We start from the raw sequence: 44,930 nt of genomic DNA on the forward strand, positions 1-44,930 counted from the left end.
TTGAATAAGTAAATCATTATTATTCAATATCATAAAGAACTTATCTCTCCCTATTTTTGCTACCTGATGTATCTTATCTGATAACATATAATAAAGCTTCTTTCCTCCTATCTTGGGCAGTTCTCGACGTATTTCCTGTACCATCTCAATAATTATACTCTCACTGAGTGCTACCTCCTTAAACGATTTAACTGCTTTATAATGAGCTTGTCTACTAATACCAAAACACTTGCAAAGAGCGCTTATCTTTTCTGTTTTGGAAAGTACTTCAATAACTCTTGTTCTAACTTTTTTTTTATTTCATCGCCCATTCCTGTTTCCTGACCAAGAATTTGAAAATAAGTCTTATAAACTTTATTCTCTAAAGTCGTTTCAGCAAAAGCCTCTTTAAGGGCTTTTAACTCCTTTTTAAGAGCTTGAAGCTCCCCGATTTCATCAATTGTTTCCACGCGTACTATTTTATTTAATAAGTGATTTTTACCATACTTTTTAAGCCATTTTTGAATCGTTGTACTTCCTCCAATGCCGTACTTGCGTCGGCAGTTTTCAATACTCAATCCGTTTCTCTCAATCTCTTCTACGATACTCAACTTAAAGCAATCACTGTACCGAACTGTTTCTTTCCTCCCTATTGTCATATCTTTTTATGGTTTTTAGTGTAAACCTATTTCAGGATATGACAAATACAACAGTGCTAAAAATGTTAAAATCGGGGTTTCGAGGCGAAAGAAAAAGGAAGAGGTGATAGGCCTCAGGCCTTAGGCACTAGGGGATAACCTCTCCCTTTACACATACTCCGCTCTCGCGGACTTCCGTTCAAAGGGGAATGTGGTGAGTCATTTATTCGGTAAGCCCCCGAACCCCCGAAGGGGGACAAGCTGTAAAAGGAGACAAACCTCCCCTTTTACACATACTCCGCTTTTGCGGTGCACATACCCAGCTGTCGCTGGCTATCTTCAAAGGGGGAATGTGGCGACGGGAAAGGGGTGGGGTCGTAGCACGATGGGTGATTGAAAGTAGTACGACAGGTGATTGAAAGTAGTGTTTTATTACATCGAATAGAGGTTAAATAAGGATAGAGAATTTCTTTTTAAAAGAGACACAAACGACGACTATTTAGTTATAAATATAACAAGAGAGGCTTTATTATCATCATTTTACTTTGTTTTGGCATAGTTTTGGTGAATAGGTGGATATGGCGTATTGGTACATTTAGAAATCTTTTGTACTTTTGCACCCCAAAAAAGTATTATTTTAAATAGAACATTATTATGAAAAGAATCATAGCCATTGCCTTATTAGCTACTACTGTCGCTTCTGGGCAGAGTCACAAAAAGAATGGTTGGGAGCGTGCTCAGCTGAAAGGAAAAGTAAAAACGGTTGTGCAATCGGGTATCCAAGTTGGTGAAAACGGAGAGGAAATACCGATGAACTCTGAACTTTTTTCGCAGTTTGACAAAAAGGGGACTGTTGTAAAAATGCAATCGAAGCAAAATGGAATGACGATTAAATTCGTGGATGTGTATGACAAAAACGGGAATATGTTAGAGTCGGCTTCGAGAGATGATTCGAACACGTTGCTTTCTAAGAACGTGTATGAGTATGACGAAAGAGGGAATCTTACCAAGCACGATGTAGAGACGCCCGATGGGAATATTTTTATGAGCCGAATAAATGTTTATAACGAACAGAATCAGCTTGTAGAACGCACGGATTGTATAGCAGGAATGTGCCAAGATAAAACTACTTATAAGTATACTCCTGAGGGGAAATTATCGGAAGAGTCTAAATTCACAAAGGACGAGCTTACCAGCAAAACGGTATATACTTACGATGCGAAAGGGAATGTGGTAGAAAAGCAAGTATTTGACAAAGATAACGCTTTGAAACAGAGAGTTGTTTCAGCTTTTGACAAAAATGACAATGAGGTGGAGGTTAAATACTTTGACAAAGATGGTAACGTTACTAAAACAGAGACTTACGAGTTTGTGTATGACAAGAAGAACAACTGGACAAGGAAAACAATGTCGGTTAACGGTCAGCGTGTAACGATTTTCACACAGAAGTTGAAATATTTTTAGGAATAAGAAGTTTTTTTAATAACATAAGGGTTGGCTTACGAAGGTGAGTCAACCCTTATGTGTTAAGAAGGGGAGATTTTTATATAATTCAAAATATTTTTGTATCTTTGCACTGTGGGAGGCAGTGTTTAATGGCTATATAACCGTGGCGCGGTAGGCATTAAGAACTACGCGGGTAGTTGTAGTGCGACGGGCTATTAGGGCTTTGACAAAAGTCGTGGCAAAGCAACACTAACTATTAAGGATTAAAAACTAAGAATTAAGTATTATGGCAAGAGAAATAAAACCAACACCTGTATTAGAAGGGCAAGATGTAATAGAGTTCTACAAAAAATTAGCAGGTTTTAGACGAAGCTTAGCTGAAAAAGGAATTACACGTGAGAGCGTTCGCAAGAATGCTATGCTATTGAAGTCAATTTTTAAAGACGATAGAGATAATGCAAACAGATGATTTTGTACAACTTTTAAAAGGCTTATCTTTTTTTCGACTTAAAGAAGGACATACAATAAAGCCTTTTGATTGTGGAGACGACGATTTGAATGAGTTTCTTTTTGAGGAAGCAGTTCCTTACCGAAAACAATTACTTGCCACCACTTTTGTTATTGAAAATGATGAGCGTACTTTAGGTTATTACAGTCTATTGAATGATAGTCTATTACTCAAAGAAGAGATGTTCTCATCAAAAAGTCAGTATAACAAATTTCGCAGAGAGTTATTACCCTATCCTAAACGGCATTTAAACAACGTTCCTTCTCTAAAAATAGGGAGATTGGCTATCGATAAAACTTTTAAAGGTAAGGGGTTAGGAAGAATTATTATTGATACTATTATCAATCACTGTGTAGATTTGAATGAAGATGAGGCTTGTCGTCTTATTACAGTTGATGCATATGCACAAGCAGTAAGTTTCTATCAAAAGATAGGGTTTGAATTTCTAACGAAATTAGATGAAGGAGAAGAAACAAGATTAATGTTTCTTGATTTGATAAGTTTTTTGTAACGAACAATTAATAATATTCGACATATGAAAAAAATACAAATGGTTGACCTACAAGGTCAGTACGAAAGAATTAAAAACGACGTACAAGCCTCTTTTGAGGAAGTACTCAGCACTACCGCCTTTATTAATGGACCTCAGGTACAAGCCTTTCAAAAGGAATTGGAAAAATATATGGGGGTAAAACACGTAATCCCTTGCGCCAACGGTACCGATGCCCTCCAAATAGCAATGATGGGTCTCGGACTCAAAGAAGGCGATGAAGTTATCACTGCCGATTTTACTTTCGCAGCAACCGTAGAAGTGATTGCCTTGCTGAAACTCACCCCCGTACTCGTAGATGTATATGATGATACTTTCAACATCAATATCGAGGCTATTGAAAAAGCTATTACTCCTCGCACGAAAGCGATTGTACCCGTGCATTTGTTCGGTCAGCCAGCCAATATGGAAGCTATTATGGCTTTGGCTAAAAAACACAACCTTTTCGTGATTGAAGACAACGCGCAAGCCATTGGTGCTGATTATACTTTTGCCGATGGTCACAAACAAAAAGTAGGCACTATCGGTCACGTGGGGGCTACTTCTTTCTTCCCTTCTAAGAACCTCGGTTGCTACGGCGACGGAGGGGCTATCTTCACTAACGACGACGACCTCGCTTACACTCTTCGCGGTATCGTAAATCACGGTATGTATGTGCGTTATCACCACGATGTAGTAGGCGTAAACTCACGCCTCGACTCTCTACAAGCGGCTGTGTTGCGCGCCAAACTCCCTAACCTGAACAATTATAACGCCCGCCGCCGTGAAGCAGCTCGCAAATATACCGAAGCACTGAAAGGCAATCCTCATATCATTACCCCTGTAATCGCCAAAGGTAACGACCACGTGTTCCACCAATATACTCTCCGCATCACTAATGGCAAACGCGATGAACTCGCTAAGGTTTTTGGTGAAAACGGAGTGCCTTTTGGTATTTACTACCCTATACCATTACACGCCCAAAAAGCCTATACCCGCAGCTCTTATAACGAAGCTGATTTTGGCGTTACCAATAAATTAGTACAAGAAGTCATCTCTCTGCCTATGCACACCGAGCTTGACGACGAGCAAATAGCGTTTATCACAGAATTGATAAAGAAAACAGTGTAATTGTAGGTCGTGGTACGACGGGCAGTTACCTATAATCTTATGACAAAGACGGTATTGCAAATAGCTATTGATGAGGAAGACTTACCTATTTTCAACTCTCTATTTGAAAAGTTTGAGGTAGAGAGTTCTGTTATAGAAGAAAAGACTAAACCTCTTTTTACGATTGCTGTAGAAGATATACAATCTGTTGCTTTAGAGCGATTAGGCAGAACACTCAGCGATGATGAATTACTCACAGCTAAAAGGGGTTAGAATGGGGATTGCTTACAGATATTGATGCTGTTTATAGTGCTATTTTTGATGAAGTGATAGAAAATAAATAAGTTTTGCAAAGTCTAAGAACATTTTTATGGAAGCAAAATTGAATCAACTCAATGATAAACAATTAGAAGCTGTAGTAAGTGAAAGTAAACGCTTATTAGTACTCGCTGGAGCTGGCTCTGGAAAAACCAAAACTCTTTTAGAAAAATTATCCTATCTAATGAATATTAAAAGAGTAAAACCTGCTAACATCTTAGTGATTACTTTTACCAAAAATGCTACTAATGAAATGATTGACAGACTCATTTTTTCAAGTGAAGAAGGAGGCTTGTATCAATCTTTTATGAATAATACTAAGATTAGTGATGCCGAAAAAAATACCTATCGAGATAATTTTGTGAAAGCAAATAAAAGACTGTCCAACCTTTCTATAAGCACTTTTCACAGTTTCTGTTATAAGGTACTTCGCAAATATGGTGTAAGTGAGTTCGATAACCAATTTAAAGTTTTAAACGATAGTAAAAAAAGTAAAAGTGAAGATGATTTTGTTTATGAAAATACTCCTGAAACCGACTTTGAAATCGCAAGCAAAATTCTCAAAGAAAATTCTAACAATAGAGAATACTTATTAGACTTAAAACGCTATATCCTTGATTATTTTGTAGATAACGGCTATTTTCATTCCCATAAAAAAGAAGAGGGGTTTCACGAAGAACAAAAGTATTATACTTCACTCAACGGAACAAAAGTGCGGTCTAAATCTGAACGTTATATAGCCGATTGGCTCTATAGACACAATATAGATTTTGCATACGAACCGTATCTCAACTGTAAAGATTTCTATTTTCACCCTGATTTCTATATCCCGCAAGCCGATATTTACTTAGAGCACATCAGCAATATGAGTGCTGCTGTTAAAGAAAAAGATGAACAGTACAAAAAGGCTAACAAAACTCTTTTTAAAACATACGAAGAGGTTGAAGCTAAAGATACTACACTATTCAATTCGGCTTTAGATAAGATTGTTAAAAATAGATTACCTGCCAATTATCACAGTGATGTCGCTTTGAGTTTTGAAGAGGAATTCAATGCTTATCACAAAGAATTAAACGATTTTATCACTCAGTCCTTACGGGTAATTAAGATGATTAAAGCTGAAAATCTATCACCCGAAGAAGTGTTAGTTAAAGCTCTCACCGACCCACATCAGCGTATCAGAGATTTTTATAATTTGGTGATTCCGCTAATGGAAAAATATCAGGCTTATTGTGTGAACAAATCATACCTCGATTTTGAAGATATGATTATTAAAACCATTGATTTGTTCAACCACCGACCCGAAATAGCTGAACAACATCAACAGATGTATAAATATATTTTGGTAGATGAATTTCAAGATGTAAACAACCTACAAGTAGAATTACTGAAAAAACTCTTAACTACCGATAATCAACTTTTTTGCGTAGGTGATGATTGGCAAAGTATCTATGCGTTCAGAGGGTCTAATGTAGATTATATCATCAACTTTGAAAAGTATTTCCCTAATGCCGAAGTAATTAAACTCAATCAGAATTACAGAAGCACTGAACATATTGTTGGAGCCAGCAATGAAGTGATAAAACACAATAAATTCAAAGTAGAAAAAGAGATTTTTGCAAATAAAAAATCGGAAACAAAAGTAAATATTTTTGCAGGTAGCAATGAAGATGAAAATATTGATTTTGTAGTGAGTGAAGTTAAAAAGCTTCTCAATAAGGGTTACAGAAAGGAAGATATACTATTTCTATATAGGCGTAGCAAAATGTTTAGCAATTACTTGAGCCGATTTAAAACCCAACGCGTTTTTGTACAGGCTAAAACGATGCACTCAGCAAAAGGATTAGAAGCCAAAGCTGTTTTTATCATAGGGCTCACTCAGGGTAAAGGAGGATTCCCTGATATTTGGTTAGAGGACAGAATTTTCCAAGTTGTAAAACCCACTCAACACGATTTGCTAATGGAAGAAGAAAGACGTCTTTTCTATGTAGCTATTACAAGAGCTAAAGACCAACTATACCTAATAACCGAAAAGAATAACGAATCGATGTTTTTAGAAGAAATTCCTGATAACTTTGTTGTGAAAACTATAATTTAATAAACTGAATAACTAATAACTAAAACAAAAATAATGAGTCAAAAAATTCCTTGGCAAGAACGCCCTGCGGGTTGTACCGATGTAATGTGGCGTTATTCTGAAAACCCTATTATCGGTAGGTATGATATCCCTACTTCTAACAGTATTTTTAACTCGGCTGTTGTGCCTTTTGGCGACGGCTATGCAGGGGTTTTCCGCTGCGACAACAAAGCAGTACAAATGAACATTTTTGCTGGTTTCAGTAAAGATGCTATTCATTGGGAAATCAACCACGAACCTATCGTGATGAAAGGTGGTAATACTGATTTCTTACACTCTGAGTATAAGTACGACCCTCGCGTAACTTTTATCGAAGACCGCTATTGGGTAACTTGGTGTAATGGCTATTGTGGCCCTACTATCGGGATTGCCTATACTTTTGATTTCAAAGAGTTTTTCCAATGCGAGAATGCCTTTTTGCCTTTCAACCGCAACGGAGTGCTCTTCCCTGAGAAAATCAACGGTAAATATGCAATGCTTAGTCGCCCAAGTGATAACGGACATACACCTTTCGGTGATATTTTCATCAGCTATAGCCCCGATATGAAATACTGGGGTGAACACCGCTGCGTGATGAAAGTAACACCTTTTATAGATAGTGCTTGGCAATGTACCAAAATAGGGGCAGGAGCTGTGCCTATCAAAACCAAAGATGGATGGCTATTGTTCTATCACGGGGTGATCAACACTTGCAATGGTTTCCGCTACTCTATGGGGGCTGCACTATTAGACCTCAACAATCCAAGCAAGGTAATCGCTCGTACACAGCCTTACCTCTTGGCGCCTGCAACTCTCTACGAAACTACCGGCGATGTGCCTAATGTGGTATTCCCTTGTGCTGCCTTGCATTCTATCGAAGAAGACAAAGTAGCCGTGTACTACGGTGCTGCCGATACAGTAGTGGGCGTTGCTTTCGGACGTATTTCCGAAATCGTAAAATTCACCAAAGAAAATTCATTGTAAATAGATAAATATAACAAGTAAAAAAGCGCAAGCCGTCGGCTTGCGCTTTTTTTATTGTCCCTTTTTTACTACCTTTGCGCCTTGTATCGTCATTTGTCATTCGTAATTCATCATTAAAATGTACACATTCTCTCTTTATATCATCAAGGCAATCCTCCCCCTCGTTGCCCTATTCAACAAAAAAATACACCTCTTTGTAAGCGGACGTAAAACCGTATGGACTACCCTTACCGCAAAACTCGACCCTCATACCCGCTATGTTTGGATACATACGGCTTCTCTCGGCGAGTTCGAACAAGGCTTGCCCGTCGTTAAAGCCCTGAAAAAACAAGGCTATAAAATACTCATTACCTTCTTTTCTCCCTCAGGCTACGAGGTGCGCAAAAACACCCCCGATGCCGATATAGTGGTCTATCTTCCGCTTGATACACCTGCTAATGCACGCAAGTTCGTGCAAATAGTAAATCCTGCAATGGCTATTTTTGTGAAATACGAGTTTTGGGTCAATTACCTTATCGAGCTCAAAAAAGCACAAATACCTACTTATTTGCTCTCCGGTATTTTTCGCAAAAATCAAATCTTCTTCAAGCCTTATGGCGGAATGATGCGCCAAGCCCTGCATTCTTTTACTCATTTTTTTGTGCAGAACGAGCTTTCTCAGCAACTACTTAAAAACTTAGGCTTCAATAATGTAACTGTCAGTGGCGACACCCGCTTCGACCGTGTAGCCGAAATATTGCAACGAGACAACCATTTAGATTTTGTAGAGCAGTTCAAAGGAAACAATCTATGTGTGGTCTTCGGTAGTTCGTGGGCTACCGACGAAGACATTTACTTGCAGTATATCAACACTTGCACTGCCCCAGTGAAGTTCATCATTGCCCCTCATAATATTCATCCTACCGATATCGCAGAACTCAAACACAACCAGCAGAAGTTAAGCCGTAAAGTTGCCCTATTCTCCGAGAAAGACTCTCTTAACCTTTCTGATTACGACGTACTCATCATCGATACCATAGGCATTCTCACCAAAGTGTACAGCTATGCCGATATAGCCTATGTAGGAGGTGGAATGGGCACTACGGGCTTACACAATGTCTTAGAGCCCGCCGTATTTGGGGTACCTGTAATCATCGGTAAGAATTATGAAAAGTTCAATGAAGCAAAGGAGTTAGTCACCTTAGGAGGCGTTCTCTCCGTAAGCAGTAAAGAAGAATTCGCTCAGGTGATGAATAACCTTGTTACTTCACCCGAAAATCGCATCGCTATAGGCAATATCAATCGCCAATATATAAACGAAAAACAAGGCGCTACTAAGGCTTTTTTACAAGCAATAACTTCGCTTTAGCCTCGCCTTACCGCCTCTTTATTTTCGTTTTGCCTTCACCTTTCCGTCGCTACATTCCCCCTATTATCTCCGTCATTCGTCATTTGTTCCTCGTCATTCCTTCCCTTTTCCGTCATACTCCCCCCTATTGCCTAGGGCCTAAGGCCTAGTGCCTCTTCCTCTTTCTTTCGCCTCGAAACCCCGTTTTTACCATTTTTAGCGCTGTTGTATTATATTATGAGTCAACTACTTATATACCCTTCCTATACCAATCGTCCAAGATTCGTATAAGCTTCCTATAAGCTCTCTATAAGCTACCCCCACCCTCCTTACACCCTTTTTTCACCAAATTTTCTCTCAGCTCTCTTCCGTTCTTTTCCGATATCTTTTGAAAGCCCCTAGCAGTCCCAGCATATCTCTTTTTCATCTCAAACTTTGCCCAAGTTAATTGCCCGTCGTGCTACGACCTTTGGCAAAGTTGAATAAACTAACAATCCCTCTGCTGGTTTACAAGACGTAGCCTTGATTTTGTTTAAATTTTGTTTGATTTCTGAGGCATAGCCTCATTCCTCTAACTCAACCTCACACTCCTTTTTCTAATTTCCTCATTCTCTCATTTTCTAATTCTCTCATTTTCTAATTCTCTCATTTTCTAATTCTCTCATTTTCTAATTCTCTCATTTTCTAATTCTCTCATTTCTCCCCCGCCCGTGCACCTCGCACCTAAAAACCACAAAATCACCACATTTGTTTTTATTTCTTTCTTTTTTAGTAAATATTTTTTTGAAATAATTTGCACATTTATTCTTTTCTTTCTACATTTGTAGTGTTTTTTAAAACCTAAATACCTTCCAAAAGAGAATACAATAAATTTTAACTGTATAATAAGATGAGAAAAACATTATTATTCGTAGCCTTGCTATCGGTGATGGCAACTACATTCGCACAAGAAAAAATCAAAGACGTAAGAACCAAACCCGACCTCTACTTCTTGCAAATCGGTGAGGTGGCAAACAGTCTTGAACTCCTACCTCCTCCTCCTCAACCAGGTAGTATTCTTTTCCTTAACGACGAAGCCCAATACCAGTGGGGCTTAATGCAACGCCGTACCCCTCGTGGTGAGCAAGCCGTATCCGATGCTCGTGTAGACGGTCCTGGCGTGCCTAATGCTTTTTCCGAAGCTTTTGGCATCAAGATTTCTAAGGAAACTACTCCCGAAATCTTCAAACTTGTCGTAAATATGCGCGAAGATGCAGGCGACCTCGCTACTCGTGCCGCCAAAGAACACTATATGCGCGTGCGTCCGTTTGCTTTCTACGAAAAGACCACTTGCAACCCCGAACAACAAAAAGAACTCTCTACTAATGGTTCTTATCCCTCTGGTCACACCGCTATCGGGTGGGCTACCGCTTTGGTGCTTGCCGAAATCAATGTCGATAGACAAAACGAAATCCTCAAACGCGGATATGAAATGGGACAAAGTCGCGTGATTTGTGGCTACCATTTCCAAAGTGATGTAGATGCTGCTCGTCTCGTAGCAAGTGCCGTAGTAGCGCGTCTCCACGCCAATGATGCCTTTATGAAACAACTCGAAAAAGCTAAAAAAGAGTTTGAAGGACTTGTAAAAAAAGGCAAAGTAAAGAAAAGTGAACGTATGACTAAATAAAATTTAAGACTATGAAAAAGATATATTTTATGATGTTCAGCCTAATGGCTGTGGGCTATACCTATGCCCAAGAAGAACCAACCACCGTTACCGATACCACCGAACCTATGCCCGCTACACCTATACAGGAAGCTCCTAAACCCGAAGAAAAGTTAGAAGTAAAACCCGGAGGACGTATTTTATTGGACGCTGGTTATTTCAATGCCAATGAGCAAAAAGATAAGTTTGTAAGTGGGGTAGCTATCCCCGATGTGCGTATGGGCTTAGGCGTACGCTATGGTAATTGGAAAGGAAAAGTAGATATCGGCTTTGCTTATGGCAAAGTTTCTCCTAAGGATATCTTTATCGAATACGGTTTCAGCAAACACACACTTTTGCGTGGAGGTTATTTCGTACACCAATTCGGTATGCAAAGTGCCACCAGCTCTTCTTTCAAAATATCGATGGAAGAACCCCAAAGTAACGAGGCTTTCTTCAACTCTCGTCTCATCGGTTTGATGCTCTTACACCAAAAAGATGACTTTATGGGTACTTTAAGCCTCTTTGCCGAAGGTGAAACGATGAAGAAAAGCTCTGATGCTACAGGCGACCAAGGTATGGGTATGATGAGCCGTTTGCTCTATCGCCCACAACGTGAAGAAGGCAAGATTTTTCACGTAGGACTCTCAGGTGCTTTCGAAACACCTCGTTATAACGAAACACCAGCACTTAACCACAACTCTTATGTGCTCAAAACACCTTTCCCTACTCGTATCGCTAAGGTAACCGCACAACAAGCAACTATTGATAACGCTACTTTCCTTTATAAATTCTCCCCCGAATTGCTCTTTGCACGTGGTCGTTTAGGGTTAGAAGCCCAATATTACTATGTGAATGTAAATCGCAAGAGTGGTTTCGATAATTTCAAAGCAAGTGGTGCTTATGGTATGTTCCGTGCTATCGTAAAAGGAAGCCCTTACGAATATACTGATATCGATGGAGGTATCGCTACTCCCAGACCTGGTGCTATGGAACTCGTTGCCGGTTATAACTATACCGACTTATCCGACCCTAAAGCGGGAATCTTAGGAGGTCGCCTCAACGATTATTCACTTACATTCAACTATTATATCAATAAGTATATGATTTGGCGTGTACGTGCTTCCTACACTGGTGTTACTTACCGTGAAAGCATTCCCGACACCAATTTAAGTCTTATCGAAACTCGTTTGCAAATCAAGTTCTAAGTGCGAGCCGCACGGGCAATTGTAAAAGGACTGTTTGAAAAGTTTTTATAGAGGTATAATTGTGGATTGTCCCCCTTTTGGAGGGGGAACGGGGGAGGTTTATTATCATATAGTTATAAAAGACCTCCCACCATATAGCGCAGTCACAAACTTTGCCAAAACTCGTAGCACGAGATGCAATTAAAACTTTGCCAAAGTTTCAAACTTTGGCAAAGTTACAAAGTTAAAGAATATAATTATCTAATTAAAACGCAGTATGAAAATAAGAATCATAACTCTACAAGCATTACTACTCCTCTTGTGTCCGCTCTTAGCGATGGCACAACTCAACCGCTCCGAAAGTTTTAAAAGCCAATACAAGCTCAAAGAAGTGGTGATCCTCAGCCGTCATAACATTCGCTCCTCTTTATCAGTGAACGGGAGTACCTTGCAAAAAATGACGCCTCACGAGTGGATAAAATGGAGCGCTGCCCCCAGTGAACTTACCCTTCGTGGGGGAGCACTTGAAACCATTATGGGTCAGTTTTTCCGCAAATGGACAGTAGCCGAAGGACTTTTTACTGAAAATGCAGTTCCCTCTGTTGATGAAGTGAATTTCTATGCTAATAGTATGCAACGCACCATTGCGACGGCACAATATTTCTCTTCAGGATTTATGCCCGTAGCCAATTTGCATATCAACCACCGCTTTACCCCCAGCAAAATGGACCCTGTGTTTTTCCCTGCGCTTACCAAAAGTAGCCCTGCTTTCAAAGCACAAGCAATGAAAGAAATTGCTGCTATGGGAGGTAAAAAAGGCATTGTAGGCATCAACGAGGGGTTGAAAGACTCTTACCAACTCTTGGAAAAAGTACTTGATTTGAAGAACTCACCCGCTTGTAAATCCGGTGAAGTGTGTGCTTTCAACGATTACAACACCCAATTGAAACTCGAAAAAGGCGATGAACCTAATATGAAAGGTTCGTTGAAGTTAGCCAACTCCGCTTCCGATGCTTTTATCTTGCAATACTATGAAGATAAAGACCCTGTGCAAGCAGCTTTTGGCAACAACCTCACCACCTCCGACTGGGAAAAAATCGCTAAGGTAAAAGATGTCTATGGCGATGTGCTTTTCACCGCTCCTATTGTAGCCGTGAACGTAGCACACCCACTACTAGTGTATATGAAAGACGAGCTCAACGCCAAAAACCGCAAGTTCACATTCCTTTGTGGTCACGATTCTAATATTGCCAGCGTGAATGCAGCTTTGGAAGTAGAAGAATACAGTTTGCCTAAATCTATTGAGAAGAAAACCCCAATAGGTAGTAAACTCGTGTTTGAAAAATGGGTAGACAACAGCGGTAAAGAGTTTGTATCGGTAAACATTGTATACCAAACCACCGAACAATTGCGTGGCATAGAGTTATTGGATATGCAAAATCCGCCAGTGGTATTCCCACTAAAACTCAAAGGCGTACAAGCTAATGCCGATGGACTTTACACCTTAGAAAGCGTAAACGACCGCTTCGACAAAGCCATTCGTGCTTACGAAGCTATCAAATAGTATAGTATATCTATTGAAACAATAAAAAAAGCTGTCCTGAGATAGGACAGCTTTTTTGTTTCACATATCTTTTTAAGCAAAATCTTAAAATTCTTAGTCCAAATTCACATTAAAGAATATGAAAAAAATTAATTATAAGAAGTTTTGATTTTGCAAATAATACTCATACATTAATTTAATTCCCTCTTGGAGTTCTATGGAATGTTTCCACCCTAGTTGGTGTAGCTTAGTAGGATCGGTGAGTTTACGCATTGTGCCATCGGGTTTGGTGCTATCGAAGACTATTTTTCCTTGATAACCAATGACTTCTTTTATCATATAGGCGAGCTCTTTAATAGAAAGTTCCTTGCCTGTACCAATATTGATGTGGGTGTTGCGGACTTCTTTGGCATTAGCGGGATATGTATCTTTAAAATTGATACGTTCCATTAGAAACACACAAGCATCGGCCATATCTTCACTCCACAAGAACTCGCGCAAAGGTGTGCCAGTACCCCATAGCGTAACTGTTTCGGCTGTAATACCATATTTTGATAAGATTGTTTTTATTTCTTCTTGGCTGTTTTTACCACTTATTCCTTCTACCGGACGCTTGTTGAGGTCTGTTTTTACTGCTTCCCAATCATTTTTAAGCAAGGCATTTGCTAAATGTATTTTGCGTACCATCGCTGGCAATACGTGAGAATTTTCGAGGTGAAAATTATCGTTAGGTCCATAGAGATTGGTGGGCATTACAGCAATATAATTAGTGCCGTATTGCAGGTTGTAACTCTCGCATAACTTGATGCCTGCAATTTTGGCAATAGCATAAGGTTCATTAGTATATTCTAACGGAGAGGTGAGCAAACAGTCTTCTTTCATAGGCTGAGGTGCTTCCTTAGGGTAGATACAAGTACTCCCCAAGAATAACAATTTTTTCACCTTATTTTCGTAAGCCGAATGAATTACATTGTTTTGAATCATCAGGTTTTCGTAGATAAAATCGGCGCGATAGGTGTTGTTAGCCATAATGCCCCCTACTTTGGCAGCAGCCAAGAAGACATAATCGGTTTTTTCGTTTTTAAAGAATTGAGCGACGGCTTGTGCATCACGTAGGTCGAGTTCGGCACTTGTTCTGCCTATCAAATTGGTATATCCTTTTTGAGAAAGATTCTTCCAAATAGCAGAACCCACCAAACCTTTGTGTCCTGCAACATATATTTTAGCGTTTTTATTCATTGTTATTCAAAGTAATTCATTACAGTGAAGCCACCTTCTTTGAGGTAAGCATCGCGTTTGAAGAGTTTGATATCCGAGCGCATCATATCTTCAATCAGTCCTTTGAGGTCATACTCAGGTTTCCAACCTAAAACGGTTTGCGATTTGGTAGGGTCGCCGATGAGCAAATCTACTTCGGTAGGGCGGAAATACTGAGGGTCTACATTCACCACTTCGGGGTTATTGGCAATACGTTCGCGTATGGCGCTGAGGTACTTTTCGCCTACTTTTTCGCTGAAAACAGAAGCATCTACCGCTGTGATATAGCCTTTTTCGTTTACGCCTTCGCCCTTAAATTCGATAGTGAGACCTATTTCTTTGGCAGCCATTGTGATAAAATCGCGGATGGCGGTAGTGATACCTGTAGCAATTACATAATCACTAGGAGCGGGTTGTTGCAAGATGAGGTACATCGCCTTGATATAGTCTTTGGCGTGCCCCCAGTCGCGTTGAGAGCTGAGGTTACCCATATAGAACTTATCCTGCATACCCAACGCTACCCTGCTCAGAGCACGAGTTACCTTGCGGGTTACGAAAGTTTCGCCGCGTATAGGAGATTCGTGGTTGAAGAGGATACCATTAGAGGCGTGCATATTATAGGCTTCGCGGTAATTCACAGTAATCCAATAGGCATACAATTTAGCGACTGCATAAGGCGAACGCGGATAGAAAGGAGTGCGCTCACTTTGAGGTACTTCTTGCACTAAACCGTAGAGTTCGGAGGTAGAGGCTTGATAGATACGCGCTTTTTCGGTAAGCCCCAAGAGGCGTACAGCTTCAAGGATGCGCAAGGTGCCGAGACCATCGGCGTTACCGACGTATTCGGGAGTTTGGAAACTCACGTGCACGTGACTCATCGCAGCGAGGTTGTAGATTTCATCGGGTTGTACCTCTTGGACAAGGCGTGTGATATTCATACTATCGGTAAGGTCGCCGTAGTGTAAGATGAGATTGCGGTGTTCTAAATGAGGGTCTTGGTAGAGGTGGTCGATACGGTCGGTATTGAAGAGAGAGGATCGGCGTTTCATACCGTGTACTTCATATCCTTTTTTGAGGAGGTATTCGGCGAGATAGGCGCCATCTTGTCCTGTGATACCTGTAATGAGTGCTTTTTTTGTCATTTTATTATTGGTGTAATAAAGGTGATTGTTCAAGGGGCGAAGTTACAAAAAATATTCTAATTTCGATAACTTCTTAAAATGTTTTTGTCTCATAGAGATAAACCTCTATTTTTTATTTTTATATGCTAAATATTTTTGAGAGTATCTATATCTCTGAGTGTTTTCTTATTAGCTTTCTTTCTTTCCTTATCAAAAAACCAACCGTACTTATTGAAGTAATAAATAGCGGATTTGATATGGGCTTTTAATAGTTTGATATTTTTATAGGAAGCTTTTTGATATTCGTGTACAACAACAGCTTCAGGGAAGAAGATAGTTTTGTAGGCACGGTGGATGCGACGGTTGAGGTCGAAATCTTCCATATACATAAAAAATTGTTCATCAAATAATCCTACTTTCTCAAGGGCTTCTGTGCGCAAGAACATAAAGCAGCCTGAGAGTATGGGGATATTCATTGTTTGGTTATAGCTAAAGTTGTGTAACTCAAAATGTTTGTTGCTTTTATCTTTCCATTTTTTAAAAGGGATAAAACGCCTAAAAATGAGGTCGATAGGAGAGGGGAGGAGTTTGCAAAGGTATTGCAATTGACCATCGGGATAGATGATTTTTGGCATTATATTGCCTACCTCGGGGTGCTCATTCATATAATGAGTGAGTTTTTCTAAGGCTCCTTCTTGTATTACAATATCAGGATTTAAGACTATGTGATAGGGTAGTCCTTGCTCCATAGATTTTTTGATAGCAATATTATGAGCTTTGCCATACCCCATATTCTCGTTGTTGAAAATATAGTGTATTTCCTTATCGGGGTACATCGTTACTACGCTTTTGAGCACATCGGTAGGCGAGTTGTCGACAAGGAACAACTGTAGCACTCCACTTTTGCAAGCAAAGTAGCTATCAATAACCCTTTTTAAAGGGGTAAGGTCGGTTTGATATAACACTATGGAGGCAGAGAGTATCATTAGTTTTTCCAATATAGTTTTAAATATTGATTACTCATATTTTCAATGCTATAATCATCTATGGCACGTTTGTATATATTTTCAGCGTACTGTTGTTTATTATTAAAGGCTTTTGTAATAGCCTCGGATAGAGAGGCTATGTTATCTAACTCATAGAAAACTACTTCTTCTTGGTTGTATTGTTCTTTAAAAATAGCAATATTAGAACATACGGTAGGTAATTTGCACTGTCCTGCTTCAATAAGTGAGAGGCTAAAACCCTCGGAATAGGAGGTCGCAGCATATACATCAAAATACTTTAAGTAACTAATAGCGTTCTTTTTGTAGCCCAAGAACCAACAGCGATCGTACACGTTTTCTCGCTTAGCTAAGGATTTTAAATTTTCTAACTCTATGCCATCTCCTACTATGATAAAGAAATAATCGGGGAGGTGTTTTAGAGCTAATATAGTTTGATGTATTCCTTTTCTTTTGGTGAGCAAGCAATGGGTTCCGATGACCTTAAATTGTTTTTTAATGTTTAATATTTGAGATTCTTCGTCTACTTTGGCTTCTATTTTTTCTTTGTGATAGACTCTTCCATTATAGATCACTTGATAAGGTTTGTGAATTCTATTTTTATAAATATTAGCCATTAAATGGGTAAGATAGACAATAGAGTCTTGTTTATTTAATATTTTCACCCATATTTTTTCGAATATATAGGCTATAAGTTTGTTGTAATTGCCTTTTAAATTGTCGTAAATAATTTGGTGTAAGGTAGATATGAACTTACATTTATCAGTTTTTTTTCGGTGATACCAAGTATAAAGGTCAGGACGGAGCATATTTGTGTGTACTACATCATATTTATTGAAATCTATTTTTTCAAAGAAAGAAATAGGATAGGTATTACAGGGGAAAATTACTTCAGTATTTTCTTTATCAAAATAGTATACATCTATTTGCTCTGCATTGTTTACAAGTCCTTGAATAATATCTTTTACAACAATTATGGGTCCTTGATTTTTGAGCGATGGTAATATAAAGGCGATTTTCATTTCTTATAAATTTTGTATAAAACCCTGTTTTTAATATGTTGTAATTGATAATAAGGCGAAAAAAGAATTGCTAAAGGTAAATAAATAATTCCTTCTCTTTTTTTTCTTAGCACAAATTTTCTAAAAAAGAAAGAAGATATATCAAATGTTTTTTTTTCGAGATAGTTACTTTTCAATACTTTACAATAATTTTCTTCAGAGTAGCTATCAATATTTGTATTATTTTTCACTCTTTCCTTATATAATTTTCTTATATAATTAGCTGTTTTTAATTGTGCTAATCCCATGGAAGAAGCAGAATTTCCTTTTCTAATTCTCATGAAATATAACTTTTGAGGAATATTAGCAAGTTTTATTCCATTAGAAATGAGTCGTAGAATAAAATCATAATCTTCTGCCCCTGACATTCTATAGTTACCATATTTTTCATATATATATTTGTAAGTGAGCCAATGGTGAGAAATAGGAGTACCAAAGAGAGCAACTTTTTTAATTTTATCATAATCTTTTGGAGGGATTTCTTCTTGTAAAATATTGTCATTCTCATCTATACAAAAGAGATAAGAACTGACCAATTTTACTCCGGGATGTGTTTGTAGATAATTATAAAGAATTTCAATACGGGTATTTTCAGCAATATCATCTCCATCCATTCTAGCGATATATTTCCCTGTAGCTTGTCCTAGAGCAAAATTAAGAGTTGCAGCTATTTTCATATTTTGCTTATTTCTAAAGAGTTTTATTCTGTTATCTTCATCTGCTAATTTTTGGAGTACAGCAAAAGTATTATCAGTAGAACAATCGTCTACTATTATAATTTCTAAGTTATCATAGGATTGTAGCATAATACTTCGTACAGCTTTTTCTACGAATTTACCTACATTATAAGTGGGAATGAGTACAGATATTTTTTCTTTCATTTCTTTGTATGACATAAATTAAAGCTAAACATGAATAATAATAAGGAATTGCATATCCTACTAAGGAAAAACCACTAATAAATAAGGGTATGGTAAGGAATAGACTATATTTTTGAGTAGATTTTATAAGGGTTAAATTTGCTATTAAAAATAGGATAGTCCCAATTAATCCGGATTCTACAAATTGAATAACAAAAAGATTATGCCCTCCTATTTCCATGTATTTGTAACTATTAGCAAAACCTACTCCTAATAGAAAATCTAAAATAGAACAATGTTTCATATATTCCCATGTAGATGCTAAAATTTCAAATTTAGTTGAAAAACTTCCATCATTTTCTATTGTAGGGATTAGGAAAAAAACTATTAAACTCACAAAAATCATCATTATGAGGATATGATAGAATCTGATTTTTACCAATAAAAAATAAAGCAGAAAAAGAGTTATAAAAGTAGTAATTATTGCACTTCTTGACAAGGTGCCTACAATGAGAATAAATAATAATATCAAGGGAATAATACTTTTTACATATTTTTTTTTTCGTAAATAATAATAATAAAAAAAAGCAATAAGTCCATAAGTTCCTACAAAATTAGAGTCCATAAACATTATACTTGAGTATTTATAGGCATAGAAAAGCATTCCATCCATATCTCTATAATCTTTTACGGCTCCTTCTAATAGAAATATGGGATGAGTAAGTCTCCAATATGCTTCAATAGTTAATAGTATTATAGTAAACCAAACAAAATATTTAGAATATTTTACTAAAATTTTATTTGTACTATAAGAGGCTATATTAAGTACTGTTACAAAATATATTAAGGAAAAGAGGACATTTATTAAAGCTGTATTATTAGCTTCAAGGAAAAATTGAGTTATAATGAGATAAATAATATATATCATATATATAATCCACAATTTACTAGTACGAAAGGGAATATGATTGAATATTCTAAGACTTAACATTACTATAGTTCCTATCAAATAGAAAAAATATATAGGACTTATAGGAACTATTTTAGTAAGATAAAATCCTGAAAATGTGATTATAAGAGAGAGAGAGAGATTGCGTATATTAAATGTTAATTTCATTTTCAAGTTGTATCCATTCTTTGGGATAAGGAGACATCCCTTTCATTTCTATTTTCCAAGGTTTTTTAGGAACTACTACATTATCAGGCTTTGCAAGTATTGCAGTCCACCAAGCGAAAGTACTATTTCCTATGACAAAATTACTAAATTGTTGTAAAATAGCAAAATCTTCTAACACAGATTGTCCTTCTATTAGGATCACCTCATATAGTTTGTTTATTTTTTGTATATCCTCTTGTATGGCTTTAAAATCATCTGAAAAAATATATACTTTTTCAATTTTTATCTTATTAGAAAGTAAGGCTAAGGCTTTTAAATAGTATGACACTTCGATTCTGCTATAAATATTTTCATTCCCATTAGTAAAAAAATCTCCTCTGCGGATATGTATTGCTATATCATTTTTTGAAACGACATAAGAGGAGTTGTTGGGAACTAATTCCTGTGTAACTTTCCTTATTTGTTCTTTAAATTCATTTGTAATATACTGATAAGCTTGGTAGAAACCTATATGGTATTTAAAAATAGCTGTGTGATTTATCACTGGGCGATATACAGCCCATTCTTTTAAAGGCTCAATATCTATATTTATTATTTTACTCCATAAACTTTTGTACAGAGGCAGCCATTGCAAACGTTTCAGCACAGCAAACAAATATTTAGGGATATAAGAAAGTTTTAAATCTAATTTCTCAGGTAATTCAGTGAGAAGATTCCGTTTGTTTTTATCCTTTGTGTTTCCTTTGGTTTTTTGATAAAAAGTAATCATCCTTACATTCTCAAACCCTTGTTTTTTAAGATAAAAAGCATACGAAAGCATATAGAGTTGATTACCTAAACCTCCTTGCAAAAATACATAGTTAGTTTGGTTATGGAATATAGATTTAAAAAACTGTGTAAAATTTCTTTTTATCATATTTTTTAAATTATCAAATTGCCATTCAAATTTCGTTAATTTTTTGTTTGTTTGCCCTCTAAGCCATAAATGTCCGCCAAAACGATAATGTCCTTTGTCTTGAAGAATAATTTTTGTTTTTTCTATAATTTTTTTTCTTTCTGCATCAAAATATCCTATAGGTAAGATACGGACTTCATTTTTGTGATCATAAAAATAGCGATTTAGATGACTTTCGTCATGCCACAAAGCAACAATATTGTTTTCGAGGTCTTTTTGTGTATTTTTAGCTAATGTATGAATGAGAGTTAAATATTCTTTAGTTTTTCCACCATTTAAACTACCCATAAAATAGTTTTCCCCTTCATCTTCTTCCATATAAGCTAATGAAAGAGGAGTTCTATCATAGGTGAACATATTTCGATTATTAAGAAAGATAGGATGTCTAATTCCTAATAAGTTTTCTTTAATAGGTAAGAATTCTTCGGCTTCAACATTTTGGATAAATTTCATATTAGCGTTGAAGAAGAAGATATAGTCCATCTGCTCAAGCTCCTTTTCAGCTTTTAGAAAAATTTCAAATCGCATAAGTGTATCATAGGGCCAGCCTAATTTTTGTTGGTAGATACGTTTTACACGTTTTGTATCTTCTCCCTCTATAGAGTTTTGTGTATCAGTAAATACAAAATAGTGTTTAGTAGCTTCTGTAATAAAGTACTTTTCAGCGCTTTTAAAAAAGTCTTCCCAAAATGTAATATATCTACCTGTAGCAATGTATAAAATACCTATATTCATAGTTTTATAGTTGTTTTAGGCTTTAGCATAAAGTGTAATTTTATAAAAACACGCCAGCCTAAGAAAATTAATTTGTCAAAAAATATTATTTTGCTTTTTAGTTCTCTTATTTTCTGGTTTATTTCAGGAAAGTTAACTTTAAAAACTTCTTTTGCACCTATGAAATGTAAAAGTTCTCTATTTTTTTGATAAATATAAAATAATTTTTTATATAATGTTGGATAGCTTTTTACTATGTCATTTGTGATTATTTTATCTTTCTCACTCATTCTTAAGATAGTATCAGAGTTCATACTCTCATTTTCTGAAATTCTATATAATGATAGAGTATAATCAAATAACTTAAATGTTTTTCCAAGATAGGAAAGCCTTACATACATTTCATAATCTGATGAAGGAAAATAAGAATCATTAAATCCATCTAAATTTATGAATACACTTCTTTTAATTAGTACTCCAGTAGGAGCACAACTATTACCAAATGAGAAATCAAAAGGTATAATACTTTTAATAGTCATTTTTTTAGAATCTCTTTTTGGTATATTTTTATAATTAGAAAAAACTTTTATATCTAAGAATAAAGCATTTATATCATAATTATATTTCCTCAATATACATTCTACTTTCTCTACGTAATCATTATACAGCAAATCATCATCGTGAAGCATTACCACAAAGTTTGTTTGAGCCAGTTCAAAAAGTTTGTTCCAATTACCTGTCATCCCTATGTTCTCAGTGTTTTTATAATAAAACAGATGAGGAATAGCTTCATACTCTCGTAACAATTGTTCTGTTTTACACTCTCGCTCAGGATTATTATCTATTACCATTATAGCGAAAGGATAGTTTGTTTGTTGAGCTAAACAACTATCGATGGTTTCTCTAAGCAAATGAGCTCGTTTGTAGGTAGGGATTGCGATTGTAATTTGAGCTCCTTCAGGAACCGTTCCTTGCTTTATAGCTATAGAGGGTATTTGGGTTACTGCTGTATATCTCATTGAAAAAAGGTTTTTAGTTTGTAATACGTTTCTTGTACGCCTATATGTACGAATTGGAGCATTGTGATTTTAAACTCTCTAAGTACAACAAGTGGCCATTTCCAATTGTTGTACACCACTTGACAAAAGCCTTGTACGAGGACTAGACCTAAAATTCCTAAGAAAGTGTATTTCAACACTACAAAGCTCCCTATCGCTATCCCAATTCCTGCTATAAGAGCTGGTTTAACAAAAGGGATGTTGTTTTTACTGATAATAGCTGTAGCAAAATGTGAGTGATTGTTTTCTAAAAGTACAACTATTATATAAAGGCAAAGAATAAGTTTATTGGGCAAAAAAGCATTTGAGTGTATGTAATTTAAGGCTGTATTGCCAAAAAACAACAAACTGCATCCGCCCAAAGTAAATAAAATATAAAAAATGATCATACTAAAGGCAAACAATTGTACAAATCCCTGCTGATTACCTTCTACACGTAAGGCTGCAAATTTGGGTTGGAAGGTAATAAAAAAAGTAGTAGCTACTGCCGAGAGTATGTTTACTAATTGCATCATCAATCCATAAGAAGCTATTTCTGCGTTTGATAAGTATAAACCAGCTAGAAACATACTAAATTTTGTAATAGCATAAGCTCCTACAAAAACTAACCCCAATTTTTTAGCATTGTACCATATAATATCAAAAGTTGCACTGATTTCTTCCTTGCTAATATTGTAAGGTTTCAATTGGTTTTTAAAATCTTCTGTGAAAAGGAATCGATAACACAACATTCTATTTACAAAAGGAGCTATAAAATTTGCCAATACAACTCCCATCAGTCCCCAACCTAAATACAAAAATAAAAAAGTAAGTCCTATATAAACAATCCGAGAGGCGAGTAAAGCTATCTTTGTTTCTTTGATAGCACCTTTTCCTGTCAAAAGGAAATTATAATATTCATAATAAATAGTAAAAGCTGTAGAAAGCGAAAAAAGTATCCAAATAGGTAATGAATGGGCTACAGAATGGAAGCCATCAGTAACTTTATAAATATATAAACTTCCGACCGTTAGCATTACCAATAGTACGAACAAAGCCAAACGGAGATAAACAAACTGACCTACTTTTACGAGAGTTGCAATTAATCGGTAGTTGATACCCACTTCTCCAGAGGGAGTATCGTCTATACCTTCTTTTTTTAGTTTTTGTGCTCCTCCATACACATAGCTCACATTTCGGCTAAATTGAGGAGAAAAACCAAAGTCGAAGAGGAGTACTAACGATGAAACGGTTAGGAAAATATAGTTGAGAGCTATTTCTTCAACTGTTAGCATCTTTAAAATAAGAGGTAGGGTAATGAGCCCTGAAGCTAAACTAAAGAACTGTGCTATATAATTCCAAAGTACATCTGTTTTACTTATGTTTATCATCTGTTTTCTATTGTATTAGCTCCTTCAAAGCCGCTTAGTAAACTTTGGTCACTCCAAAAATAATCCCATTCTCCAAACCGTCCTATACTAATAATACCTACTGACTTCAAATAATCTTGTATTAGTGCTACATTGCTTTTCCTATTGAAATCAAATACTACGTTAGCGTATTTTTCTTCTCGATAATCGGAAACTGCAATGTCGTTAAGCTCCCAAAGTTGCATCTGTATGCCTTTCTCTATGATATGAGCAACCAAACTATCACCAGAAAGCTGTTTAGGCTTCATTTTTGAAAAATAAGTCTCAAATTGTAGTGAACTTTTTCCTTTTGGTACATTATATGGAGACTTTAGTGAAGGAGAATAGGCTCTTGCAGGCAAAATATCCTCATCATAGATATAAAACCATAAGTGTTTAGGTATATTAGGGCGATTGAATCCTATAGACACTAACTGACCTGAGGTTGCCAACAGTTTCTTACCTGCTTCAAGAATGCTTTTAGGAGCATCTTTTATAATTTTTACTATCTCAGGCAGAGGTAAAGAGCTAATAAGTTTTTCATAGTTAGTTTCTGAACCATCTGTAAAACTAATTTTCTTGTAAATAGGGTCAATAAGAACAACTTCTTTTTGTGTTTTTATAGATGTATTTGCAGCCATTGTATTTAGGAAACTTTTATAGCCTCCTTGTTGTGGATAGCACATCTCTTGAGCGTAATAAAAGTTCTCTTCTTGCACTTCAAAAGCTCCTCTTAATAGAGTTTCTAAAGATGGAATACTAATCCGACCTCCTAACCAGTCTGTAGTGAGCTCTTTTGAAGGAAGTGCCCAATACTTATAAGTGTATTTTTCTGAAAAATGCTCTTTAAAATACGTTCCAAATTGCACTAATAGCCAATCTTCATAATTCTGAATAGTATTAAGAGTAGGTTTAGCAACAAAGTCTTCTATAATTTTTACCTTTTCTTCTATGGATAGGGGAGCAAGGTTGTTTTGGACTGGATGTTTTAGCCATAAATTCTTATAGTAATTAGACGATTCAGGTTTATGACTATAGAAAGTAGTATTGTTTTGGAAAAGATTTTTTACTACTTCTGATTTTGTAAAAGAAAGATGGACAAACTTATCAAACAAGAAACCTTCTCCTATTGAGAAGTTATCACACAATCCTCCCCAAAAAGCATTTTTCTCAAAGATAGTATGTTCAATACCCCTTTGTGATAAATGGTATCCTGCTGCTATGCCTGCTATGCCTGCTCCTAAAATTGCTATCAAGACTATTAATTATTTATTTCGTTTTTTACAAAGTTCCATATATTTTCTTCTAAACTCTTTTTAGGTTTCCATCCTAAAGAACGTAAAATATGGTTATCTACTTGAGGTTCCATAATCTCCCCCTCTCGGTAAGGAAGTGCTCCAAAATTCAACTGTGTTTTTATTGGTTTGCCTTTAAGTTTTTCTAATACCTCTTTGACAAGTATTACAAAAGTCTTTACGGGAGTGAGTACACCTGTACCTACCTCTATATCATTAAAAGCTTTTAGTTGTGGTGCTTGTTCTAAACAAGTAAGGTAGGCACTTACCACATCGTCTATATAGATAAAATCACGCTTTTGTGTGCCTGCGGTGAGTGGGATGATGTTTTTTTCCTGCTGGAGTTCATTCAAGATCCAAGAGGTAAATTTGTCATTGCCATCTTGTTCTCCAAACATATGTTCTAATTTTAAGTTTACCACTTGTATTTTATCAGACGCCAATTGCAACCACTCTTCAAATTGTTTTTTCGATAAAGCGTAATAATTTAAATATTTATATAATAAGGTCCCGGTGTTAAAAAAGGTCCCGGTGTTAAAAAAGGTCCCGGTGTTAAGCAACTCTATACCAAGCATTAAATTGGTTTCAAGTATTTGTTGTATACTCTCTCCTTTTCTACCATACACACAGGCTGTATGAATGATAGTGTCTATATATTGTTCTTCAAAGGCTTTTTGCAAAGGAACTTGGTCTATATCATAGCTTTTAAAGGTGTTTTCAAAACCTTTTAAACGCCACATATTAGAGGTAGAGCGTTTGAGTACTACTACCTCATAGCTTTTGTTTACCAATGCCTTCAGCAAATGACTGCCGAGGAATCCTGTTGCGCCCGTTAAAAGTATTGTCATAATTATATTGCTATTTCAAATTCTTGCTCTATGTAGGATTGAAAAAACTCCCACGAAAGGCACGTTCAGCTTACGCTGATGGGGGTTTGCCCACGAATTACACGAATTTGCACGAATGCTTCAGCTTGCGCTGATGAGGGTGATATTGTAAAGAAACCTATTTGTGCTAAAGTTAGAAATTCACCCCAAAATATTCTTCTAATTTTTCTGCGATATAGTCTAAATGTTCTTCGCCTAAAGCTGGATAAATACCTACCCAAAAGGTTTGATTCATTGTGATATCGGTATTAGTAAGGTCACCCACTACACGGTATTCCACTCCTTTAAAGTAAGGCTGCTTAGTGAGGTTTCCCGCAAATAGTAAACGTGTGCCTATCTTGTGCTGGTCTAAAAAACGGAGTAAATCTACCCGTGCGGTACCTGCATCTTCTTTAAGGGTGATAGGAAAACCAAACCACGAAGGGTTGCTATTGGGGGTTGCCTCTGGTAGGTATAAAAAATCAGTAAGGGTTTGGAGTCGCTCTTTGAGGTAGGCGAAATTTTTACGGCGTTTTTCTATAAACTCCTCTACGCGGTCTAACTGTGCTAATCCGCAAGCGGCTTGCATATCGCTAATTTTTAGGTTGTAACCTAAATGTGAATATACATACTTATGGTCATATCCAAAAGGCAAATCACCGTGCTGTTGCGAGAAACGGCAGTTGCAAGTGTTGTCACAACCTGGTGCACAATAGCAATCACGCCCCCAATCGCGGAAAGACTCAGCTATGGTTTTTAGCTCGGCATTGTTAGTAAATACTGCCCCTCCCTCGCCCATTGTGATATGGTGAGCTGGATAGAAACTAAGTGTTGCAATATCACCAAACGTACCTACTTTTTGTCCGTTGTAAGTAGCGCCGAGAGCATCGCAGCAGTCTTCTACGAGCCAAAGGTTATATTTCTCACAAAGGGCTTTTATTTTTTCTAAGTTGAAAGGGTTTCCCAAAGTATGGGCGAGCATTATCGCCTTTGTTTTAGGGGTAATAGCTTGTTCTATAAGGTCAGCATTTACATTATGTGTGTGTAAGTCTACATCTACAAATACGGGTATAGCCCCAAACTGAACAATAGGGTTCACCGTAGTAGGGAATCCTGCTGCAACGCCTATTACTTCATCACCTTTTTTGATAGCACGGTCACCTAATTTAGGTGATGTGAGCGCACTAAAGGCTACTAAGTTGGCTGAAGACCCTGAGTTTACAGTGATGCAGTATTTTACCCCCAGAAAGGCGGCTAACTTTTCTTCGAAAGCATGGTTGAAACGTCCTGTGGTGAGCCAAGCGTCGAGAGAGGCGGCGACCATATTTTGGAGTTCTTGCTCACCGATTACTTTTCCTGAAGGAGGGATTACCGTTTTTCCTGCTTCAAAGGGTTGGGGTTTGTAAGCCTCTTCGGCATATTGGGTTACTAATTTTGCTATTTCTTCTCTGATGCTGTCTAAGGTCATTTATTGTAGTGTTTTTCTTGTTGTTAGTTTGAGTATTCCATATAGCCTTTGATTTCGTAAAGGCAGTGGGTTTGCATATCTGCTCCTCGTAGCCACGCGCGATGCCAATGGACGATTTTTTCTAAAGTATCGGCGAGTCGCCATTGAGGATGCCATTTGAGTCGGGTAGCAGCTTTGGAACAGTCGAGTTTTAGAAAGTTAGCTTCGTGAGGCTGTTCGCTCTTGTCCCATTCATAACGGGCTCCTTCGCCCCAAAATTGTACCATTTTTTCTAATATCCATTGTACAGGCTGGCAATCGTCGTCCTTAGGTCCAAAATTCCAACCTTCGGCAAAGGCATTGCCCTCATTATACAAGCGTTCAGCTAATACCAAATAGCCTGAGAGGGGTTCTAATACGTGCTGCCATGGACGTGTAGAGAGGGGGTTACGGATAATTACGGGCTGTTGTTGCTCAAAAGCTCGCAAGATATCGGGTATCAACCGGTCGTCAGCCCAATCACCTCCTCCTATTACATTACCTGCACGGGCTGAGGCTACAGCTGCGGTATCGTTAGTATAAAAAAATGAACGGCGATAGGCAGAGACTACTAACTCAGCACAGCCTTTGCTATTGCTATAAGGGTCGTGTCCGCCCATAGGTTCGTTTTCACGATAGCCCCATTCCCATTCTCGGTTCTCATAACACTTATCGGTAGTGATAATAACTACCGATTTCAGCTGAGGGGCATATCGAGCTGCTTCCAAAACGTTTACAGTACCCATTACATTGGTACTATAAGTGTCTACAGGTTCTTTATAGGAAAGTCGTACTAAAGGTTGAGCAGCTAAATGTAATAACACATCGGGGTTGAAAGCACGTATGCTTTGTGATAGCTGTTGGAGGTTGCGAATGTCGCCTATTTCGGTTTGCATATTGTCACCTACTTTAGCGACTTCAAAGAGGGCGGGCTGGGTAGGAGGGGCTAATGAAAATCCTTTTACTTCGGCTCCCATCAGCTGTAGCCATAGGGATAGCCACGACCCTTTGAATCCAGTGTGTCCTGTAACAAATACGCGTTTTCCTTTCCAAAATTGAGGATTTACTTTTCCTACTACCATACTTTCCAAGGAGCTTTATTGGTTTGCCATAATTCTTCTAAGAGCATTTTATCGCGGAGGGTATCCATTGGTTGCCAGAAACCTTCGTGTTTGTAGCTCATCAGCTGTCCGTCGGCAGCTAATCCTTTGAGAGGTTCTTGTTCCCAAATTGTATTATCGTCTTTGATGCGCTCTATCACTTTGGGTGAAAGGACAAAGAAACCTCCGTTTACGAGAGCACCATCGCCTTTTGGTTTTTCTTGGAACTTCATAATCTGATTGTCTACTATATCTAAAGCTCCAAAGCGACCTGGGGGGTAGACAGAAGTGAGGGTAGCTTGCTTGCCGTGAGCTTTATGAAAAGCTAGTAATTTAGCAATATCAATATCAGCTACCCCATCGCCATAGGTAAAGCAAAAAGCTTCCTCATTGGCTATATAAGGCAATACTCTTCTAAGGCGTCCTCCCGTCATAGAGTGCTCTCCTGTATCTACGAGGGTTACTTTCCACGGTTCAGCACGTTTTTGGTGTACGTGCATCTCGTTGTTTGCCATATCGAAAGTGATGTCGGACTGGTGCATAAAGTAATTGGCAAAGTACTCTTTGATGATATAGCCTTTATAGCCACAACAGATGATGAACTCATTGATGCCATAATGTGAATAAATTTTGAGAATATGCCATAAGATGGGCATTCCTCCTATTTCTACCATTGGTTTGGGTTTTACAACGGTCTCTTCACTGAGGCGTGTACCGAGACCACCTGCTAATATTACTGCTTTCATAAAGATAATTTTGTGCGAGCCGCACGGGCAATTATTTTTTTATTTATAAAAATTTACTTATTACCTGCTATAAACGCATCGGCGAAGAAGTTTTCTTCTTTTAGTCCTTGTTGGGAGAGGAGCTTTTGAGCGCTTTGTATCATCACTTCACTGCCACAAGCGTATACTTGTGCTTTTTGCCAATGAATAGGTTGCTGTAGGGCTACTTCTTGTACATAACCTTTAGCTCCTTGCCACTGCTCTTCCCGAGTGAGTACAGGTATATAGGTGAATTTAGGTAGTGTTGTTTTGGGTTGCCAAAAGAGATCTTCTTGTTTTCTCCCTCCCCATAAAAGCCATATTTTTTTATGAGTTGTTAATTTAGGAGTAGATTGCAGTTGCTCTAAAATTGCTTTTATAGGTGCAATTCCAGTACCTGTAGCTATTAAAACGATCTCCTCACAATTGGGATTATTGCGATAGAAAAAAGTACCCAGCGGGCCTTCCATTCGTAATAAGTCGTTAGGTTTGGCTTCGTTAAACCAGTACTGACTAAATAAACCTCCTTCATAATTACGGATAAAGAGTCTTAGTTCGTTGGCTTCACATTGGCTATGACTGATAGAATAACTGCGTTTTTGTCCGTTTCTGATAATATCTACATACTGCCCAGCTAAGAACTGAAAGACTATCTTTGGGGGCAAGCGCAATACTACTTCTACAATATTAGGAGTAAGTACTGTGATGTTATTTATTTTACAAGGTGTAACTTGTGGTTTAGGCAATGTTACTGCTAAGTCTTCTACATCTAATATTACTTCTGATCTAGGTACTACATTGCACGAGAGTACATAGCCCGCTGCTTTTTCTTCTGCGGTAAGCACTTTTTCGTCTTGCAAATTCTCAACTTTGCCTTGAAGTATTTTTACACGGCAACTCCTGCAACGTGCCTCAAAACACGAATATTCTAAACTGATATCGTTATCTAAGGCGGCTCTTAGCAAAGAGGTATTCTCATCACAAGGATAAGATTTGTCGTTTTTTAAATGTATGGTATACTTACTCAAAATATTTTATAAATAATGTGGTCTTATCTTTCTTATACTCCTATCTGGACATACTCCCACCCCTTGCTTGGCAACTCAAAGGCATTATACTGATTCCTTCCATCGAAAATTACTTTTTCTTTTAGCATTTTAGCTATCTCGTCGAAATCGGGCACGCGGAACTCTTTCCATTCGGTAAGCAACAACAAAGCGTCCGCACCTTTTAGGGCTTCGTATTTACTATCTACGTAGGTTACGGGTATATCTTTTAGGTAACATATCTTTGCCTCGTGTACCGCTTTGGGGTCATACGCTTGTACTTTGGCACCGTGTTTTATAAGCTCTTTGATGATGTAAATAGCAGGAGCTTCGCGCATATCATCGGTTTCGGGCTTGAACGAGAGCCCCCATACAGCAAAGGTTTTGCCGCTGAGGTCTTCCCCATATTTGGCAACTACTTTCTGTGCAATCACTATCTTCTGACGGTTGTTCACATTATCTACTGATTCAATCAGTTCTGCTTTGTAATCTACCTCTTCTGCTAATTTTTTAAGTGCCAATACGTCTTTCGGAAAACAAGAACCTCCATAGCCACATCCTGGGTAAATAAAGCTATAGCCTATCCTGCTATCAGAACCTATCCCTATACGCACTTTATTTACATCAGCCCCTACACGCTCACAGATATTCGCGATTTCGTTCATAAATGAAATCTTAGTAGCCAGCATAGTATTCGCAGCGTATTTGGTCATCTCTGCCGAACGAATGTCCATCGTGATAAAGCGTTCGTTTTGTAAGAAAAAAGATGAGTAAAGGGCTTTCATCTTAGTAAAAGCCTCATCGCTATCAGCTCCTATTACCACGCGATCAGGTTTCATAAAATCCTGAATTGCCTTGCCTTCTTTTAAAAACTCGGGGTTGGACACCACGTGAAATTTGTAATTCACTCCGCGTTTATCCAAGGCAGCTTGCACGGTAGTGCGTACCTTGTCGGCAGTGCCTACGGGCACGGTCGATTTATCTACTACTATTAACTCTCCTTGCATTGTTTCGCCTATGGCTTGGGCTACCGAAAGCACATATTGCAAGTCTGCCGACCCATCATCACCCATAGGAGTTCCTACAGCTATAAAAGCTATCTCAGCATCTTTGATTGCCTCCGCGAGCTCAGTATTGAAAAATAGTGTTTTACCTAAATTGCTCTGTACCATTTCTTCCAATCCTGGCTCGTAAATAGGAATCACCCCTTGTTTGAGCTTCTCTATTTTCTCAGAGTTTACATCTACGCAGGTTACCTTGTTGCCCATTTCGGCAAAGCAAGTGCCTGATACTAACCCCACATACCCAGTGCCTATGACTGCTATTCTCATTCTATTTTCTTATCTAAGGTTTCATATTCGGAGTTATTGCTTTTAAACTCCTTTACTATTTGTTTTAATAAACGCACTACTTCTGTCTTATCGCCTTGCGTAGCTACTTTATATATTTGGGTGGTGAGTGCCTCTATTTCAGTAAACGACATTGAAGGGTCTTTGCTAATCATTATTTTCTTGTGGTGAGTAGGCATTGTTTTAGTACTGTCACTTAATAGTTCTTCATAGAGTTTCTCACCAGGACGCAAACCTGTGTACACGAGCTTGATATCTACGTTTGGTTCATAGCCTGATAGTTTAATCATACGAGTAGCAAGGTTGAGTATCTTCACGGGTTCACCCATATCAAAAACAAATATCTCGCCACCTTTGCCCATAGTTCCTGCTTGAAGTACCAACTCACACGCTTCGGGTATAGTCATAAAGTAACGCACTATATCAGGGTGGGTGATGGTTACAGGACCTCCTTTTTCTATCTGTTTCCTAAAATGGGGGATTACCGACCCATTAGAGCCCAACACATTGCCAAAACGAGTAGTGATAAAAGCTGTTTTATTGCCTTCTTTGTTTTGTAAGGCTTGTACAAAAAGCTCTGCCACCCTCTTTGAAGCTCCCATTACATTGGTGGGGTTTACAGCTTTATCAGTGGATATCATCACAAAGTGAGGTATTTCATATTTGTTAGCCAAAAGTGCTACATTTTTAGTCCCTTGTATGTTTACCAACGCAGCTTCGTGCGGATTCTCTTCTATCATCGGCACGTGCTTATAGGCAGCCGCGTGATACACTACTGAAAACTTATGTGCTTTAAACACACTTTCTAAACGTTCACAGTTAGTAATATCGGCTAAAACAAATTCAAAAGCGATGTCTGGGAAACTCTCTTTAAGTTCTAACTCTATGTCGTATAGAGGCGTTTCTGCTTGGTCGAGCACAACTACTAAGGCAGGGGTGAAGGTAGCTATCTGTCGTATCAACTCACTACCAATAGACCCCGCTCCTCCTGTCACCAATATATTTTTGTGGTAGTGTTTTTCGCGTACTTCTTCGTTATCTAATACTATCTGTCTACGCCCTAATAGGTCTTCTATTTGTATTTTATGAAGATTAAATCCTTCTTTTTCTGGACGTAATTTCTGTAATGCGGGGGTTTTGAGTATTTGTAAACCTTTGTCTAAACACACATTCACCCAAAAAGTCATCTCTTCTTTCGAAAGATGGTTCTTGTTTATGAGCACCCCATCAGCCTCTAATTCTTCACAAGGAGTATCTATAAATTTATCTTTTGAGATAATAGGTCTACCCAATAGAGTAGCCTGTTTAGGATTCGTACGCCCTGTAAGAAAACCTACTACCGAATAAGGAATCGCAGCATTGCCTATAATCCCATTGGCAAAAGCAACTGCTTCATCATCTATCCCCAAGATAAGAATACGCCTCTTAGAAGTACGCCTATTAATTTCTTTTACCAAATAGAAAAACTCTTTTACCGATAACCTAAATACAAATAGTATGATGAACGACACTGTAAAATATATCAGTAGAATAGGGTTCAACAACACTTTTTCACCTATAACGTGCAGACTTATCTTGTTGGCAATAAACATTGCTATTACCGTGCACCCACTTGAAAGCAGAATGCGAAACAAATCTCTAAAAGTAGAATACCGTATAATCCCTGAATAAGTACGGAAGATGAACATAAAAAAGATGTTCACCCCGATAACTAATAAATAGCGTTTGTAAAGAGGAATACTGTCGGGAATATATACCCCCAAGCGTTCTACTACAAAAAAGGAAAAGAATAAAGCTATAAATAGCAAAAGCACCTCCATACACACCACTATCCAACGTGGGGTGTAACGGGCAGTAGCTAAGCTTACCAAAGTATTATCGCTATATGTATGTGTTTGGGGCATTGTTTTAAATATAAATGGAAAAATTTGCACAAAGGTACAAAATTCTTTTTAATTTTATAGAGACACTTTATAATTTCTTAAAAACGCCTTTTATTCTCTCTCGGTCTGCATCAGTAAGATTAGAACCTGAAGGCAAACATAACCCATTGTCAAACAGTCGTTCGCAGGTCTTTTCACCGTAGTAAGGAGCTGTGGCAAACACAGGTTGCAAGTGCATAGGTTTCCATAAGGGGCGCGTTTCAATATTTTCTTCCAAAAAGGCTAATCGCAAGTCTTCTCTATCAAATCCTGTTTTAGTTTTATCAATGGTAATAGCCGAAAGCCAATAATTACAAAAGTAATCTTCATTGGGCTCTGTAAGTAATTTTATCCCTTCAGTTCCTTTGAACAAATCGGCATAAAAAGCGTGCATCTTTCGGCGGGCTTCAATGCGCTGTGGCAATACCTCCATTTGTCCACGACCTATGCCTGCCGTAATATTGCTCATACGGTAGTTATACCCTATGTGCGAATGCTGGTAGTGAGGAGCGTTGTCGCGCGCTTGGGTGCTCAAAAAAACTGCTTTATCTTTCTCTTCTTGAGTGTGACATACCAAAGCCCCTCCTCCTGAGGTAGTGATAATCTTATTGCCGTTGAACGACAGTACCCCAAACCTACCAAAAGTACCACAAGGTTTTCCTTTGTAAGTGCTTCCTAAGGCTTCGGCGGCATCTTCCACCAATGAGATATCATACTTTTTACATAGAGAGAGCACCTCCTCTATTTTGAAAGGCATTCCGTAGAGCGATACAGCGATTACCGCTTTAGGCTTCTTGCCTTTCTTGATGCGGTCTTTAATAGCTTCTTCCAAGAAAATAGGCGATATATTCCACGTTTCTTCTTCCGAATCTACAAACACGGGCGTAGCTCCTTGGTATACGATAGGGTTAGCAGAAGCCGAAAAAGTCATCGATTGACAGAGCACCTCATCGCCTACTTGCACTCCACACTCTATAAGAGCTAAGTGCAAGGCTGCCGTACCTGCCGAAAGTGCCGATACTTTCACTCCATTGCCTAAAAAGTGCTGTAAATCTTCCTCAAAGCCGTTTACGTTAGGACCTAAGGGCGCTACCCAATTCTCCTCAAAGGCTTGATGGATATATTTAAGTTCGTTCCCTCCCATATGTGGGGAAGAAAGCCATATTTTTTCTTTCATAACATGTGTATAAGTTCTTTTAATTCTGTGATAATATAGGTAGGTTGTTGTTCAGGAGCTACCTCGAAATCCTGCGGATGTATATTCCATCCTTTATTGAGCAAACAGTAACTCGTCCATCCCAATATATTTGGAGCTATAAAGTCTTTTGTAGGATTGTCGCCTATATAGCAATACGCCTTAATATCTTCTTCTGTAAACACTTCATAGTTGTGTAAGTCAGGTTTACTCCTGCCAAATTCTTCCGAAATAACAATTTTGTCAAACAGGGCTTCTATCCCTAAAGCTCTCAACTTATTGCGCTGTGTAACTGATCGTCCATCAGTAATGAGTCCTATTTTATAGCCTTGAGCTTTGCAAAAAACTAAAACTTCTTGTGCTCCTTCATTTAAAGATATTACAGGGAAATGGTTTCTATAAACCTGCAATAATTGTTCCATACTGAAATGTGGAAAGTACTTTGCCACATATTCAAAAGCATTCCTTCCTTCTTGATATTCACAAATCATTTGCTTATAAAGCCTTTCCGTTGCTACCGCCTCAGAGACAACCAAAGAAGCTATTGCTCGGTAAGCCGACTTCAAATAGTCGATTTCATATACCAAAGTATCGTCTAAATCAAAAATAATGTACTTGCTACTCATAATGGCTTACAAAAACAGCTTCGTCATACCTAAGCATCAACAAATGGTCTTCCCAATTGTTGTTCACTGGTATTTCTTTGCCTAACAAGTATTCTTCTATTAAGTATTTAGGATAATTAGCTCCTGCGACATAGCTAAGCGGGAAACCTCCTCCAAAACGAGGATTGATTTCAATAGCTATCACTTGTTTTGTCGTCCGATTTAAAAAAAATTGCATCGTTAAACAGCCTTTTGCCCCTTCAATATGCGCAAGATGTTTTGTAACGAATGGCACTAATACGTTCTTTTCAGTAATCCCTTTATTGATTTCACCTGCACGCACAAATATGCGTTTGCGGGGTACCGCGCATTTTAAATCTCCATTGCGATTGTAATAGGCATCTACCGTATATTCATCGTGCATTTTTGGATCTATATACTCCATAAAAAGCAGGTCAGGGTTGTTAAGGTGATAATCAGTCAGCTCATCTGCCTTGCGTATCACAAAAATATCTTTGCTAAGCGAACCATTGTAGGGCTTTATAAGGAGCGGAAAAGTAGGTCGTGTTTTATCAATAGAAACAGGTACCTCTATGCCTTTTTCTCGAAAAAAAGTGTTTGTAAGTCGTTTATCCCTACATTGTTGCACAAACGCTAATGAGGAAACCACAGGGGTAATTCCTCTGTCTAAAAAAAGTCGTTGGTGCTTAGCGAGCATCAGTAGTTCAGTATCAATAGTAGGGACAATAAGTTTTACACCCCATTGCAAACATTGTTCTAATAAGGCTTGTGGATAATTCTCATCAGTTGCTTTACATATAGAGGCATATCCATCGGCTATCTGGCAAGCAGGCGAGAAAGCGGGGTTCATATCTACCGCATACACCTTGCTCTCAGGGAATAGCTCTTTTAATTCTCTTTGAAAAGCTCGCAACAACGCCACCCGTTGCCCTGCCGACGTAATTAATATATTATTTTCTCCTTTCATTTATAAAAAATACTTGTCGTGCTACAAACTGCTTGTCGTGTTACGACCCCCTCTAAACTCCTCCATTGTAGCTTGTCCTTCTTGTGATATCCCTTCGCGTATAAACACTTTCTTTACCGTGAGTAGCAGTATTTTAAGGTCTAATACGAATGATTGGTGGTCTACATACCACACGTCCAACTCAAATTTCTTTTCCCAGCTGATAGCATTGCGCCCATTCACTTGCGCCCAACCAGTGATACCTGGTTTTACCTCGTGTCTACGCTTCTGAGTCTCGTTATACAAGGGTAAATACTGAGGCAATAACGGTCTCGGACCTATAACCGACATATCCCCTTTCAGTACATTCAGCAGTTGTGGAATCTCATCAAGCGAAGTCTTCCGTACAAAAGCTCCTATTTTTGTGAGTCGCTCAGCATCAGGCAAAAGCTGTCCGTTAGCATCACAACGGTCGTTCATTGTTTTGAACTTGATAATCCTAAAAATGCGTTCTCCTTTCCCAGGTCGTAACTGATAGAAAAACGGCTTCCCGTTATTAGCAAACCACAACCCTATCATCACCACTACAAAAATAGGACTCAGCACAATAAAGGCAATCAATGCTGTAAGAAAGTCTAACACCGGTTTTATAATATTCCTATACATCTATTTTCTCCCAAAAGTTACCCGTGTGGCTCACTCCTGCCTGTCGCACAACACTCATTAATCATTAACCACTAACCATTAATCACTACCTTAAACAGCGTATGGCTATTGCCAGTGCCTAAGTTGTCATAGATATCCACTACTTTCAAACCAGCGCGTTCCACGCATTTTATCATATCACCCGAATAGTACATCTTGCTGTTGCCGTTTGCCATTGCCGTAAAATACACACTGATTTGGGTAAGGCAATACGCCCCCGTTTCGTGTTGTTGTCTGTCCCAATAGGCTTCCAGAATATACAACTCGGTATGAGCGTCCATCGCAGCAGCTGCCCTACTGAGAATACTCGTTACTTCATCTTCTGAGAAGCAATCCAAAAACTGACTCATCCATATCACGTCAAAACCTTTCGGAAAAGGCACAGAGGCGTCCAACAGATTAGCCGGATAGCCTCCAATACGGTCAGCCCCTTCTTTGCCTGCGATATTGTTTTTCATCAAACCTAGTTGCTGAGGTAAGTCCATAATGGTTACCTGTACATCGGGGTTAAAGCTCACGGTCTTTAACGCAAAGCGTCCCGTATTACCTCCCACGTCTAAGAGCGTCTTTACAGGGCGTTTAAAAATGATATTTAAAGCATCTTCAAAAGAGTAATCAGAATAGTAATGGTCAAAAGCAAACCACTTTTCTTGCGCCTTTTTAGGCAATTGTGAGAGCCCCTCATAAATCGTAGGCCAAGACCCAAACACTTTAAGTCCCGCAGGTTTCCCTTCTTTAAGTGCTTCTTCAAGGTGAAACAACCCTTCGTAGCACACCTCTTGAATGAATTCCATATTCACACGGGTGGTCTTGTCGCGAAGCAAAAACCAACCTGCTTTCGATATCGCAAAGCGGTCGCCCTCTTTCAAGAGTACCGTACCTATGGAAAGCGACGACTCCAAAAGTATTTTCACAGCATAGTCACTCAGCTGTGTTTTAGTAGCCACCTCCTGCATTGTCAATCCTTCAGGCGCATTGCACAAAGCCTCGAACACGCCGAGTTTTACCATTAGATGTGATATTTGGAACACCACAGGCGCAAAAGCAATCTCTTGAGCCAAGCGCTGAGCTTCCAAAGCCGTTTTTTGTTCAGTAGTGTATTGTTTTCTGATTGCTGGTGTTAAATTCATATGCTTAAATATCTCAGTTCAACAATTAAGGTGCAAATGTACAAATTAAATAGCAAATAACAATAAAAAGATTTCTCGGCTATCTGCCACCCTTTCGTTTCTTAGCTCTTTCCTTGATTATTCCTTTTTCTTATTAACATTTGTTTAACATATGATATTCAGTGAATTAACGCCTTTTCTATACCAATCTTCCAAGATTCGTATAAGCTTCCTATAAGCTTTCTATAAGCTAAGACCACTCTCCTCATTTGTTCATTTGTTAATTCTTTCTTACCTTTGCCGTCGAATTTAATGTGTTTTATTTTGCCTACCTTTCCCAAAACCGAAAAACTCTGCAAGCGTGAAGCCATTCAACAGCTCTTTGCCCAAGCCGAGGCACTTACCTGCTATCCGCTTAGGTTGTTGTACGCCCCTGTTAGCAGTTTAGAAGCTCCTTACCAACTGCTTATCAGTGTGCCCAAACGCACTTTCAAGCGCGCAGTACATCGCAATTTGCTAAAACGACGCCTGCGCGAAAGCTACCGACTCCAAAAACACCTATTGCCCGTAAAAACCGAAAAGTATGCCCTTGCCTTTCTCTATATAGGGAAAGAACTCACCGATTACGCCACTATTTACAAATCCGTAACCCAACTCATAGAAGATTTTTCTCATCAACTCACCCAAGAATAACCCATCGCTTTTGCACTCCACCTTCCCCCTTTGAAGAGGGGTTAGGCAGATGTTTAAATTACCCCCTATGAAAAAGATTATCATTTTTGCCTCAGGTTCAGGCTCCAATGCCGAACGTATCGCTACCTATTTTCATCAAAAAGGTACTGCTCAGGTAAGCCTTATACTCTGCAATAACCCTCAGGCAGGCGTACTCACGCGTGCCAAACGCTTAGCCATTCCCTCTTTAGTCTTCAACCGACAAGCGTTCTATGAGTCGGATATCGTCCTCAATATCCTTAAATCCCAGCACCCCGACCTTATCGTGCTGGCAGGTTTCTTGTGGAAAGTACCTGCTTATCTCACTGAGGCTTATCCTCATAAAATCATCAACATACACCCTTCGCTTTTGCCCAAATACGGTGGCAAAGGAATGTATGGCTCACACGTGCACGAAGCCGTCATTGCCAATGCCGAAAAAGAAAGTGGCATCACCATTCACTATGTAAACGAACATTACGACGAAGGTAATATCATCTTCCAAGCCAAAACAACCGTACTCCCCACCGATACTCCCGATACCTTAGCCGAAAAAATTCACTTATTGGAATATGAACATTTTCCCAAAATCATTGAAAAGTTATTATAGCTCAACAAGTAAATATGCTCTACACGAATAAAGTGAATCAAGAGTAGAAAAAAAAAAAACATATTGTTTTTGTATATTACAATATTAGAATCGCTTTTACGTTACATTGTAGGGGTAGTTTGAAAAAAACTCTTTGAAAACAAACCCTTTCAGTCGCCCCTGCTTTTAAATACTCCGAGAAATTTCTATTAATTCTTTAATCTTCTAATTTCTAATATATTACCTCTTACTTCTTACCTCTTACCTCTCAAAAATTTTGCAGTTTCAAATATTTGTCGTACTTTTGCGCCCTAAAAATAAAAGTGTCGTTTGATGACACTATTAAGGAATGTTTAATTTTTAATAAAAATCACAAAGAGTGGACACATTAAGCTACAAAACCATCTCTGCCAATAAAGCCACTGTAAACAAAAAGTGGGTCTTGGTAGATGCTGATGGACAGACTTTGGGTCGCCTTGCCTCTAAAGTAGCCAAGCTACTTCGCGGTAAGTACAAACCCGAATTTACCCCTCACGTTGATTGTGGCGATAACGTAATTGTTATCAACGCCGAGAAAATCAACCTTACAGGGAACAAATGGGAAGATAAAAGCTATCTTCGCCACACTGGTTACCCAGGAGGACAACGCTTCACAGGAGTAAAACAACTCCTCGACAAACACCCAGAACGTATCATCGAAAAAGCTGTAAAAGGTATGTTACCAAAAACAAGATTGGGTGTAGCAGTTTTACGTAATTTAAAAGTGTATGCAGGTACCGAGCACAAACAAGAAGCTCAACAACCTGTTACCATTAACTTAAACGATTTGAAATAATGGAAGTAATTCACACCATTGGTAGACGAAAAACCGCCGTAGCGCGTATCTACCTTAAAGCAGGTAACGGTACTATCACCGTAAACAAACGCGAACTCAACAATTATTTCACTACCCCTACACTACAATACAAAGTAAAACAAGCCCTCAGCCTTGTAGGTGCTGAAGATGCTTACGATGTAAAAGTAAACGTGTATGGTGGTGGTATCACTGGTCAAGCCGAAGCCGTTCGTTTGGCTATTGCTCGCGCACTTTGCGAACTCGACGCTGAAAACCGCGCCGTATTGAAACCCGAAGGGCTTTTAACACGCGACCCTCGTATGGTTGAACGCAAGAAATTCGGTCAGAAAAAAGCCCGTAAGAGATTCCAATTCTCTAAACGTTAATATCAATTTGCTCCTTAGTTTAGCATCCAAATGGCTCAGGCGGTTATCTAAAATTTACAAAACCTCTCCAAGCTATTGCTAATAGTAGGAACGTAAACTATTTAAAAAGAAATGGCAAATAACATAGAAATTAAAGATTTATTAGATGCAGGCGTACATTTCGGTCACCTTACCCGCAAATGGAATCCTAATATGGCTCCCTACATCTATATGGAACGCAACGGTATCCACGTAATCAACTTGTACAAAACCGCTGCTAAAATTGAAGAGGCTGCCGAAGCCCTCAAAAAAATCGTAGCCTCTGGCAAAAAAGTGCTTTTCGTGGCTACTAAAAAACAAGCAAAAGACGTAGTTGCCGAAAAAGCAACGTCAGTAAAAATGCCTTACATCACCGAGCGTTGGCCTGGTGGTATGCTTACTAACTTTGTAACGATCCGTAAGGCTGTAAAGAAAATGTCGTCTATCGACAAAATGAAAAAAGACGGTACTTTCGATACCCTTTCAAAACGTGAAAAACTACACGTAGAACGTATGCGCGAAAAACTCGAAAAGAACTTAGGGTCTATCGCCGATATGTCTCGCCTCCCTGGTGCTCTATTTGTAGTCGATACACTCCGTGAACACATCGCTGTAAGAGAAGCGCAAAAATTAAACATTCCTATTTTCGCAATGGTAGATACAAACTCCGACCCTCGTGAGGTGGATTTTGCTATCCCTGCCAACGACGACGCTTCAAAAGCTATCGAAAAAGTACTTTCTTACATCACCGAAGCTGTAAACGAAGGTCTTTCAGGTAGAACAGCCGAAGCTAACAAAGAAGCTGAAGCAGCTGAATAAATCAAATAAGCTTTGATAAAGTCCCAAACTTTGTCAAAGCCTTAAAATTATTTTTTTAACTCACTTTCACCGGCTTCTCCCTCCCCTCGGGGGAGGGCTGGGGAGAGGATAAACATTAATAAAAATGGCAAATATTACCGCCGCAGACGTAAATAAACTCCGCCAAGCTACCGGCGCAGGTATGATGGACTGTAAAGCTGCCCTCATCGAAGCCGAAGGCGATTTCGATAAAGCAATCGAAGTATTGCGCAAAAAAGGTCAAAAAGTAGCAGCTAAACGCGCTGACCGCGATTCTAAAGAAGGTGCTGCTATCGCACAAGTGAATGCTAACCACACTGTAGGTGCTATCATCTCTCTCAACTGTGAGACCGACTTCGTAGCCAAAAACGCCGATTTCGTAGCTCTCGCTAAAGATTTAGCTGATCTTGCTCTTACTGTAAATAGCAAAGACGAACTTCTTGCCCTTAACTACAAAGGCATTACCGTAGCCGAAAAACTCCTTGAACAAACAGGTGTAATCGGTGAGAAAATAGAACTCGGTGCTTTCGAAAAAGTAGAAGCTCCTTTCGTAGGTTCTTACATCCACCACGGTAACAAAATTGCTGCAATCGTAGGCTTATCAGCAGCTATCGCCGATGCTGCCGAAGTAGGTAAAAACTTGGCGATGCAAATCGCTGCTATGGGTGCTGAAACCCTTTCTTACAAAGATTTCTCTCCTGAGTACATCGCTAAAGAAACCGAAGCACGCATTGCTATCATCGAAAAAGAAAACGAAGAGTTACACCGCTTGGGCAAACCGCTCAAACACGTACCTCAATACGTTTCACAAGCGCAACTCACTCCCGAAGTATTAGCTAAAGCTGAAGCCGATGCTAAAGCTGAATTGAAAGCTGAAGGTAAACCAGAACAAATTTGGGATAAAATCCTTCCTGGTAAGATACAACGTTTCATCTCCGATAACACTACCCTCGACCAAGAGAAAGCTCTCCTCGACCAAGTGTACATCTACGACGAAAGCAAAAAAGTATCAGATTTTGTAAAATCTAAAAACATAGAGATTACTGCTTTCAAACGTGTAGCTTTGTAATTTATATATTTAAATGACATAGTTTAAACTCCTCTTACTATCAAGTAGGGGGAGTTTTTCTTTAACTACTAATCGCCAGAAGGAGCAGATGATAATAGTCCTATTCACCTCCTCATTTTTGATGAGATGGGCTTAAAAGTATATAAAAACGAGCGTTATGGAAAAAATGGAGATTATTTTAGAGGCTATGCCAATACCAAAGGTTTTATAGGGAATAGCAAAGCCCTTCACGGCACTTATTTCTATATCGTTCGTTACAGCAAGCACGGAAAAGAAGAACAACAAAAAGGCTTTTTATATGTGAGGTAAAACTTCATTTTCTTTTGAAAATAAATCTTTTTAATAAAAATTTCTTTCGTTTTCTTTGTACATTTCAATAATATTAACTACTTTTGTCGCTCATTAATATATTTGTGTAACTAAATAATTCATTAACACATAATTCATAACTAATTAAATATATTATGGACGTAAAAAAAATAATGACCTCCTTAGAGGCAAAACACCCAGGAGAAAAAGAGTACTTGCAAGCAGTACACGAAGTGCTTGAATCAGTACAAGAGGTGTACAACCAGCACCCCGAATTTGCCAAAGCTAAAATTATAGAACGCATCGTAGAGCCCGACCGCATTCACACCTTCCGCGTGGATTGGGTAGACGATAAAGGCGAAGTGCAAAGCAACCTCGGCTACCGCGTGCAGTTCAACGCTGCCATAGGCCCTTATAAAGGTGGTATCCGCTTCCACAAAGCTGTAAACCCTTCAATGCTTAAATTCCTTGGCTTCGAACAAACTTTCAAAAACGCCCTCACTACCCTGCCTATGGGAGGCGCTAAGGGGGGGGCTGATTTCGACCCTACCGGTAAATCCGATGCCGAAATTATGCGTTTCTGCCAAGCTTTTATGCTCGAACTTTGGAAATATATAGGTCCTGATACCGACGTGCCTGCTGGCGACGTGGGTGTAGGCGGACGCGAAATAGGCTATATGTACGGTATGTACAAAAAATTAGCCCACGAGTATAACACTGGGGTACTCACCGGTAAAGGTATCAACTGGGGAGGTTCACTCATTCGTCCTGAAGCTACAGGTTATGGGGCGCTCTACTTTGTAGACCATATGCTTAAAAAACTCGGCAAAGATATCAAAGGACAACGCGTAGTAGTATCAGGTTTTGGTAACGTAGCGTGGGGTGCCTCACAAAAAGCAACTCAGTTGGGAGCCAAAGTTATCGGACTTTCAGGCCCCGATGGTTGTGTAGAAGTACCTAATGGTATGACTCACAAAATGATTGACTATATGCTCGAACTCCGCGCTTCTAACCGCAACATCGTAGCACCTTTTGCCGAAAAATTTGCTAAAGAAAGTAAGTTTACTGCAGGTAAAAAAGCGTGGACTATCCCTTGTGATATTGCCTTGCCTTGTGCTTTCCAAAACGAACTAGACGGCAATGATGCTCAAATGCTTATCAAAAATGGTGTAAAACTCGTAGCCGAAGTATCGAATATGGGTTGTACTCCTGAGGCTATCAAAGTGTTCCAAGATGCTAAATTGCCTTTTGCCCCAGGTAAAGCAGTGAATGCAGGAGGAGTAGCTACTTCGGGTCTTGAAATGACTCAAAACGCAGCGCACCTCGCGTGGAGAGCTGAAGAAGTGGATGCTAAGTTACACCAAATTATGGAGTCTATCCACAACGCTTGCCTCAAATATGGTCAGGAAGAAGGTTATATTAACTACGTAAAAGGTGCTAACATCGCAGGCTTTATGAAAGTAGCTCACGCAATGCTCGACCAAGGCGTGGTTTAATTTAATGAACAATTGATAATGAACAATCAATAAAAAAGCTGCTTCTTAAAATGAGGCAGCTTTTTTTAATCCATTTACTTCTTATGAATAATCTTTATATATAAACACCGATTTCTTTCGCTTTTCTTCTCTCTTTTCACCCTCTAACCACTCACTTTTAACTATTCACTATCAACAACTTATATACCCTTTCTATAACAATCGTCCAAGATTTGTATAAGCTTCCTATAAGCTCTCTATAAGCTAACCCCACCCATCTTACACCCTTTTTTCACCAAAACCCCCCTTAACCTCCTTCTGAAAAATTCCGTTTCCTTTCGATAGTTCAGATATGTCACTTTTAGGGGTATACACTTTGCCAAAGTTT

Annotated in this window: 42 protein-coding genes and 1 pseudogene; 20 read left to right on the top strand and 23 right to left on the bottom strand. The window is 38.5% G+C overall.

Annotation, left to right across the window (positions count from 1 at the left end):
* Window positions 1-242 precede the first annotated feature (242 nt).
* Window positions 243-590 carry a transposase gene (locus tag HMPREF1320_RS01665; protein ID WP_232207514.1) on the bottom strand — a complete coding sequence of 116 codons (348 nt, stop codon included), beginning with the start codon at window positions 588-590 and terminating at the stop codon, window positions 243-245.
* Between the two features lie 248 nt (window positions 591-838).
* Here HMPREF1320_RS01665 and HMPREF1320_RS11775 point away from each other — a divergent pair, with 248 nt between their 5' ends.
* From HMPREF1320_RS11775 to HMPREF1320_RS01725, 12 genes are all read left to right on the top strand, one after another.
* On the top strand, window positions 839-1,036 hold the full coding sequence (locus HMPREF1320_RS11775) for a phosphinothricin acetyltransferase (protein WP_316927901.1): 198 nt from the start codon (window positions 839-841) through the stop codon (window positions 1,034-1,036).
* A 235-nt stretch (window positions 1,037-1,271) separates the two neighbouring features.
* On the top strand, window positions 1,272-2,081 hold the full coding sequence (locus HMPREF1320_RS01670; RefSeq protein WP_009417212.1) for an RHS repeat domain-containing protein: 810 nt from the start codon (window positions 1,272-1,274) through the stop codon (window positions 2,079-2,081).
* 268 nt (window positions 2,082-2,349) lie between these two features.
* Window positions 2,350-2,532, top strand: a complete 183-nt coding sequence (locus tag HMPREF1320_RS01675) for a hypothetical protein (protein WP_009417229.1) — start codon at window positions 2,350-2,352, stop codon at window positions 2,530-2,532.
* On the top strand, window positions 2,519-3,082 hold the full coding sequence (locus HMPREF1320_RS01680; RefSeq protein WP_009417239.1) for a GNAT family N-acetyltransferase: 564 nt from the start codon (window positions 2,519-2,521) through the stop codon (window positions 3,080-3,082). The genes HMPREF1320_RS01675 and HMPREF1320_RS01680 overlap by 14 nt, the downstream gene beginning before the upstream one ends.
* A gap of 24 nt (window positions 3,083-3,106) precedes the next feature.
* On the top strand, window positions 3,107-4,231 hold the full coding sequence (locus HMPREF1320_RS01685) for a DegT/DnrJ/EryC1/StrS family aminotransferase (protein ID WP_009417242.1): 1,125 nt from the start codon (window positions 3,107-3,109) through the stop codon (window positions 4,229-4,231).
* A 39-nt stretch (window positions 4,232-4,270) separates the two neighbouring features.
* Window positions 4,271-4,483, top strand: coding sequence for a hypothetical protein (locus HMPREF1320_RS01690; RefSeq protein ID WP_009417222.1), 213 nt, complete (start codon window positions 4,271-4,273; stop codon window positions 4,481-4,483).
* Between the two features lie 97 nt (window positions 4,484-4,580).
* Entirely contained in the window at window positions 4,581-6,626 is a 2,046-nt protein-coding gene (locus tag HMPREF1320_RS01695) for a UvrD-helicase domain-containing protein (RefSeq protein WP_009417219.1), read from the top strand.
* Window positions 6,627-6,659: 33 nt separating this feature from the next.
* Window positions 6,660-7,628, top strand: a complete 969-nt coding sequence (locus tag HMPREF1320_RS01700) for a glycoside hydrolase family 130 protein (protein ID WP_009417204.1) — start codon at window positions 6,660-6,662, stop codon at window positions 7,626-7,628.
* A 118-nt stretch (window positions 7,629-7,746) separates the two neighbouring features.
* The gene (locus tag HMPREF1320_RS01705; protein ID WP_009417216.1) at window positions 7,747-8,976 is read left to right on the top strand and encodes a 3-deoxy-D-manno-octulosonic acid transferase; all 1,230 of its coding nucleotides are present in this window, start codon (window positions 7,747-7,749) and stop codon (window positions 8,974-8,976) included.
* Between the two features lie 868 nt (window positions 8,977-9,844).
* Entirely contained in the window at window positions 9,845-10,621 is a 777-nt protein-coding gene (locus HMPREF1320_RS01715) for an acid phosphatase (RefSeq protein ID WP_009417233.1), read from the top strand.
* 11 nt (window positions 10,622-10,632) lie between these two features.
* Complete coding sequence (locus HMPREF1320_RS01720; RefSeq protein ID WP_009417231.1) at window positions 10,633-11,847, top strand: OprO/OprP family phosphate-selective porin; 1,215 nt, start codon at window positions 10,633-10,635, stop codon at window positions 11,845-11,847.
* A gap of 256 nt (window positions 11,848-12,103) precedes the next feature.
* Entirely contained in the window at window positions 12,104-13,390 is a 1,287-nt protein-coding gene (locus tag HMPREF1320_RS01725) for a histidine-type phosphatase (RefSeq protein ID WP_009417236.1), read from the top strand.
* 132 nt (window positions 13,391-13,522) lie between these two features.
* On the opposite strand, the gene HMPREF1320_RS01730 is transcribed toward HMPREF1320_RS01725, so the two are convergent.
* From HMPREF1320_RS01730 to HMPREF1320_RS01835, 22 genes are all read right to left on the bottom strand, one after another.
* Window positions 13,523-14,608: a GDP-L-fucose synthase family protein gene (locus HMPREF1320_RS01730; RefSeq protein WP_009417214.1), complete on the bottom strand. Its 1,086-nt coding sequence runs from the start codon at window positions 14,606-14,608 to the stop codon at window positions 13,523-13,525.
* A gap of 2 nt (window positions 14,609-14,610) precedes the next feature.
* Entirely contained in the window at window positions 14,611-15,768 is a 1,158-nt protein-coding gene (gene gmd, locus HMPREF1320_RS01735) for a GDP-mannose 4,6-dehydratase (protein WP_009417234.1), read from the bottom strand.
* A gap of 125 nt (window positions 15,769-15,893) precedes the next feature.
* Window positions 15,894-16,733 (bottom strand): glycosyltransferase family 2 protein, encoded by an 840-nt coding sequence (locus HMPREF1320_RS01740; protein ID WP_034553838.1) that lies wholly within the window; start codon window positions 16,731-16,733, stop codon window positions 15,894-15,896.
* Complete coding sequence (locus HMPREF1320_RS01745) at window positions 16,733-17,773, bottom strand: glycosyltransferase family 4 protein (RefSeq protein ID WP_009417206.1); 1,041 nt, start codon at window positions 17,771-17,773, stop codon at window positions 16,733-16,735. The genes HMPREF1320_RS01740 and HMPREF1320_RS01745 overlap by 1 nt, the downstream gene beginning before the upstream one ends.
* Entirely contained in the window at window positions 17,770-18,693 is a 924-nt protein-coding gene (locus HMPREF1320_RS01750; protein ID WP_232207522.1) for a glycosyltransferase family 2 protein, read from the bottom strand. Before HMPREF1320_RS01750 ends, HMPREF1320_RS01745 begins: the two co-directional genes overlap by 4 nt.
* On the bottom strand, window positions 18,656-19,600 hold the full coding sequence (locus tag HMPREF1320_RS01755; protein ID WP_157446748.1) for a hypothetical protein: 945 nt from the start codon (window positions 19,598-19,600) through the stop codon (window positions 18,656-18,658). The genes HMPREF1320_RS01750 and HMPREF1320_RS01755 overlap by 38 nt, the downstream gene beginning before the upstream one ends.
* Window positions 19,601-19,772: 172 nt before the next feature.
* Window positions 19,773-21,479 carry a family 6 glucosyltransferase gene (locus tag HMPREF1320_RS01760; protein ID WP_009417245.1) on the bottom strand — a complete coding sequence of 569 codons (1,707 nt, stop codon included), beginning with the start codon at window positions 21,477-21,479 and terminating at the stop codon, window positions 19,773-19,775.
* Window positions 21,476-22,477 (bottom strand): glycosyltransferase family 2 protein, encoded by a 1,002-nt coding sequence (locus tag HMPREF1320_RS01765; protein ID WP_009417238.1) that lies wholly within the window; start codon window positions 22,475-22,477, stop codon window positions 21,476-21,478. The genes HMPREF1320_RS01760 and HMPREF1320_RS01765 overlap by 4 nt, the downstream gene beginning before the upstream one ends.
* Window positions 22,474-23,886 (bottom strand): O-unit flippase-like protein, encoded by a 1,413-nt coding sequence (wzx, locus tag HMPREF1320_RS01770; protein WP_009417213.1) that lies wholly within the window; start codon window positions 23,884-23,886, stop codon window positions 22,474-22,476. The genes HMPREF1320_RS01765 and wzx overlap by 4 nt, the downstream gene beginning before the upstream one ends.
* Window positions 23,883-25,160, bottom strand: a complete 1,278-nt coding sequence (locus HMPREF1320_RS01775) for a protoporphyrinogen/coproporphyrinogen oxidase (RefSeq protein ID WP_009417225.1) — start codon at window positions 25,158-25,160, stop codon at window positions 23,883-23,885. The genes wzx and HMPREF1320_RS01775 overlap by 4 nt, the downstream gene beginning before the upstream one ends.
* A gap of 5 nt (window positions 25,161-25,165) precedes the next feature.
* Window positions 25,166-26,047 carry an NAD-dependent epimerase/dehydratase family protein gene (locus HMPREF1320_RS01780; protein ID WP_009417227.1) on the bottom strand — a complete coding sequence of 294 codons (882 nt, stop codon included), beginning with the start codon at window positions 26,045-26,047 and terminating at the stop codon, window positions 25,166-25,168.
* A gap of 172 nt (window positions 26,048-26,219) precedes the next feature.
* The gene (rfbH, locus tag HMPREF1320_RS01785) at window positions 26,220-27,533 is read right to left on the bottom strand and encodes a lipopolysaccharide biosynthesis protein RfbH (protein WP_009417215.1); all 1,314 of its coding nucleotides are present in this window, start codon (window positions 27,531-27,533) and stop codon (window positions 26,220-26,222) included.
* 23 nt (window positions 27,534-27,556) lie between these two features.
* The gene (gene rfbG / locus HMPREF1320_RS01790) at window positions 27,557-28,633 is read right to left on the bottom strand and encodes a CDP-glucose 4,6-dehydratase (RefSeq protein ID WP_009417205.1); all 1,077 of its coding nucleotides are present in this window, start codon (window positions 28,631-28,633) and stop codon (window positions 27,557-27,559) included.
* On the bottom strand, window positions 28,627-29,397 hold the full coding sequence (gene rfbF, locus HMPREF1320_RS01795) for a glucose-1-phosphate cytidylyltransferase (RefSeq protein WP_009417218.1): 771 nt from the start codon (window positions 29,395-29,397) through the stop codon (window positions 28,627-28,629). Before rfbF ends, rfbG begins: the two co-directional genes overlap by 7 nt.
* A gap of 53 nt (window positions 29,398-29,450) precedes the next feature.
* Window positions 29,451-30,443 carry a 2Fe-2S iron-sulfur cluster-binding protein gene (locus tag HMPREF1320_RS01800; RefSeq protein ID WP_009417211.1) on the bottom strand — a complete coding sequence of 331 codons (993 nt, stop codon included), beginning with the start codon at window positions 30,441-30,443 and terminating at the stop codon, window positions 29,451-29,453.
* A 32-nt stretch (window positions 30,444-30,475) separates the two neighbouring features.
* Complete coding sequence (locus tag HMPREF1320_RS01805; RefSeq protein ID WP_009417223.1) at window positions 30,476-31,792, bottom strand: UDP-glucose dehydrogenase family protein; 1,317 nt, start codon at window positions 31,790-31,792, stop codon at window positions 30,476-30,478.
* A complete protein-coding gene (locus HMPREF1320_RS01810; RefSeq protein ID WP_009417232.1) occupies window positions 31,789-33,714 on the bottom strand; it encodes a nucleoside-diphosphate sugar epimerase/dehydratase in 1,926 nt (641 codons plus the stop codon). The genes HMPREF1320_RS01805 and HMPREF1320_RS01810 overlap by 4 nt, the downstream gene beginning before the upstream one ends.
* Before the next feature lie 67 nt (window positions 33,715-33,781).
* A complete protein-coding gene (locus HMPREF1320_RS01815) occupies window positions 33,782-34,909 on the bottom strand; it encodes a DegT/DnrJ/EryC1/StrS family aminotransferase (RefSeq protein WP_009417230.1) in 1,128 nt (375 codons plus the stop codon).
* Window positions 34,906-35,553 (bottom strand): HAD family hydrolase, encoded by a 648-nt coding sequence (locus HMPREF1320_RS01820; protein ID WP_009417228.1) that lies wholly within the window; start codon window positions 35,551-35,553, stop codon window positions 34,906-34,908. Before HMPREF1320_RS01820 ends, HMPREF1320_RS01815 begins: the two co-directional genes overlap by 4 nt.
* Complete coding sequence (locus tag HMPREF1320_RS01825) at window positions 35,546-36,520, bottom strand: ATP-grasp domain-containing protein (RefSeq protein ID WP_009417224.1); 975 nt, start codon at window positions 36,518-36,520, stop codon at window positions 35,546-35,548. The genes HMPREF1320_RS01820 and HMPREF1320_RS01825 overlap by 8 nt, the downstream gene beginning before the upstream one ends.
* Window positions 36,521-36,541: 21 nt before the next feature.
* The gene (locus HMPREF1320_RS01830) at window positions 36,542-37,165 is read right to left on the bottom strand and encodes a sugar transferase (protein WP_009417217.1); all 624 of its coding nucleotides are present in this window, start codon (window positions 37,163-37,165) and stop codon (window positions 36,542-36,544) included.
* 71 nt (window positions 37,166-37,236) lie between these two features.
* Entirely contained in the window at window positions 37,237-38,334 is a 1,098-nt protein-coding gene (locus HMPREF1320_RS01835) for a class I SAM-dependent methyltransferase (RefSeq protein ID WP_009417208.1), read from the bottom strand.
* Between the two features lie 291 nt (window positions 38,335-38,625).
* Between HMPREF1320_RS01835 and HMPREF1320_RS01840 the strand changes: the two genes are divergently transcribed.
* The 8 genes and pseudogenes from HMPREF1320_RS01840 to gdhA all read left to right on the top strand — a co-directional run bounded on the left by HMPREF1320_RS01840 (window position 38,626) and on the right by gdhA (window position 44,563).
* Window positions 38,626-39,006: a ribonuclease P protein component gene (locus HMPREF1320_RS01840; protein WP_002674290.1), complete on the top strand. Its 381-nt coding sequence runs from the start codon at window positions 38,626-38,628 to the stop codon at window positions 39,004-39,006.
* A 67-nt stretch (window positions 39,007-39,073) separates the two neighbouring features.
* A complete protein-coding gene (purN, locus tag HMPREF1320_RS01845; protein WP_009417209.1) occupies window positions 39,074-39,634 on the top strand; it encodes a phosphoribosylglycinamide formyltransferase in 561 nt (186 codons plus the stop codon).
* Window positions 39,635-39,992: 358 nt separating this feature from the next.
* Window positions 39,993-40,448, top strand: a complete 456-nt coding sequence (gene rplM / locus HMPREF1320_RS01850; RefSeq protein WP_009417226.1) for a 50S ribosomal protein L13 — start codon at window positions 39,993-39,995, stop codon at window positions 40,446-40,448.
* Entirely contained in the window at window positions 40,448-40,834 is a 387-nt protein-coding gene (gene rpsI / locus HMPREF1320_RS01855) for a 30S ribosomal protein S9 (protein ID WP_002674299.1), read from the top strand. The genes rplM and rpsI overlap by 1 nt, the downstream gene beginning before the upstream one ends.
* Before the next feature lie 111 nt (window positions 40,835-40,945).
* Complete coding sequence (rpsB, locus tag HMPREF1320_RS01860) at window positions 40,946-41,671, top strand: 30S ribosomal protein S2 (protein WP_009417221.1); 726 nt, start codon at window positions 40,946-40,948, stop codon at window positions 41,669-41,671.
* A 124-nt stretch (window positions 41,672-41,795) separates the two neighbouring features.
* Window positions 41,796-42,758: a translation elongation factor Ts gene (gene tsf / locus HMPREF1320_RS01865; protein ID WP_009417240.1), complete on the top strand. Its 963-nt coding sequence runs from the start codon at window positions 41,796-41,798 to the stop codon at window positions 42,756-42,758.
* A gap of 78 nt (window positions 42,759-42,836) precedes the next feature.
* Window positions 42,837-43,067: pseudogene (locus HMPREF1320_RS01870) on the top strand (gliding motility-associated C-terminal domain-containing protein); the annotation flags it as partial.
* A gap of 155 nt (window positions 43,068-43,222) precedes the next feature.
* On the top strand, window positions 43,223-44,563 hold the full coding sequence (gene gdhA / locus HMPREF1320_RS01875; protein ID WP_034553850.1) for an NADP-specific glutamate dehydrogenase: 1,341 nt from the start codon (window positions 43,223-43,225) through the stop codon (window positions 44,561-44,563).
* The last annotated feature ends 367 nt before the right edge of the window (window positions 44,564-44,930 follow it).

Origin of the sequence: Capnocytophaga sp. oral taxon 335 str. F0486 (assembly GCF_000277665.1) — a bacterium.
GTDB classification, from domain to species: Bacteria; Bacteroidota; Bacteroidia; order Flavobacteriales; family Flavobacteriaceae; genus Capnocytophaga; species Capnocytophaga ochracea.

Excerpts from the sequence above, each read along its gene's own strand:
- HMPREF1320_RS01670 (WP_009417212.1), top strand. The coding sequence starts at position 1,272 with ATGAAAAGAATCATAGCCATTGCCTTATTAGCTACTACTGTCGCTTCT.
- HMPREF1320_RS01675 (WP_009417229.1), top strand. The coding sequence starts at position 2,350 with ATGGCAAGAGAAATAAAACCAACACCTGTATTAGAAGGGCAAGATGTA.
- HMPREF1320_RS01680 (WP_009417239.1), top strand. The coding sequence starts at position 2,519 with ATGCAAACAGATGATTTTGTACAACTTTTAAAAGGCTTATCTTTTTTT.
- HMPREF1320_RS01685 (WP_009417242.1), top strand. The coding sequence starts at position 3,107 with ATGAAAAAAATACAAATGGTTGACCTACAAGGTCAGTACGAAAGAATT.
- HMPREF1320_RS01690 (WP_009417222.1), top strand. The coding sequence starts at position 4,271 with ATGACAAAGACGGTATTGCAAATAGCTATTGATGAGGAAGACTTACCT.
- HMPREF1320_RS01695 (WP_009417219.1), top strand. The coding sequence starts at position 4,581 with ATGGAAGCAAAATTGAATCAACTCAATGATAAACAATTAGAAGCTGTA.
- HMPREF1320_RS01700 (WP_009417204.1), top strand. The coding sequence starts at position 6,660 with ATGAGTCAAAAAATTCCTTGGCAAGAACGCCCTGCGGGTTGTACCGAT.
- HMPREF1320_RS01705 (WP_009417216.1), top strand. The coding sequence starts at position 7,747 with ATGTACACATTCTCTCTTTATATCATCAAGGCAATCCTCCCCCTCGTT.
- HMPREF1320_RS01715 (WP_009417233.1), top strand. The coding sequence starts at position 9,845 with ATGAGAAAAACATTATTATTCGTAGCCTTGCTATCGGTGATGGCAACT.
- HMPREF1320_RS01720 (WP_009417231.1), top strand. The coding sequence starts at position 10,633 with ATGAAAAAGATATATTTTATGATGTTCAGCCTAATGGCTGTGGGCTAT.
- HMPREF1320_RS01725 (WP_009417236.1), top strand. The coding sequence starts at position 12,104 with ATGAAAATAAGAATCATAACTCTACAAGCATTACTACTCCTCTTGTGT.
- HMPREF1320_RS01730 (WP_009417214.1), bottom strand. The coding sequence starts at position 14,608 with ATGAATAAAAACGCTAAAATATATGTTGCAGGACACAAAGGTTTGGTG.
- gmd (WP_009417234.1), bottom strand. The coding sequence starts at position 15,768 with ATGACAAAAAAAGCACTCATTACAGGTATCACAGGACAAGATGGCGCC.
- HMPREF1320_RS01740 (WP_034553838.1), bottom strand. The coding sequence starts at position 16,733 with ATGATACTCTCTGCCTCCATAGTGTTATATCAAACCGACCTTACCCCT.
- HMPREF1320_RS01745 (WP_009417206.1), bottom strand. The coding sequence starts at position 17,773 with ATGAAAATCGCCTTTATATTACCATCGCTCAAAAATCAAGGACCCATA.
- HMPREF1320_RS01750 (WP_232207522.1), bottom strand. The coding sequence starts at position 18,693 with ATGAAAGAAAAAATATCTGTACTCATTCCCACTTATAATGTAGGTAAA.
- HMPREF1320_RS01755 (WP_157446748.1), bottom strand. The coding sequence starts at position 19,600 with ATGATATATATTATTTATCTCATTATAACTCAATTTTTCCTTGAAGCT.
- HMPREF1320_RS01760 (WP_009417245.1), bottom strand. The coding sequence starts at position 21,479 with ATGAATATAGGTATTTTATACATTGCTACAGGTAGATATATTACATTT.
- HMPREF1320_RS01765 (WP_009417238.1), bottom strand. The coding sequence starts at position 22,477 with ATGAGATATACAGCAGTAACCCAAATACCCTCTATAGCTATAAAGCAA.
- wzx (WP_009417213.1), bottom strand. The coding sequence starts at position 23,886 with ATGATAAACATAAGTAAAACAGATGTACTTTGGAATTATATAGCACAG.
- HMPREF1320_RS01780 (WP_009417227.1), bottom strand. The coding sequence starts at position 26,047 with ATGACAATACTTTTAACGGGCGCAACAGGATTCCTCGGCAGTCATTTG.
- rfbH (WP_009417215.1), bottom strand. The coding sequence starts at position 27,533 with ATGACCTTAGACAGCATCAGAGAAGAAATAGCAAAATTAGTAACCCAA.
- rfbG (WP_009417205.1), bottom strand. The coding sequence starts at position 28,633 with ATGGTAGTAGGAAAAGTAAATCCTCAATTTTGGAAAGGAAAACGCGTA.
- rfbF (WP_009417218.1), bottom strand. The coding sequence starts at position 29,397 with ATGAAAGCAGTAATATTAGCAGGTGGTCTCGGTACACGCCTCAGTGAA.
- HMPREF1320_RS01805 (WP_009417223.1), bottom strand. The coding sequence starts at position 31,792 with ATGAGAATAGCAGTCATAGGCACTGGGTATGTGGGGTTAGTATCAGGC.
- HMPREF1320_RS01810 (WP_009417232.1), bottom strand. The coding sequence starts at position 33,714 with ATGCCCCAAACACATACATATAGCGATAATACTTTGGTAAGCTTAGCT.
- HMPREF1320_RS01815 (WP_009417230.1), bottom strand. The coding sequence starts at position 34,909 with ATGAAAGAAAAAATATGGCTTTCTTCCCCACATATGGGAGGGAACGAA.
- HMPREF1320_RS01820 (WP_009417228.1), bottom strand. The coding sequence starts at position 35,553 with ATGAGTAGCAAGTACATTATTTTTGATTTAGACGATACTTTGGTATAT.
- HMPREF1320_RS01825 (WP_009417224.1), bottom strand. The coding sequence starts at position 36,520 with ATGAAAGGAGAAAATAATATATTAATTACGTCGGCAGGGCAACGGGTG.
- HMPREF1320_RS01830 (WP_009417217.1), bottom strand. The coding sequence starts at position 37,165 with ATGTATAGGAATATTATAAAACCGGTGTTAGACTTTCTTACAGCATTG.
- HMPREF1320_RS01835 (WP_009417208.1), bottom strand. The coding sequence starts at position 38,334 with ATGAATTTAACACCAGCAATCAGAAAACAATACACTACTGAACAAAAA.
- HMPREF1320_RS01840 (WP_002674290.1), top strand. The coding sequence starts at position 38,626 with ATGTGTTTTATTTTGCCTACCTTTCCCAAAACCGAAAAACTCTGCAAG.
- purN (WP_009417209.1), top strand. The coding sequence starts at position 39,074 with ATGAAAAAGATTATCATTTTTGCCTCAGGTTCAGGCTCCAATGCCGAA.
- rpsI (WP_002674299.1), top strand. The coding sequence starts at position 40,448 with ATGGAAGTAATTCACACCATTGGTAGACGAAAAACCGCCGTAGCGCGT.
- rpsB (WP_009417221.1), top strand. The coding sequence starts at position 40,946 with ATGGCAAATAACATAGAAATTAAAGATTTATTAGATGCAGGCGTACAT.
- tsf (WP_009417240.1), top strand. The coding sequence starts at position 41,796 with ATGGCAAATATTACCGCCGCAGACGTAAATAAACTCCGCCAAGCTACC.
- gdhA (WP_034553850.1), top strand. The coding sequence starts at position 43,223 with ATGGACGTAAAAAAAATAATGACCTCCTTAGAGGCAAAACACCCAGGA.